This is a genomic window from Streptomyces sp. NPDC006798, assembly GCF_040635975.1.
Lineage (GTDB): Bacteria > Actinomycetota > Actinomycetes > Streptomycetales > Streptomycetaceae > Streptomyces.
In genome coordinates this window covers 1-57671 of record NZ_JBEYIS010000048.1, presented here as the reverse complement: position 1 = coordinate 57671, position 57671 = coordinate 1, and the positions used below count along the sequence as shown (strand labels likewise).

General features: G+C 73.4%; 49 protein-coding genes and 2 pseudogenes (1 of these 51 running past the window's edge). 23 read left to right on the top strand and 28 right to left on the bottom strand.

Annotation, left to right across the window (positions count from 1 at the left end):
- From ABZ714_RS27260 to ABZ714_RS27230, 7 genes are all read left to right on the top strand, one after another.
- Window positions 1-1319: the 3' portion of a CocE/NonD family hydrolase gene (locus ABZ714_RS27260; protein ID WP_358827987.1), read on the top strand. It extends 223 nt beyond the left edge of the window; only the last 1319 of its 1542 coding nucleotides appear in the window; the start codon falls outside the window, past its left edge; its stop codon occupies window positions 1317-1319.
- A 38-nt stretch (window positions 1320-1357) separates the two neighbouring features.
- Entirely contained in the window at window positions 1358-2737 is a 1380-nt protein-coding gene (locus tag ABZ714_RS27255; protein ID WP_358827994.1) for a YcaO-like family protein, read from the top strand.
- Between the two features lie 704 nt (window positions 2738-3441).
- The gene (locus ABZ714_RS27250; RefSeq protein WP_358827986.1) at window positions 3442-4581 is read left to right on the top strand and encodes a hypothetical protein; all 1140 of its coding nucleotides are present in this window, start codon (window positions 3442-3444) and stop codon (window positions 4579-4581) included.
- A gap of 124 nt (window positions 4582-4705) precedes the next feature.
- Window positions 4706-6466, top strand: a complete 1761-nt coding sequence (locus ABZ714_RS27245) for an ABC transporter ATP-binding protein (protein WP_358827985.1) — start codon at window positions 4706-4708, stop codon at window positions 6464-6466.
- Window positions 6463-8307 (top strand): ABC transporter ATP-binding protein, encoded by a 1845-nt coding sequence (locus tag ABZ714_RS27240; RefSeq protein ID WP_358827984.1) that lies wholly within the window; start codon window positions 6463-6465, stop codon window positions 8305-8307. Before ABZ714_RS27245 ends, ABZ714_RS27240 begins: the two co-directional genes overlap by 4 nt.
- A 231-nt stretch (window positions 8308-8538) precedes the next feature.
- A complete protein-coding gene (locus tag ABZ714_RS27235) occupies window positions 8539-8916 on the top strand; it encodes a hypothetical protein (RefSeq protein WP_358827983.1) in 378 nt (125 codons plus the stop codon).
- A 108-nt stretch (window positions 8917-9024) separates the two neighbouring features.
- Window positions 9025-9591 carry a DUF4291 domain-containing protein gene (locus tag ABZ714_RS27230; protein WP_358827982.1) on the top strand — a complete coding sequence of 189 codons (567 nt, stop codon included), beginning with the start codon at window positions 9025-9027 and terminating at the stop codon, window positions 9589-9591.
- Window positions 9592-9704: 113 nt separating this feature from the next.
- On the opposite strand, the gene ABZ714_RS27225 is transcribed toward ABZ714_RS27230, so the two are convergent.
- The 8 genes from ABZ714_RS27225 to ABZ714_RS27190 all read right to left on the bottom strand — a co-directional run bounded on the left by ABZ714_RS27225 (window position 9705) and on the right by ABZ714_RS27190 (window position 22792).
- The gene (locus ABZ714_RS27225; protein WP_358827981.1) at window positions 9705-13367 is read right to left on the bottom strand and encodes a S8 family serine peptidase; all 3663 of its coding nucleotides are present in this window, start codon (window positions 13365-13367) and stop codon (window positions 9705-9707) included.
- Between the two features lie 379 nt (window positions 13368-13746).
- Window positions 13747-16521: an HAD-IC family P-type ATPase gene (locus ABZ714_RS27220; RefSeq protein WP_358827980.1), complete on the bottom strand. Its 2775-nt coding sequence runs from the start codon at window positions 16519-16521 to the stop codon at window positions 13747-13749.
- Window positions 16518-17540, bottom strand: a complete 1023-nt coding sequence (locus ABZ714_RS27215) for a polyphosphate kinase 2 family protein (RefSeq protein WP_358827993.1) — start codon at window positions 17538-17540, stop codon at window positions 16518-16520. Before ABZ714_RS27215 ends, ABZ714_RS27220 begins: the two co-directional genes overlap by 4 nt.
- Window positions 17521-18198, bottom strand: coding sequence for a hypothetical protein (locus tag ABZ714_RS27210; protein WP_358827979.1), 678 nt, complete (start codon window positions 18196-18198; stop codon window positions 17521-17523). Before ABZ714_RS27210 ends, ABZ714_RS27215 begins: the two co-directional genes overlap by 20 nt.
- Window positions 18199-18217: 19 nt before the next feature.
- Window positions 18218-18835 carry a DoxX family protein gene (locus ABZ714_RS27205; protein WP_358827978.1) on the bottom strand — a complete coding sequence of 206 codons (618 nt, stop codon included), beginning with the start codon at window positions 18833-18835 and terminating at the stop codon, window positions 18218-18220.
- 296 nt (window positions 18836-19131) lie between these two features.
- On the bottom strand, window positions 19132-20304 hold the full coding sequence (locus ABZ714_RS27200) for a chitinase (RefSeq protein ID WP_358827977.1): 1173 nt from the start codon (window positions 20302-20304) through the stop codon (window positions 19132-19134).
- 263 nt (window positions 20305-20567) lie between these two features.
- Window positions 20568-21803, bottom strand: coding sequence for an alpha/beta hydrolase (locus tag ABZ714_RS27195; protein WP_358827976.1), 1236 nt, complete (start codon window positions 21801-21803; stop codon window positions 20568-20570).
- Window positions 21804-21976: 173 nt separating this feature from the next.
- The gene (locus tag ABZ714_RS27190) at window positions 21977-22792 is read right to left on the bottom strand and encodes an SAM-dependent methyltransferase (protein ID WP_358827975.1); all 816 of its coding nucleotides are present in this window, start codon (window positions 22790-22792) and stop codon (window positions 21977-21979) included.
- Between the two features lie 300 nt (window positions 22793-23092).
- Here ABZ714_RS27190 and ABZ714_RS27185 point away from each other — a divergent pair, with 300 nt between their 5' ends.
- Window positions 23093-25312, top strand: coding sequence for an NADP-dependent isocitrate dehydrogenase (locus ABZ714_RS27185; RefSeq protein WP_358827974.1), 2220 nt, complete (start codon window positions 23093-23095; stop codon window positions 25310-25312).
- Window positions 25313-25512: 200 nt separating this feature from the next.
- On the opposite strand, the gene ABZ714_RS27180 is transcribed toward ABZ714_RS27185, so the two are convergent.
- The 6 genes from ABZ714_RS27180 to ABZ714_RS27155 form a co-directional block, all read right to left on the bottom strand.
- A complete protein-coding gene (locus ABZ714_RS27180; protein WP_358827973.1) occupies window positions 25513-26883 on the bottom strand; it encodes a helix-turn-helix transcriptional regulator in 1371 nt (456 codons plus the stop codon).
- Between the two features lie 203 nt (window positions 26884-27086).
- Window positions 27087-27617 (bottom strand): DinB family protein, encoded by a 531-nt coding sequence (locus ABZ714_RS27175; RefSeq protein WP_358827972.1) that lies wholly within the window; start codon window positions 27615-27617, stop codon window positions 27087-27089.
- A 106-nt stretch (window positions 27618-27723) separates the two neighbouring features.
- Complete coding sequence (locus ABZ714_RS27170; protein ID WP_358827971.1) at window positions 27724-28716, bottom strand: hypothetical protein; 993 nt, start codon at window positions 28714-28716, stop codon at window positions 27724-27726.
- Window positions 28717-28968: 252 nt separating this feature from the next.
- Window positions 28969-29841: a F510_1955 family glycosylhydrolase gene (locus ABZ714_RS27165; RefSeq protein WP_358827970.1), complete on the bottom strand. Its 873-nt coding sequence runs from the start codon at window positions 29839-29841 to the stop codon at window positions 28969-28971.
- 99 nt (window positions 29842-29940) lie between these two features.
- Window positions 29941-30678 carry a DUF305 domain-containing protein gene (locus ABZ714_RS27160; protein ID WP_358827969.1) on the bottom strand — a complete coding sequence of 246 codons (738 nt, stop codon included), beginning with the start codon at window positions 30676-30678 and terminating at the stop codon, window positions 29941-29943.
- A gap of 87 nt (window positions 30679-30765) precedes the next feature.
- The gene (locus tag ABZ714_RS27155) at window positions 30766-31239 is read right to left on the bottom strand and encodes a hypothetical protein (protein ID WP_358827968.1); all 474 of its coding nucleotides are present in this window, start codon (window positions 31237-31239) and stop codon (window positions 30766-30768) included.
- Window positions 31240-31371: 132 nt separating this feature from the next.
- Here ABZ714_RS27155 and ABZ714_RS27150 point away from each other — a divergent pair, with 132 nt between their 5' ends.
- The 3 genes from ABZ714_RS27150 (at window position 31372) to ABZ714_RS27140 (ending at window position 33478) form a co-directional block, all read left to right on the top strand.
- Window positions 31372-31932, top strand: a complete 561-nt coding sequence (locus ABZ714_RS27150) for a hypothetical protein (protein WP_358827967.1) — start codon at window positions 31372-31374, stop codon at window positions 31930-31932.
- A 224-nt stretch (window positions 31933-32156) separates the two neighbouring features.
- Window positions 32157-32525 carry a BlaI/MecI/CopY family transcriptional regulator gene (locus ABZ714_RS27145; RefSeq protein ID WP_358827966.1) on the top strand — a complete coding sequence of 123 codons (369 nt, stop codon included), beginning with the start codon at window positions 32157-32159 and terminating at the stop codon, window positions 32523-32525.
- Window positions 32522-33478 carry a M56 family metallopeptidase gene (locus tag ABZ714_RS27140; protein WP_358827965.1) on the top strand — a complete coding sequence of 319 codons (957 nt, stop codon included), beginning with the start codon at window positions 32522-32524 and terminating at the stop codon, window positions 33476-33478. The genes ABZ714_RS27145 and ABZ714_RS27140 overlap by 4 nt, the downstream gene beginning before the upstream one ends.
- 459 nt (window positions 33479-33937) lie before the next feature.
- Here the strand turns inward: ABZ714_RS27140 and ABZ714_RS27135 are convergent, their stop codons facing one another.
- Window positions 33938-34579, bottom strand: a complete 642-nt coding sequence (locus ABZ714_RS27135) for a CatB-related O-acetyltransferase (RefSeq protein ID WP_358827964.1) — start codon at window positions 34577-34579, stop codon at window positions 33938-33940.
- Between the two features lie 405 nt (window positions 34580-34984).
- A complete protein-coding gene (locus tag ABZ714_RS27130) occupies window positions 34985-35428 on the bottom strand; it encodes an ATP-binding protein (RefSeq protein WP_358827963.1) in 444 nt (147 codons plus the stop codon).
- Window positions 35429-35773: 345 nt separating this feature from the next.
- On the opposite strand from ABZ714_RS27130, the gene ABZ714_RS27125 reads away from it, so the two are divergent.
- The 3 genes from ABZ714_RS27125 (at window position 35774) to ABZ714_RS27115 (ending at window position 37926) form a co-directional block, all read left to right on the top strand.
- The gene (locus ABZ714_RS27125; RefSeq protein WP_358827962.1) at window positions 35774-36643 is read left to right on the top strand and encodes a helix-turn-helix transcriptional regulator; all 870 of its coding nucleotides are present in this window, start codon (window positions 35774-35776) and stop codon (window positions 36641-36643) included.
- Complete coding sequence (locus ABZ714_RS27120) at window positions 36640-36870, top strand: DUF397 domain-containing protein (protein WP_358827961.1); 231 nt, start codon at window positions 36640-36642, stop codon at window positions 36868-36870. Before ABZ714_RS27125 ends, ABZ714_RS27120 begins: the two co-directional genes overlap by 4 nt.
- Window positions 36871-37122: 252 nt before the next feature.
- The gene (locus ABZ714_RS27115) at window positions 37123-37926 is read left to right on the top strand and encodes an SAM-dependent methyltransferase (protein WP_358827960.1); all 804 of its coding nucleotides are present in this window, start codon (window positions 37123-37125) and stop codon (window positions 37924-37926) included.
- Between the two features lie 90 nt (window positions 37927-38016).
- On the opposite strand, the gene ABZ714_RS27110 is transcribed toward ABZ714_RS27115, so the two are convergent.
- A complete protein-coding gene (locus ABZ714_RS27110; RefSeq protein WP_358827959.1) occupies window positions 38017-38700 on the bottom strand; it encodes an HAD family phosphatase in 684 nt (227 codons plus the stop codon).
- Between the two features lie 179 nt (window positions 38701-38879).
- On the opposite strand from ABZ714_RS27110, the gene ABZ714_RS27105 reads away from it, so the two are divergent.
- On the top strand, window positions 38880-39941 hold the full coding sequence (locus tag ABZ714_RS27105; protein ID WP_358827958.1) for a lactonase family protein: 1062 nt from the start codon (window positions 38880-38882) through the stop codon (window positions 39939-39941).
- Between the two features lie 99 nt (window positions 39942-40040).
- Here ABZ714_RS27105 and ABZ714_RS27100 read toward each other — a convergent pair whose 3' ends face one another.
- The 6 genes and pseudogenes from ABZ714_RS27100 to ABZ714_RS27075 form a co-directional block, all read right to left on the bottom strand.
- Complete coding sequence (locus ABZ714_RS27100) at window positions 40041-41060, bottom strand: hypothetical protein (RefSeq protein WP_358827957.1); 1020 nt, start codon at window positions 41058-41060, stop codon at window positions 40041-40043.
- Window positions 41061-41452: 392 nt separating this feature from the next.
- The gene (locus tag ABZ714_RS27095) at window positions 41453-42487 is read right to left on the bottom strand and encodes a BadF/BadG/BcrA/BcrD ATPase family protein (protein WP_358827956.1); all 1035 of its coding nucleotides are present in this window, start codon (window positions 42485-42487) and stop codon (window positions 41453-41455) included.
- Window positions 42484-43164, bottom strand: a complete 681-nt coding sequence (locus ABZ714_RS27090; protein ID WP_358827955.1) for a uracil-DNA glycosylase — start codon at window positions 43162-43164, stop codon at window positions 42484-42486. The genes ABZ714_RS27095 and ABZ714_RS27090 overlap by 4 nt, the downstream gene beginning before the upstream one ends.
- Before the next feature lie 124 nt (window positions 43165-43288).
- Window positions 43289-44374: an exo-alpha-sialidase gene (locus ABZ714_RS27085; protein WP_358827954.1), complete on the bottom strand. Its 1086-nt coding sequence runs from the start codon at window positions 44372-44374 to the stop codon at window positions 43289-43291.
- Between the two features lie 143 nt (window positions 44375-44517).
- Window positions 44518-44689: pseudogene (locus ABZ714_RS27080) on the bottom strand (NADP oxidoreductase); the annotation flags it as partial.
- A gap of 131 nt (window positions 44690-44820) precedes the next feature.
- Window positions 44821-45558 carry a DUF305 domain-containing protein gene (locus ABZ714_RS27075; RefSeq protein WP_358827953.1) on the bottom strand — a complete coding sequence of 246 codons (738 nt, stop codon included), beginning with the start codon at window positions 45556-45558 and terminating at the stop codon, window positions 44821-44823.
- Window positions 45559-45802: 244 nt separating this feature from the next.
- Here ABZ714_RS27075 and ABZ714_RS27070 point away from each other — a divergent pair, with 244 nt between their 5' ends.
- Window positions 45803-47263, top strand: a complete 1461-nt coding sequence (locus ABZ714_RS27070; protein WP_358827992.1) for a hypothetical protein — start codon at window positions 45803-45805, stop codon at window positions 47261-47263.
- A gap of 83 nt (window positions 47264-47346) precedes the next feature.
- On the opposite strand, the gene ABZ714_RS27065 is transcribed toward ABZ714_RS27070, so the two are convergent.
- From ABZ714_RS27065 to ABZ714_RS27055, 3 genes are all read right to left on the bottom strand, one after another.
- On the bottom strand, window positions 47347-47967 hold the full coding sequence (locus ABZ714_RS27065) for a helix-turn-helix domain-containing protein (protein ID WP_358827952.1): 621 nt from the start codon (window positions 47965-47967) through the stop codon (window positions 47347-47349).
- Window positions 47968-48117: 150 nt separating this feature from the next.
- Window positions 48118-48849: a phosphatase PAP2 family protein gene (locus tag ABZ714_RS27060; RefSeq protein ID WP_358827951.1), complete on the bottom strand. Its 732-nt coding sequence runs from the start codon at window positions 48847-48849 to the stop codon at window positions 48118-48120.
- Window positions 48850-48996: 147 nt separating this feature from the next.
- The gene (locus ABZ714_RS27055) at window positions 48997-49932 is read right to left on the bottom strand and encodes a M56 family metallopeptidase (RefSeq protein ID WP_358827950.1); all 936 of its coding nucleotides are present in this window, start codon (window positions 49930-49932) and stop codon (window positions 48997-48999) included.
- Window positions 49933-50156: 224 nt separating this feature from the next.
- Here ABZ714_RS27055 and ABZ714_RS27050 point away from each other — a divergent pair, with 224 nt between their 5' ends.
- The gene (locus tag ABZ714_RS27050) at window positions 50157-50717 is read left to right on the top strand and encodes a GNAT family N-acetyltransferase (protein ID WP_358827949.1); all 561 of its coding nucleotides are present in this window, start codon (window positions 50157-50159) and stop codon (window positions 50715-50717) included.
- 35 nt (window positions 50718-50752) lie between these two features.
- On the opposite strand, the gene ABZ714_RS27045 is transcribed toward ABZ714_RS27050, so the two are convergent.
- A complete protein-coding gene (locus ABZ714_RS27045) occupies window positions 50753-51403 on the bottom strand; it encodes a glycerophosphodiester phosphodiesterase family protein (protein ID WP_358827991.1) in 651 nt (216 codons plus the stop codon).
- 328 nt (window positions 51404-51731) lie between these two features.
- On the opposite strand from ABZ714_RS27045, the gene ABZ714_RS27040 reads away from it, so the two are divergent.
- From ABZ714_RS27040 to ABZ714_RS27020, 5 genes are all read left to right on the top strand, one after another.
- Window positions 51732-53147, top strand: a complete 1416-nt coding sequence (locus ABZ714_RS27040; protein WP_358827948.1) for a DUF6421 family protein — start codon at window positions 51732-51734, stop codon at window positions 53145-53147.
- Window positions 53148-53173: 26 nt separating this feature from the next.
- The gene (locus ABZ714_RS27035; protein WP_358827990.1) at window positions 53174-53926 is read left to right on the top strand and encodes an SDR family NAD(P)-dependent oxidoreductase; all 753 of its coding nucleotides are present in this window, start codon (window positions 53174-53176) and stop codon (window positions 53924-53926) included.
- Window positions 53905-54993, top strand: a complete 1089-nt coding sequence (locus ABZ714_RS27030; RefSeq protein WP_358827947.1) for a low specificity L-threonine aldolase — start codon at window positions 53905-53907, stop codon at window positions 54991-54993. Before ABZ714_RS27035 ends, ABZ714_RS27030 begins: the two co-directional genes overlap by 22 nt.
- An 84-nt stretch (window positions 54994-55077) precedes the next feature.
- Window positions 55078-55656, top strand: coding sequence for a transglutaminase domain-containing protein (locus ABZ714_RS27025; protein ID WP_358827946.1), 579 nt, complete (start codon window positions 55078-55080; stop codon window positions 55654-55656).
- A gap of 11 nt (window positions 55657-55667) precedes the next feature.
- Entirely contained in the window at window positions 55668-56363 is a 696-nt protein-coding gene (locus ABZ714_RS27020) for a phenylalanine--tRNA ligase beta subunit-related protein (protein ID WP_358827945.1), read from the top strand.
- 69 nt (window positions 56364-56432) lie between these two features.
- Here the strand turns inward: ABZ714_RS27020 and ABZ714_RS27015 are convergent, their stop codons facing one another.
- Window positions 56433-57155, bottom strand: coding sequence for a lysophospholipid acyltransferase family protein (locus ABZ714_RS27015; RefSeq protein WP_358827944.1), 723 nt, complete (start codon window positions 57153-57155; stop codon window positions 56433-56435).
- Window positions 57156-57581: 426 nt separating this feature from the next.
- Here ABZ714_RS27015 and ABZ714_RS27010 point away from each other — a divergent pair.
- Window positions 57582-57671, top strand: a pseudogene (locus ABZ714_RS27010) (electron transfer flavoprotein subunit beta); the annotation flags it as partial.

Below are 57671 nucleotides of genomic sequence, written 5' to 3'. Positions count from 1 at the left end.
CCTACGCGTACGAGGCCGCCGACGGCGCCGCGACCCTCCGCTGGATCCGCGAACGCCCCTGGAGCGACGGCCGGATCGTCGCCGCCGGATCCTCCTACGCCGCCTACTGCGCCCTGGTGACCGTCCTCGGCGATCCGGGTGATCCGGGTGGCTCCGCGGCGCCGCCCGACGCGGTCGCCGTCGCCGTCCCCGCCCTCGGCACCGCCGAGACCGCCCGCGACCCCTCCGGCGTCGAACGCCTCCTCGGCCGGGCCGGCTGGTGGGCCGCGCACGGCGACCGCGCCGACTCCGACCCCGAAGCCCTCGACCGGCGCCTCGGCCACGACCCTGACCTGCTGCGCCATCTCCCGGTCGCCGAACTCCCCGTCAGGCTCGGCCGCGCCCTGCCGTCCTGGCCGGGCATCTGGTGCTCCCCGCGCGCCGACCTCGTCGTCCGCCGGGCCCCCGGCGCCCGGACGCCCCTGCTCGCCATCGGCGGCACCCACGACCCCTTCGCCGCCGACACCCTCGCCCTGTGGCGCGCCTGGGGCGGCCCCGCCCGGCTCGTCCTCGGCCCCTGGGGACACCGGCTGACCCGCGACCCCGGCCCCGGCGCCCGCCCCGAACACCGGATCGACCTCGGTGCCCTGACCGTCGCCTGGGCGCGGGCCGTCTGCGCCGGACGGCCGCCCGCGGGCCGGAGCGGCGCCGTCGCCGTCGCCGGGACCCCGTACTGGTATCCCGCGACCGCCGTCACGGACACCCCGGCCCGCCGGATCCCCCTCACCGGCGGGCCCTTCGACGGCGCGCTGCTGTACGGCGGCGACTTCCGGGCCGACCCCGAACACCCCGTACGCTCCGACGATCTGCGCGCCGACCCCGGCCGCGCCGACCGCGCCCTGTTCGTCACCGGGCCGCTGCCCCACGACACCCACCTCGTGGGGCCCGCCACCGCCGAACTGCGCGTCACCGCCGACACCCCGGCCGCCGACTGGTTCGTCCGGATCGTCGCCGTCGACCCCTCCGGCCGGGCCGAACCCGTCGCCGTCGGCAGCGCCAGGACCGCCCGGCCACCCGGCACCTGGTCCACCGTCACCGTCCCCCTCGGCCCGCTCGCCCGCAGGATCCCGCGCGGCACCCGGCTGCGGACCGAGATCGCCGGACACCACTTCCCCGCCCACGCCCGCAATCCCCACACCGGACAGGACCCCGTCACCGCGACCCGGCTCCGGCCCTCCGGCCGGGCCCTGCGCGCCGACGACTGCGCCCTGCTGCTGCCCGTAGCCCGGCCCCGCCCCGACGGCGCCCGACCCGACCTCTCCGAGGAGATACCCGCATGACCACCACGGCCGCCGGGCCCACCGCCCCGCCGTCACCCCTGCCCCCGCCACTGCCCGTGGACCACCTGGTGGACCCCGTCTGCGGAATCGTCCGCGACGTCGCCCCCGTACCCCACCCCGCCGGTGCACCGCCCCGCTACACCGCCGTCACCGCGAACGTCGCCGACGCCCGCAGGCTCGGCGCCTGGCCCGCCGACCGGGTCGCCCTCGGCACCACCTTCGCCGACCCCGACGGCGCCCGGATCGCCGCCGTCGCCGAAGCCGTGGAGCGCTACTGCGGCAACCGGGTCCCGCCGCCCGGCCACCCCGACGCCCCCCGCCGCGCCACCGCCGCCGAACTCACCGCCGAAGGCCACCGGGTGTACGGGCCCGGCGCCGTACCCGCCTACGCCGACTGGCAGTACGACCGCCCCGGCTTCCCCTACCGGCGCCTCACCCCCGACACCCCCGCCCTGTGGACCCGGGCCGCCGAAGCGGGCGCCCCCGACGGCGACCCCTGGTGGGTCCCCGTCTCCCTCAGCCATCTCAACTGGCGCCAGGGCCCCCTGCGCGAACTGCCCCGCACCCACCACCTCAACTACGCGGGCATCGCCACCGGACGCGGCCTCGGCGACGCCGTCGAACGGGCCCTGCTGGAAGTCGTCGAACGCGACGCGCTGGAACTGTGGTGGCACCTCGACGGACCCACCCGCGGCATCGACCTCGACTCCGTGCCCGGCCTCGCCGACGACCTCGCGGGCTGCGACCTGGAGATCACCGCCGTCGAGCTGCCGTCCGAGTTCGCGCCCTGCGCCGCCGCCCTCGCCCACGACCCCGTACGGGGCCTCTACGCCGCCGGGTTCGCCTGCCGGTTCGACCCCGCCGAAGCCGTCCGCAAGGCAGTCCTCGAAGCCGTCCACACCTGGGTCTTCACCCAGGGCACCACCGACCCCGACGGCTGGGTCTTCCAGGCCGTCGACGCCGGACTCCTCGCCCGCGGCCTCTACCTCGACCACCGCGCCGACCGCCGCTACCTCGACGACTGCGGCCAGGACTTCGCCGCCGTCCGCGACCTCGGCGCCCATGTCCAGGTCTGGCTCGACCCCAGGACCGCGCCGCTCGCCCGCCGCTTCACCCACCCAGCGCAGGGCACCGTCCCCGTCTCCGCGCTCCGCCCCGGCGACCGGCCCCTCCTCGACGCCCGGCTCGCCGAGGGCGGCCACCGCGTCCTCGTCACCGACCTCACCACCGAGGACGTCGCCAGGACCGAACTGCGGGTCGCCCGGGTCCTCGTCCCCGGACTGATCCCCAACGCGCCCGCCGCCTTCGGCTACTTCGGCAGCCCCCGGCTCGCCGACGCCGCCCTCGCCCGGGGCTGGCGCGCCCGGCGCCCCACGAGCCCGGCGGACTTCACCCTCGTCCCGCCGCCGCACATGTGAGGCCGGACCCGATGCCCACCGAATCCACCCCGGCGCCCGAAGGTCCCGACGCGCCCGACGGCCACGACGCCGCGGCGCCCGCCTGCCGGGGCCTGGCGGGCATGTCCGCCCCGCTTCCGGCCGGGTCCGGACCGGCGGCCCGGGACGACGGCCCGGCACACACGCCGGCCCCGGTACGGACGCCTTCACCGGATCCGGGCCGTACGGCCGCGCCCGGCGACGGCCCCGGACCGGGCCCGCAGCCGGATGGCCATCCCGGCACCACGGACACGCCGCGCGCCGCTCCGACAGGTGATCAGGGCCCGCCCGGCGGCCCGGACTCGGGAGGCGCCGGTGTGCCGTACCCCCGTCCCGCCCGAAAGCCGGGCGATACCGCCGTACCGGATCCGGAACGCACGGCCGCGCCGGCTCCGGGCCGTACGCGTGCCCCGGACCCGGAGCCGGCCCCGGACCCGGAGCCGGGTGGCGACCCCGCTCGTACGCGGACGGCGCGCACCGCCCCGGCGGATGCTCCGGACCCCGGCCGGGGATCGGGTCCCGATCGCCACCCCGCCCGTACGGACGCCCCGGACCCGGCGCCCGTACGGCGTGGCAACGGGCCGACCGTCGCCGCCGCGCTCGCCGCCGCCCGGTCGGCCCGGCCGCCGGGGCCCGATCTGCCGTACCGGGCCCCCGCCCCGGCCCGTCCCGACGACGGCCTTCCCGTGCCCGACGCGCTCGACCCCGTACTCCGGCACTCCGTCGCGGGCGGGCGGCTGCGGCCCGCCGCCTCCGCCGGGGCCCTGCACCCCGTCTCCGTACGGCTGCTGGCCGGGACCGGCGCCGGACTGCCCGCCGGGCACTACGCGTACGACCCCGCCACCCACCGGCTGCACCCCGCCGGACCGCTCACCGGACCACCACCGCACGGCGCGTTCGCGATCCTCGGCGCCGTACCCGAACGGACCGTCTCCCACTACCGGCACCGGGCCTGGCCGCTGACCCTGCTCGACACCGGGCACGCCGTCGCCGCGCTCGTCGCCGCGGGCGCCCCCGGCTACAGCCTCGACCCGGCGCCCCGGGCCCTGCCCCGCCCCGCCCGCCCCGGCGCCGGACCCGACGAGATACCGCTGGCCGTTGTCCGGCTCACCCCGCACGGCGAACTCGAAGACCGTCCCCCGGGCCCGCCGCCGACGACCGGAGTCCCGCACCCCGCCCCGCATCCCGATATCGCCGACGCCCGGCGCATCCTGCGCCTCCTCGCCTCGTCCGGACGGGGGACCGGCACCTGGTACACCGCGCGCCGCCGTGCGGCCCGCCCCGTGATCGCGGCCCGCAGAAGCGCCCCGGTGGACGTGCTCGCCACCGCCGGACGCCCTCCGGACCGGCTGCTCCGCCGGGTCCTGACCGCCGCCGGGTCAGCCGCGCCCGGCGGGCCCGACTGGTGGCTGGCCGTCGGCGGCACCCGCCCCGCCCTGCTCACCGCCGCGCCCGGCGGACTGAGGACCGAGGCCACCGGACCCGTACTCGACACCCTCGCCCGCTGGGCCGCGGGACAGAGCTGGCTCGCCGGAACCGGCGCCGTCCTCCTCGCCGTCGGCTGCCCGACGGCCGCCGCGCCCGCCCGGATCCGGGCCGAGCACCTCCGGGCCGGATACGGCATCGGGCACGCCCAACTGACCGCCACCGCCCTCGGACTGCCCGCCCGACCCGTCGGCGCCTGGCAGCGCGCCGACCTCGGCGCCGCACTCGGCGGCCCCGCCGGACGGCGCTGGATCGTCCACGGACTGGCCTTCGGCACCGCACCCCGGAAGCGGCCCCCGCGCGCCCGGTCCGGCAGACCGGACCGGACGCCCACGGCCTGACCCGCCACCGGCTCCGCGCCCCGCCCCCTTCCGCCCGTGCCCACCCGCATCCGCGCCCCGCCGATGCCCCGCCCATGCCCCGGACCGCCGGGGCCGCCCCCGACGACCGAGGAGAACCCGTCGCATGATGCTCCATCCGGAGTTGCTGCGCGCCGCCCGCACCGCCCGCCGCCCCCTGGCCCGGGCCACCGCGCTGCTCGCCGCCGTCGCCCTGACCCAGCTCGCCCAGGCCGCGCTGCTCGCCGTCGCCCTCGCCGCCGCCGCCCGCGGCGACACCGGACCACTGCCCGCCCTCCTCGCGGGCGTCGTGGCCGCCGTACTCCTCCGCGCCCTGCTCACCGTCCGGCAGCGGCGGGCCGCCGTCACCGCCGGGGCGGCCGTACGGGTCCGGCTCCGGGACGAACTGCTGACCCGGCTCGGCACCACCGGGCCCGCCCGGGACAGCGCCGAACGCGCCGGGGCGCTCCGGGCCGTCGTCGTGGACGGTGTCGAGGGCGTCGACGCGTACGTCTCCCGCTATCTGCCCCAACTCGCCGTCACCTGCCTCCTGCCGCCGCTCGTCCTGGCCGCCGTCGCCGCCGTCCACCCCCCGGCCGTCGCCGTCATCGCCCCCGCGCTCGTCGTCGCCCTGCTCGCCCCCCGCTGGTGGGACCGGCTGCTGGAACGGCGCGGCCAACAGCACTGGGGCGCCTACGAAGCCCTCGCCGCCGACTATCTGGAGGCCCTTCAGGGCATGGCGGCCCTGCGGTCCACCGGCGCCACCGGACGCACCCGGGCCCGGCTCGCCGAACACTCCGACCGGCTGCACCGGGCCACCGTCGCCAAACTCCGGGTCTCCCTCGTCGACACCGGGATCACCGACCTGGCCGTCCAGGGCGGCACGGTCGCCGCCGTCCTCGTCGCCTGCTGGTCCGCGACGGCGGGTACCACCACCGGCACCGGTACCTATCTGCTGCTGTTGCTGGCCTCCGAGTGCTTCCGGCCCGTCCGCGACCTGGCCCGCGAATGGCACGCCGGATACCTCGGGACCTCCGCCGCCGACGGCATCGCCCGGCTGCGGACCGCCGACGGCGGCGTACCCGACACCGGTACCCGGACCGAACCGTGGCCGAAGGCCCCCGAGATCCGGTTCGAGGACGTCCACTACACCCACCCCGGCGCCGGGAACCCGGCCCTCGACGGAGTCACCTTCACCGCGCCCGCCGGACGCACCACCGCCGTCGTCGGGCCGTCCGGCGCGGGCAAGTCGACCCTCGTCGGGCTGCTGCTGCGGTACGCCGACCCCGCGCACGGCCGGATCACCGCCGACGGCCGCCCCCTCGGCACCTGGACCCTGGCGGCGCTGCGGCGGGGGATCGCCGTGGTCTCCCAGGAGACGTACCTCTTCCCGGTCTCCGTCGCGGACAACCTGAGGCTGGCCCGTCCCGGTGCCACCGACGCCGAACTCCGGTCCGCCGCGCGGGTCGCGGGCGTCCACGACGAGATCCTCGCCCTCCCCGACGGCTATCTGACCCGCCTCGGGGAGCGCGGCGCCACCCTCTCCGGCGGCCAGCGCCAGCGCGTCGCCCTGGCCAGGGCCCTGCTGGCCGACGCGCCCGTCCTCGTCCTCGACGAGGCGACCAGCGCCGTCGACGAGCGAGCCGAGGCCGCCATCGTCCGCGCCCTGACCCGGGCCGCCGACGGCCGGACCCGGCTGGTCGTCGCCCACCGGCTGGCGTCCGTACGCGACGCGGACCGCATCGTCGTCCTCGACGGCGGCCGGGTCGACGCGATCGGCGACCACGACACCCTGCTGGCCCGAGGCGGTCTGTACGCCCGCCTGGCGACGGCGGCCACGGTCGCGCCCGGGACCACCGGAGCGCGGATAGGAGAACTGACACCATGACATCCGCACACCCGACCCCCCGCCGAACCGACCCGGCCACCGGCGGAGCCGACTACGACGGCCCCGGGCTCGGGCCCCGTCCCGGCGGTCCCGGTCCCGGCGGTCCCGGTCCCGGCGGGCCCGGTTGCGAGGCCGAGTCGCCGCCGCCCGGTGCCCTGCGGGCGCTGCTGCCCGTCCTGCTCGTCCATCGCGGCGCCACCGTACGGACCTTCGTCGCCGCCCTGCTGTCCCAGGCCGCGCTCGTGACCCTCGTCGTCCTCGCCGCGCACACCGTCGGCACGGCCGTCGTGGCGGGGACCGCGCCCGGCCCCGGCGTCATCGGCGCGCTGGGCGCCCTGGTGGCCGTACGGGCGGTTGTCACCTGGTGGGAGATGGACCTCTCCCACGATCTCGCCTACCGGGTCCTGGCCGAGCTGCGGATCCGGGTCTTCGACGGGCTCGCCCGGAGCGCGCCCGCCCGGGTCGAAGGCCGGGAGAGCGGCGATCTGGCGTCCGCCGCCCTGGCCGACGTCGAGGCGCTGGAGTTCTTCTACGCGCACGCCGTGGCCCAGTTCGCCGCCTCCGGGACCGTGTTCGGCGCGGGCGCGGTGGCGCTCGGGCTGGTCGAGCCGGGGCTGCTGCCGCCGGTGTTCGCCGCCGCCGCCCTGCTGGTCCTGCTGCCGATGCTGGACGGCCGCACCAGGGCCCGCCGGGCCGCCGTCACCCGGCGGGCCGCCGCCCGGCTCTCGGCGCGGACCGTCGAGACCGTCGACGGGCTGCGCGAACTGCTCGCCTTCGGCGCTCTGGAGCGCGGCCGGGAGCGACTGGCGGAGGACGGCCGTGCCCTGGGCCGGGCCCAGCTCGCCGAACACAGCCGGGAAGCCCGCTCGGCGGCGGCCCGCGACCTGTTGGTGACCTGCGCCGTCGCGGGGGTCGCCGCCGTCGCCGGATACGGCGTCGCCGGTGCCTGGGCCCCGGCCGCCCTCGCGCTCGCCCTCGGCACCCTCGCCCCCGTCGCCGACGCCACCGCCGCCGCCGGACAGGCCAGCGGACTGCGGGCCGCCGCCGCCCGGGTCGGCGACGCGGTACGGGCCCCGGCACTCGCCCCGCCGCCCGCCGAGCCCCGGCCCGTCCCCGCAGGACCGCTGTCCGTACGGTTCCACCGGGTCCATGCCGACTACGGCGACCGGCCCGTACTCACCGGCGTCGATCTGAGGGTGCCCGCCGGGACGCGGCTGGCGCTCACCGGGGCGTCCGGCGCGGGCAAGTCGACCTGTGCCCATCTGCTGGCCCGCTACTGGGATCCGGCCGCCGGGCGGGTCGAACTCGTCGGCGCCGACGGCACCGCCGTCGATCTGCGTGCCGTCGCCGACGCCGAACTGCGGCGGACCGTCGCCGTCGTCGGCCAGGACACCCCCCTGTTCCACGGCACCCTGATGGAGAATCTGCGGCTCGCCGCCCCCGACACCGACGACCGGGCGGTCCGCGAGGTCGCCCGGGCCACCGGCGTCGACCGGGTGGCGGCCGGGCTTCCCGACGGCTACGACACCCTGGTCGGCGAGCGGGGCGCCACCCTCTCCGGCGGCCAGCGGGCCCGGGTCGCCCTGGCCCGCGCCCTGCTCACCCGGCCCCGGGTCCTGGTCCTGGACGAGACCACCGCCCAACTCGACGGCGTCGGCGACACGGAGGTCCTGACGGCCCTGCCGCGCTGTACGACCCTGCTGATCGCGCACCGCCCGGCGACCATCCGGCACGCCGACCGGATCGCCGTACTCGACGGCGGCCGGATCGTCCAGCAGGGCACCTGGCAGGAGGTCACCTCCGCGCCCGGCCCGTTCACCCGCGTCGTGGCCCGCGGCTGACGGCCCGTCCGGAGGCCGCACGGCCTCCGGATCCCGCCACCCGCCGCGCACCGGGCGGCGCCACAGCCGGACAGCGCCCGCCCGTAGACCGCCCGCCCACCGAGTCAGCACCGTACGACCCCCGTCCGCCCGCCCGGATCACCCCACGCGACCGACGGTACGGGCCGCCACTGACAACGGCGCCCGGGAGCGGGATACGACCCCTCCCGGGGCCGTGAGAGGGTCGGACCCATGACCGAGACTTGGACGGTGGGCCCCGATCCGGCCCCCGTGGCGCCGGGGGACGTGTCGGCGCTGCTCAGCGCCCGGGCCGGCCGGGGCGAGCTGGAGACCTGGCTGACCAGCTCCACCGGGCGGTCCCTGGCGGTGCTCTCCAACAACCGGCGCGCGATGGTGATGCTGCTCGAACGGCCCGGCGACCCCGGGGAGCACGCCGTCGACCCCGACGCCGGCGACGAGTGGAGCGACGGCTTCGTCCTCGCCAACGGACAGGACGACGAGTACCCCGACCAGGACACGGTGCCGCTGCCGGAGGCGCTGCGGATCGTGGCGCACGTCCTCGCCACCGGTGCCCCGCCCCCGGACGCGGCCTGGCGGATCGACCGCTGAACCCCGCCCCGGAACGATCCGTTCCGGGTTCGGAGGAGGCTCGCCGTGCCCTTCACGCCCGGGAAAACCGGTCGCCCGGCCCGGCCGTTCGATGCGAGCGTGACGCGTATGACCTCGCAGTACAGCGTCCGGGCCGACTACGACGCGCGGACGATCGTCGTCTATCAGGCGTACGCCCCCGCCGTCGCCGACGCCGCCCTGCGCGCCGGACGGTTCACGGCGCCGTTCTCGTTCCGCCGGATGACCTGGATCAAACCGTCGTTCAACTGGCTGATGCACCGCAGCAACTGGGCCCGCAAGCCGGGGCAGACCCGGATCCTCGCGGTCCGGATCACCCATGAGGGCTGGACCGAGGCGCTCGGCGCCGCCGCGCTCACCACCGGCGATCCCGCGGTACTCGCCGACGCGCCGGTCCATGTCCAGTGGGATCCCGAGCGGTCCCCGCGGGGCGCGGCCCTGAACCACTACAGCATCCAGATCGGGATCGGCCGGACCCTGATCCGTACCTATGCCGAGGAGTGGGTCACGGAGATCACCGACATCACACCCAGGGCCCGCCGGATCGGTGAACTGGTCCGCGCGGGCCGGACCGCGCAGGCCGAGCGGCTGCTGCCGCCGGAACGGATCCTGCCCGTCCCGGCCGCCGTCGGCGCCCGCCTGGGCATCGGGACCTGAGGCTCCGGAGCCGTAGGGCCGGAGAATCCGTACGGGCGGGGCACCGGAAGACTTCCGGTGCCCCGCCCGCCTCTTCAAGAGGATCGGTGGCTCGGCGGATCAGCCCGCGGCCGTCACCGGGCCGCCCGCGCCGGAGGTGCCAGGTCCGGCCGGTCGGTCACCCGCAGGGAGTTGACCAGCGGCTTGCCGTAACCGGCCCGGGCGACGAACCGGACGTTGAGCGTCCCGTCGGTGACCGTCACCGTATAAGCGCGCTGAACGGCCGTGTACGCCCCCGCCTCCAGGGCGATGTCGAGGGCGGGCAGTACCTGCGTCCCCTCCGCGAGTACGTCGAAGACCCGCTTGTTGGGCCGGGTCGACGACACCTCGGCGAAGCCGAGTTCCACGGTGTAGACCCCGTTCGGCACACCGTCGAAGCGGTACTCGTACATGCCCTCACGGGCCGTGCGGAAGAGCGCCGGATCATCCGTACCGGCGATCGTACGGCTGGTGGAGCGGGTCCCGGACGCGCCCTGGTAGCCGTACGAACCGCTCGCATAGGCCCGGTCCGGGGTCCAGCTGTCGCCCAGCGCGTCGACCGACGCCGCCCTGGCGCCGGTGTCGAGCGCCGTCCGGTAGCGCGGCACGACGACCGTGACCGGGATCGACAGCACCGGCGAACGGCCGCTGCGGGACTCGACCCGGACCGCGCCGCGGAGCACCGTGCCCGGGGCCTGCCCCGCGGTGTCCACGGTCACGGTCAGCGCCGTCTTCGCGCCGGTGGCCAGTTCGCCGGAGGCCGGGCCGACCGTCAGCCAGGACGCCTCGGACGCGGCCGTGAAGGCCGTTCCGAGACCGGGGTTGGACAGTTCGATCGTCCGGGTGCGGCGCTGGTCACCGGGGGCGACCACATCGAGCGACGCCCTGGCGGGCGTCACCCGGCCGGTCCGCAGCGACCGGCTGTCCCGGGCCACGGTCCCGGCCGCCACCTCGACGGTGGCCTCCGCGCTCTCGTACGACGGCGCCGATACGGCCACCGGCTGCGCGCCCGCCGGGGTCTGGGCGACATAGCCGCCGTCCGCGCCGGTGGTGACGGTCACCGCCGACGTCCCGGTGCCGACCGCCACCGTCGCCCCGGCGACGCCCTTGCCGTCATTGGCGTCGAGCACCCGGCCCTGCAGTACGCCGTGCCGGGTGGTGCGGAAGGAGATCGACAGGCCGTCGGTGAGGGCGGGGGAGTTGAGGGAGTAGAGGAACGCGTCGGTGCCGTTGGCGTTCTCCACCCCGACGGTCGCACTGGCGCCGCCCGGCAGACCGCTGCCCGTGGTGCCCTTGTAGTGGTAGGTCACCACACCGTTCTCGCCGATCACCGCGGCGAAGGAGAACCGGCTGTTCTGGTCCGACCAGTGGACGGCGTCGCGCCATTCGACGACGTACGCCCGGTTGGGCGCGGTTCCGGTCACCCCCGTGTAGACCGCGGACTCGCCCTCACCGGTCAGCACCAGATCGTCCCAGAAGGGGTAGAGGCCGGCGTTCGGGGTGGAGAGGCTGGGGATGCTTCCGTTGGAGTCGCCGGTGTGCGGGCCGCCGAAGCTGAGGTTGCCGTTGGTCCCCACATGGGCGACCCCGTAGTTCTTCCCGTAGAACGGGACGGCGAAGGGGAGTTCGACCCGCTCGGTGGCGTTGTCGCCGGTGAGCGCGAGCCGCTGGGTCCCGGCCTGATAGCCGCCGCTCCCGGTGGCGCAGGCGTAGCCGAAGGTGTCGGTGCGCTGCGGCAGCGCGATCTGCGCCGTGGTCTCACCGCCGACGGTGATCCGGGTCGAGCCCGCGGTGGCGCAGCGGGAGGGGTGGGTGGCCCGCAGTTCGTACGCGCCGTGCGGCAGGACCGCCTCGAACCGGCCGGCGGCGTCGGTCACCGCGGTCACCGGGGTGTCGGTGACGGACACCGTGGCACCGGCGGCGGGCCCGTCGGCCGAGGTCACCACGCCGGTGACCTTGCCGGACGCGGCGGGGACGAGGGCGAGATCGAGGGTGGCGGTGGCGTTCTCGGCGACCGTGACGGTACCGGTCGCGCTCTGGTGGCCGAACTTGCCGCCGGTGACGGTGTACGTCCCGGCCGAGAGCGCCGGGAAGCTGTAGCGGCCGTCGGCGGTGGTGACGGCGGTCCGGCTGATCGGGCCCTCGGCGACGACCCGGGCCCCGGCGAGCGGGGCGCCGGTGGCGGTCACGGTACCGGTGAGCGCGCCGACCGGTCCCCTCGGCGCGGCCTGGACGGCGGCGAAGGCGTCCAGCCTGCCCTCGCCGAAGACATTGTTGTCGGCGGGGGTGCCGCCGCAGGCGGTGGCGTCGACGTCGATCGCGGACTGGTCGAGCAGTGCGGCGGTCTGGGCCACGTCGCCGCGGAGCGCCGGGGCTGCCGACCAGATCAGGGCGACCGTGGCGGCGGTGTGCGGGGAGGCCATCGAGGTGCCGGAGAACGAGCCGTATCCTCCGTTGCGGATCGCGGAGCGCACATTGGACCCGGGCGCGGCGACATTGGGCTTGACGCCGCCCTCGTCACCGGCGCCCCGGGAGGAGAAGCTGGCGATGGCGTTGTTGACGTCGAAGGCGCCGGAGCTGTACGACGCCACGTAGTCGCCCGGGGAGCCGCTGGTGGCGCAGGCCGGACCGTTGTTGCCGTTGGAGAACGCGGGGAAGATCCCGGCCGCCCGCCAGGCGTTGACGATCTCCTTGTACCAGGGGTTGTGGACGCCGCTGCCCCAGGAGTTGTTCACGATGTCGGGGGCGAGATCGGGGCGCGGATTGACCCCGTTGCCATCGGTGGGGGCGAGGATCCACTGCCCGGACGCCAGCAGGGACGCCTGGGAGCAGGAGTTGGACTCGCAGCCCTTCGCGGCGATCCAGCGGGCCCCGGGCGCCACTCCGATCTTGTTGGCGCCGCCGTCGTCGCCGACCATCGTGCCCATGGTGTGGGTGCCGTGGTCGTTGTTGTCGCAGGGGGCCCTGGTGGGGCAGATCCCGGCCGGGTCGAACCAGTTGTAGTCATGGGTGTACGTGCCGTCGGCCGCCCGGCCCCGGTACTGGGTGTTGACCGCGGGGTGCTGGAGGTCCACCCCGGTATCGATATTGGCGACCACGACGCTCTCGCCGCGGAACCCGAGCTGTTCCCAGACCCGGGGGGCGCCGATCCGGTCGATGTTCCACTCGACCGCGTCGACGGTGGTCTCCCGCTCGCCCCTGACCGGCTTCGGGAGGGTGACGGTGTCGTCGGCGTCCAGCCCGGCGACCTCGGGCCGCTGGGCCAGCGAATCGGCGACCTTGGCGTCGGCGACGACCCGGACGGTGTTCACGGCCCAGTAGGCGGTGTACTCGGCCCGGACGTTCTTCAGGGCCTCGACCACACCCGCCTGGGAGCGTTCGGCGTGGGCGCGCTTGGCGTCGTACACGGCCCGTGCCTTGGCGGCCTTGCCCCGGGCCCGCTCGGCGGTGCCGAGGTCGGCGGCGGTGTCGAACCGTACCCAGAACTCGGTCTTGCCCCGGTCGAGCTGGCGCCGCAGTTCGGGTTCGATCTTGTTCTCGGCGATCGCCCGCCGCTCGGCGGACGAGGGACCGGCCGCCGGAGCCGCGCCCGCGGAGCCCGCGCCGAGCGGTAATAACAGCAGGACGCCGGAGCAGGCGGCGAGGGCGGAGAGCGCGGTCCGCGAGGGACGGCGGCGCGGTCCGCGGTCGGGGGTGGAGGAGGGCCGGGCGCGTCTGACGCGCAGTACCCGGCCGATACGAGTGATCCGTCGTGCCACGTTGTCTCCCCTTGCGCTGGCGGCCGTTCGGGCCGCTGAGGAAGGTGCCGGAAACGTGCGTGGAGCAGAAACACCCGCCCGGGACACGGCCCCGGGCGGAGCCGTTGTCATGGACGGGTTAACGTTGCCGTTCATCGTGGAGCAGTGGGCACCCCCGCAACAAGAGGGCATCGGCGTCGCGGCCCGCGCGTCGGCCACGATGTCCCCAAGAGCAGGCAAATGTCCCGCGGGTTTTCATCCGCGGGACACATGGAGTATCCGGGTCCGCTCAGCCGACCGGAGAATCGCGCGGTCCGCCTGCGCGCGGACCGGGGCGCTGGTCAGTGCGTGGCTACGGCTGTCCCGGGGCCGCCGGTCGGGTAACGGACCGCGGCGGCGGTCAGGACGCGGACGACGGCACCGGTTCGGGTACGGCGGCGGGGGCCCCGCGGGCGCGGCGGGCCAGGAACTTGGCCGCTTCCCAGCAGACCAGCAGGACCACCGCCGCCAGCAGGGCCCAGCCGAACTGCCGCAGGTCCAGCCGGACCGTGTCGAGGATCCGGCGGAAGCCGTCCAGCTGGGTCACCATCACCGCCAGGACGAACTCGGCCAGCGCCGCCCAGTTCATCTGCTTGCTGTCGAAGGTGGACGCCCGCAGTACCGACTCCGTCTCGCTCCGGCACTCGAACGCCGCCACGATCAGACAGAGCGCGAACGCGGTGAACGCCGTCGACCGGCCGATCTCCGCACTGCCGAAGTGCTTCTCGCCCAGCACGATCAGCGCCAGCAGCAGCACGGTCAGCAGCAGCCCGCTCAGCCCGGCCGTGAGCAGCAGCGGACGGGTCAGTACGGACTCGCCGCGCGGCCGGGGCCGCCGCCGCATCAGGCCCGGGCTCTCCCGGTCGAAACCGAGTGCGAAGCCGAACGGCGCGTTGACCACGAAGTGGATCCAGAGCACCTGGGCCGGGGTGAACGGCTCACCCGCCGCGATATTGAAGAGCGTCGCGCCGAGGAACGTCAGGACGAAGGTGACCAGCAGCAACAGCACGAACCGGATGTACTTCTTCAGATTGTCGTAGAGCTTGCGGCCCTCCTCGACGGCGTAGACGATCGTGGCGAAGTTGTCGTCCGAGAGGATCATCCGGCCGGCGTTCTTCGCCACATCGGTTCCGCTGCCCATGGCGATCCCGATATCGGCGGCCTTGATGGCGGGCGCGTCGTTGACCCCGTCGCCGGTCATCGCGACGACCTCGCCCTTCCGTTTCAGCACATCGGCCAGCAGCACCTTGTGCTCGGGCGCCACCCGGCCCACCACCCCGACCGAGTCGATCCTGGCGAGACGTTCCGCCTCCGGGAGCGCCGCGAAGTCGGCCCCGAGCACCGCGTCACCGGGGATGCCGAGCTGCCGGGCGATCGCCGCGCCCGTGGTCACATCGTCCCCGGTGACCATACGGACCCGGATATGGGCCTTCTGCGCGGCGGCCACGGCCGCCCGGGACTCCTCGCGCGGCGGATCCACCATCCCCACCAGTGCCGTCATCCGCACCCCGGTGACCAGGCCCAGCAGATCGCCCCCGGGATCGAACTCCGCCGGATCCAGATCCCGGGTCGCGGCGGCCATCACCCGATGGCCCTCACCGCCCATCCGGGCCACGGCCTCGGCGGCGCGGCCGCTCAGCTCCGCGTCCCACGGCACGTCACGGCCGTCGGCCAGCGCGCTCGTGGCCCGCTCGGTCACCGCGGGCGCCGCGCCCTTGACGAAGACCCGCACCACCGGCCGCCCGGCCGCGTCCTCGGCGGAGTTGAAGGTCGCCATCAGCTTGTAGACCGGGTCGAACGGCAGGGTCGCCAGCCGCGGCAGCCGGTCATGGCTGGCCTCGATGTCCAGCCCCGCCTTGTGTCCGAGGACCAGCAGGGCGCCCTCGGTCGGATCCCCGACCACCGCGCCGTCCACCAGCCGGGCGTCATTGGCCATCAGGAACGGCAGGATCGCGTCCTCGACGCTCGTCGTGGAGCCCGCCGCCCGGTGGATCCGGCCGCCGAGCCCGTACCCCGTACCGGAGACGGTGTAGCGGTCCGTCGGTGTGACCACTTCCACCACCGTCATCTGGTTCATCGTCAGCGTGCCGGTCTTGTCGGAGTTGATCGCCGAGGTGAAGCCCAGCGTCTCCACCGACGGCAGCTCCTTCACGATCGCGTTGCGCCGGGCGAGATTGAGACTGCCGACGGAGAGGATCACCTGTGTCACCGTCGGCAGGGCCTCGGGGATCGCGGCCACCGCGAGGGAGACGGCGCTGACGAAGAGGGTGTCCCACGCCTGGCCCCGGGTCCGGCCCAGGGCGAACATCACCACCATGGTCAGCCCGGCCGCCCCGGCGATCCACAGCGTCAGCCGGTCGAGCTGCCGGGTCAGCGGGGACTGCTCGGACCGGGTCGCCGACAGCATGCCGGAGATCTTCCCCAGCTCGGTGTCCGCCCCCGTCGCCGTGATCACCAGCACCCCGCCGCCATGGGTGACCGGGGTGTTCATAAAGGCCGTATTCGACTGCTCGCCGGGGGAGAGCCCGCCGGACGGGGCGCCGCCCGCCGCCGCCAGGGCCGCCGTGTCCTTCCCGGCGGGCACGCTCTCCCCGGTGAGCGCCGACTCGTCGATCTGGAGCGCGTCGGCCGACACGATCCGCCCGTCCGCCGGGACCTGGTCCCCGGCGGCGATCAGCACCACGTCCCCCGGCACCAGCCCCTCGGCCGGGATCTCGGACTCCGTCCCGTCCCGCCGGACCCGCGCGGTCGCCCGCATCATCGACTTCAGCGCGTTCATCGCGCTCTCCGCCTTGCCCTCCTGCCGCAACCCCACCACCGCGTTCAACACGGTCAGCAGGGCGAGCAGGACCGCCGTACTCCACTGGCCGATCGCCAGCGACACCGCCGCCGCGGCCACCAGAATGATCTGCATATAGCTGCGGTACTGCGCCAGGAACCGCCGCCAGGCGGGCGGCGGCTTCTCCTCCGGCAGCGCGTTCGGGCCGTGCGCGGCCAGCAGCTCGGCTGCCCGCCCGGACGGCAGGCCGGACTCCGGATCGACCCCGAACGCCGCCGCGACCTCCGCCGCCTCCCGCGCGTACCAGGGCGTGTCACCGGGACCGGCCGCGGGCTCCGGCCCGGCGCCGCCGCTCACCGTCGCGCCGCCTTGCCCTTACGGCTCCGCTTGCGGGGCAGCGGCGAAGCGGTACCGGGGTGAGAGGCCGCGTACGGATCCTCCGCGGCGCCCTCGGGCGCCTCGGCCTCCAGCTCCCGCCGGACGTTCAGCAGCTCCTCGCGGGCTTTCTTCCCCACGGTCGGATACCGGGGGTCGAGCTCCATCAGAGTGTGCACCAGCACCGCAGAGGCGCAGATCCTGGCGAACCACTTGCGGTCGGCCGGTACGACGTACCAGGGCGCCCATTCCGTACTCGTCGCCGACAGCATCTCCGAGAAGGCCCGCTGGTAGTCGTCCCAGAACCGGCGCTCCCGGACATCGGCGGCGGAGAACTTCCAGTTCTTCTCCGGCAGATCGATCCGCTTGAGGAACCGGGTCCGCTGCTCCTCCCTGGAGAGATTGAGGAAGATCTTCACGACCTTGAAGCCGTTGTCGGTGAGATACCGCTCCCAGTCGTTGATCTCCCGGTAGCGGCGCTCCCAGATCCCGCGCCGGCGCGCCGACGGCGGCAGCTTCTGCCGGTCCAGCACCTCCGGATGGACCCGGACCACGAGGACCTCCTCGTAGTGGGAGCGGTTGAAGACCGCGATATCGCCCCGGGCGGGCAGCCGGCGCGCGTACCGCCACAGATAGTCGTGGTCCAGCTCCTCGTCGGACGGCACCTTGAAGCTGCTGACGTGGACGCCCTGCGGGTTCATCCCCGTCATCACATGCCGGATGGTGCCGTCCTTGCCCCCGGCGTCCAGCGCCTGGAGGCAGACCAGCACACCGTAGGTGTCCTGGGCGGCGAGCCGGGCCTGGTACTCGGCGAGCAGTTCGACGCCCGTCCGCAGCAGCTCCACGCCCTGTGCCTTCTGCAGGTGCGCCCGGTAGCGGGGGTCGTAGTCCGCCGCGAGATCGACTTCCGATCCCGGGGGGACCCGCAGCGGTGCGATGAAGTCCGCGATCCGCCGGGCCCGCTTGTCGGTGTGGTCCGTCCTATCGGCCTTCTCCGCCATGCCGTCGACCAGCCCTTCTCCCCGCACAGCCGTCCCCGCCACCCTCCGCCGGGTCCTTCGCGGAGGCAATACCGGTGCGCCGATCGGGTGAGGGCCGGAGCCGTCCGGCGGCGAACCGGACGACGGCTCCGGAGAGGGTGAGGGCCCCGGCGCCCGCGTTGACGATTCCGGGCACCGCGCCCGCGTCGTAGGAGCCGCCGCCGGTCAGGTCGCAGTCGAACCGCAGCGGCAGGAAGTCCAGCGAGTAGCCGGCGACCCGTTCGAGGTCCTCCCGGTGCCCCGGGACATCCCAGCAGGGGGGCGGGGGCGAGGAGTTCGTGCCGCCGTCCTCCGCCGACAGTACGGACAGGGCCAGGAGTACGGCGCCGTACGTATAGACCACGGCCGCCGCGCCCCAGCAGAGCCCCGCCAGGGCCCGCAGCCGGGCGGCCGTCCGGTGGCGGGCGCGGAAGGAGTCCACCAGGGTCCCGATGCCGTATCCGGTGAGGGTGACGGCGACGCCTCCACCCACCGGGATGACCAGCAGCAGGAAGAGGGCCGTCACGTCGCCCGTCCGGCGGCCGGGGTGACGGGAATCGGGGGCGCGGTGGTCCGTGCGGGTCGGCGCATCGGCCGAGTCCAGCAGCGGACCACCGGATCCACCTGTGGTGGAGCCCACAATCCCGGTAACGGTGGTGCTACAACCGGGCGCTGGGTTCCCGGCTCGGCCTGGTGGCCGGCTCCCGGGCGGCGAATCGGTGTCCCGGGTCGGACCGCCGCGGGACGGTCGGCCCCGGGTCGGGTACGACGAGCGGCGGCTCGGCTTCCCGGACGGCCCGAGGTTCGGGATCGCGGGCATGACGGCGGCGTGGGGTGACCACCGTGGTGTGGCGGCTCTCCTCGGCCGCGACCGCGAGGCAGGCGGCTATCAGGACGACATTCTTGATGATGTACTGCCCCTCCAGGGTGGGCAGTTGGTCGTTCCACATCTCGTCCGGAAGGATCAGCAGGGCCGAGAAGACCCCGCCCATGTGCAGGAAGAAGGCCGCGAGCACCACCCGCAGAAGGAATCCGGTGATCAGCCCGACGCCGATCGCGGTCTCGAACAGCGCCAGCAGGGGGCGGGTCGCCCCCGGCGGTACGAGCCCGAAGGCGAGGACGTCCATGGTCCGGGTCGCGACGTCCTCGGCCGGGCTGGCGCCCGGGAGGAACTTCATGACGCCGAATCCGACGAAGACCAGCCCGACGGAGACTCTGAGGATGGTGGTGCTGTGCCGTTGGTAGCGGCACAGTGCGGCATCGAGGATGGCCGTCAACGTGTCACTCCTTGTGGGGGGATGATGAAACTGTGGGGGATGTTTCACCGGTGTGCACGCTATAAGGCGACCTGGGCGTCCGTAAAGGTCTGGACCATTATTGCGGAGTGTTTCGTCACGGCGGGCAGGTGGCGAGGTCGGGCCGGGGCAGACCGATAGAACCGTGACGTAACAGGGCCGTGACACAACGGAGTTGAGGTCGATGGCCGGGCCGGTCGGCCGGCTTCCGTGGGGTGCGGGCCGCCGCCCGCGCGGGTGGGCGCGGGCGGCGGCGTGGTGCCTCGGGTGACGTGCCGTCAGCGGCCCTGGAGCGACTTCACGTTCTGGCCGAAGGTCCAGTTGCGGGAGCCGTCCCAGTTCAGGGACCAGGTCATCAGACCCTTCAGCGCGCCGTTGTAGCCGTTCCACGCCTGCGCGACCAGCGGCGGGGGCATATAGCCGCCGCCCGCGCCCTGCTGGGCCGGGAGGCCGGGAGCCTGTTTGTCGTACGGCACCCGGATCGTGGTGCCCTGGATGACGAGGCCCCGGTTGAGGCAGTCGGTCTGCGCCCGGAACCCGGCGACCGTACCGGCCTCGTAGGAGTCGCCGGAGCAGCCGTACATCGCGCCGTTGTAGTACTGCATGTTGAGCCACCACAGCCGGCCGTTGTCGGCGTACTTCTTGATGATCGGCAGATACGAGCCCCAGATGGAGCCGTAGACGACACTGCCGCCGGTGACATAGGCGGTCTCGGGGGCCATGGTCAGACCGAAGTTCGACGGCATCCGGGCGAGTACGCCGTCGATGATCCGGATCAGATTGGTCTGGGAGGCGGAGAGCTGGTTGATGTTGCCGCTGCCGGTCAGGCCGGTCTCGATGTCGATGTCGATCCCGTCGAAGTTGTACCGCTGGAGGATCGGTACGACGGTGTTGACGAAGCGGTCGGCGACCGCGGCGGAGCTGAGGTCGATCCCGGCGGCGGCCCCGCCGATGGAGAGCAGGATGGTCAGGCCGTTGGCCTTGGCCGCGCACATCTCGGCCGGGGTGGCGACCTTCACCGTACGGTCCATCCCGTCCTCCCACAGCACCGTGCCGTCGGGGAGGATCACCGGGAAGGCGGCGTTGAGGACGTTGTAGCCGTTGGCGGTGATCCGGGAGTCGTTGATCGGGATCCAGCCCATCGGCGGATGGACGCCGTTGGCGGCGCCGTCCCAGTTCTCCCAGTAGCCGTGCAGGATCTTGCCCGCGGGCTTGGACTTGATGGCGCAGGTATCGGCGGCGGCGCGTGCGGCGGAGTCGGCGCCCCGGTCACGTTCGGCCGTGACGGGGCGTTCGGCGGCCCGTTCGGCGAGTTTCGAGGTCAGTTCGAGCGGTACGGCCCGGGGCGGGCCGTCGGCGGCCTGTCCGGGCGGGGCCGCGGCGAGGAACAGCGGGACGGCCAGGGCCGCCGCGATGCCCGCCCCGAAGAATCGGGATCGGCGAGCCTTCATGCGTGCTCCCTTCCTGTCTCCACGGGCTTCCGGCAGCCGGTGGCCGTCGGCTCACGGCCGGACGGGAGGGGGCGGGATGCGGCGGACGGGGGGTGGGGGGACATCGCCGGGACACGCTCACCTCCTGGGACTGTGGGGGGCCTGGAGACGTACGTGGGGGTGGTGCGCCACAACGTAAGTTGGTCCAGACCTTTCGTCAAGAGGTCTGGACCAACAGTGACCAGGCGTGTTCCCCGGTGAGCGGGGTGTCCCGGGGGCCGCCGTCAGGGCAGATGGTGGAAGTCGACCTCCGGGGTGGCCGCCGACGGGCCCGTCAGCAACGGCTGCTGACGCTCCTTCAGATGCTGGTCGAAGAAGGCGGCGACGTAGGAGCGGACCAGGGCGGCGGTCCGCTCGGCGGGCAGCGGCGGCGCGGGCAGTCCGAAGTGCCCCTGGATCAGCGGGAAGTCGGAGAACGAGCCGTGGTCCGACCCCTCCACCGTCAGCCAGCGCTTCCAGCCGTCCAGCGTCGGCCACATCCGGTCCCAGGTGGTGTCGATACCGCCGGGCCGGTGGACCTCGTCATCGGTGCCCAGCATCATGAAGGCCCGGCCGTTCAGCCCGCCGGGCGGCAGGTCCTCCCAGAACGCCCCGTCCATGTTGATCCCGGCCAGCACCCGCCGGTCACCCGCCATGGTGGTGGCGGCCGACGCCCCGCCGATGGAGTGGCCCGCCATCCCGATCCGCTCGCGGTCGATCATCCCCGCGTACTTCCATACCGGGTGACGGCCGGTGAGCCGGTCGACGAGGTACGAGACGTCCTTCGCCCGGGTCGAGGTGACGACGCTCGGGGGCACCCCGTCCACGTCCAATGCCTTGCACGCCGTACAGGGCAGCGTCCGGCCGCCCGGGACCGAGATGCCGAACGACTCGTAGGCGTGGTCGACGGAGGCGACGACATAGCCCCGGCTCGCCAGGTCCTCGGCGAGGCTCGTCTGGGTGTACCGCGAGACGCTGAACCCGGGGGAGAGGACCACCAGCGGGTACCGGCCCCGCGCGGGCTTCGCCCCGGGGCGGCTGTGGGTGCCGGTCGCGGCCAGCCGCTCCGGCGGAACGGCTCCTTCTATGCCCAGGCCCCGGATCAGGGCCGTGGTCTCGGCGCTGGTGGCGTACGGGGTCCGGGCCGTGCCGCCGCCGTAGCGCTTCGCCGGGTAGTGGAGGGTGACCATCAGTTCGCGGCCGTCCGCCGCCGGCTCCCACGGATCCTTCCGGGAGCGGTCGACCAGATGGTGGACCGAACTGCCGACCGCGTACTTGCCGGTCGGGCGCGGGAGCCGGAGTTCGGCGGTGCTCGGCGCCCGGTCGGTCCCGGCGGAGCCCGCCGGGGCGACCGCGACGGCGACCCGGTCGGGCGCCGCGCGCTCGGCGGTCCCGGCGGACGCCGGGCCCGCGACGGCCAGCGGCAGCGCGAGCGTGCAGGCGAGGACGACGGCGGTGGCCGTACGGGTGAGAGGGAACATGGGGACGACGGTAGAGCCGGATCCGCCGCTTCGCGTCAGACTTCCGGAAGACCGGCACTCCGCCCCCGGGCGGGGAAACCGGTGCCCGGCCTACACCTCAGGTCGTACCGGCGGCGGAATCCGGCCAACCCCCGTAGGGAACAGGCCGGTTCCGGACCGGGTGAGGAGACGGCCTACGGCTTGCGGGCCACCGCGCCGTACGCGTCGACCCGCTCGGGCGTGCCCTCGCCCTCGGGGCGCCACCGGGTCACCGGCACCACACCCGGCTCCACCAGCTCGAACCCGTCGAAGAATCCGCCGAACTCCTCGACGGTACGGACGTGGTAGGGCACCGCGCCGCTCTTGTTGTACGCCTCCGACGCGGCGACCATCCCCGGGCTGGTGGCCGTCGAGTCGCTGATCACCAGACAGCTGCCGGACGGCAGCTCCGCCATCACGGCGTCGATCAGCCCCTTGGCCCGCTCGGGGTCGGCCACATGCCCCAGCACGTTGAGCATCATCAGCGCCACCGGCCGGGAGAGGTCCAGGGTCTCCCCGGCCCGGGCGACGATCCGCGCGGGGTCGTACAGATCGGCGTCGATATAGGCGGTTCGGCCCTCGGGCGTACTGGTGAGCAGCGCCCGGGCGTGGGCCAGGACCAGCGGGTCGTTGTCCACGTAGACGATCCGGGCGTCCGGCGCGACGCGCTGGGCCACCTCATGGGTGTTGTCGGCGGTCGGCAGACCCGTACCGATGTCGAGGAAGTCCCGGATCCCCCGCTCGGCCGCCAGATGGCGGACGGCCCGGCCGAGGAAGAGCCGACTGGTTCTGGCCACATCCACCAGACCGGGGAAGATCTCCTTGATCTGGTCCCCGATCTCCCGGTCGACCTCGTAGTTGTCCTTGCCGCCGACGAAGTAGTTCCAGAAGCGCGCCGAATGCGGTTTGCCGGTGTCGATCCTGGAGCGGAGGTCGTCGGCGGACGCGGGCCGGGGATCGGATTCGGTCATCAGAGCGCCTCCAGGAGTGGCCAAAACCTTTGCTTGATCAGTGAACCATGAACGTGATCTTCGCGGGAGTCCGCAGGCGGGAGCGGTCGGGACCCGCTTCGGGCCGCGCCCGGGGGGTTGATTCCGGCAATTCACACCCTTCGGGCGATCCGGATGGGTGTCATCGGCATACGGGTGGCCCGGAGGCGGGTTCCGGCCCCGGGTGACCCATGTCTCAGGGTCCCTGTCGAGCCCGGCACCGCCACGAGATATCTTGATGTCGAGCAATGTTGCAGACGTGGAGTAGGAGCGGAGCACCCGGTGACTGACTCGACCATCATCTACACGCACACCGACGAGGCCCCGGCCTTGGCGACGTACTCGTTCCTGCCCGTGATCGAGGCGTACGCCTCCACCGCCGGGGTCGCGGTCGAGAGCCGTGACATCTCGTTGGCCGGGCGGATCATCGCCTCCTTCCCCGAGCGTCTGGCGGAGGAGCAGCGGATCGAAGACGCCCTCGCCGAGCTGGGCGAGCTGGCCAAGACCCCCGGCGCCAACATCATCAAGCTGCCCAACATCTCGGCCTCGATCCCGCAGCTCAAGGCCGCGATCGCCGAGCTGCAGGGCCAGGGCTACGCGCTCCCGGACTACCCGGACGACCCCAAGACCGACGACGAGCGCGACATCCGCGCCCGCTACGACAAGGTCAAGGGCAGCGCCGTCAACCCGGTCCTGCGCGAGGGCAACTCGGACCGCCGCGCCCCCGCCTCGGTGAAGAACTACGCCAAGGCCCACCCGCACCGGATGGGCGCCTGGACGGCCGACTCGAAGACCAATGTCGCCACCATGGGCGAGAACGACTTCCGCTCCACCGAGAAGTCCGCCGTGATCGCCGAGGACGGCAGCCTGCGGATCGAGCACGTGGCCGCCGACGGCACCACCACCGTGCTCCGCGAGTCCGTGCCGGTCCTGGCGGGCGAGGTCGTCGACGCCTCCGTGATGCGCGCCGCCGCCCTGCGTACCTTCCTCTCCGAGCAGATCGCCCGCGCCAAGGCCGAGGACGTGCTGTTCTCGGTCCACCTCAAGGCCACGATGATGAAGGTCTCCGACCCGATCGTCTTCGGCCATGTCGTCCGGGCCTTCTTCCCGAAGACCTTCGCCGAGCACGGCCCGGCCCTGGCCGCCGCCGGACTCAGCCCCAACGACGGCCTCGGCACCGTCCTCAAGGGTCTGGAGACCCTGCCCGGCGGCGACGCGATCAAGGCGTCCTTCGACGCCGAGCTCGCCGAGGGCCCGGCCCTGGCGATGGTCGACTCCGACAAGGGCATCACCAACCTGCACGTACCGTCCGACGTCATCGTCGACGCCTCGATGCCGGCCATGATCCGCACCTCCGGCCACATGTGGGGCCCGGACGGCAAGGAGGCCGACACCCTGGCCGTCCTCCCGGACAGTAGCTACTCCGGTGTCTACCAGGCCGTCATCGAGGACTGCCGGGCCAACGGCGCCTTCGACCCGGCCACCATGGGCTCCGTGCCCAACGTCGGTCTGATGGCCCAGAAGGCCGAGGAGTACGGCTCCCACGACAAGACCTTCGAGATCGCCGCCGAGGGCACGGTCCGCCTGGTCGACACCGCGGGCACCGTGGTCCTGGAGCAGCCGGTCGCCGAGGGCGACATCTTCCGCGCCTGCCAGACCAAGGACCTGCCGATCCAGGACTGGGTCAAGCTGGCCGTCACCCGCGCCCGGGCCAGCAGCACCCCGGCCGTCTTCTGGCTGGACGAGACCCGCGCCCACGACGCGCGGCTGATCGCCAAGGTCGGGGAGTACCTGGCGCAGCACGACACCGAGGGTCTGGAGATCAAGATCCTCTCCCCGGTGGAGGCCACCAAGTTCTCCCTGGAGCGGATCCGCCGCGGCGAGGACACCATCTCCGTCACCGGCAACGTCCTCCGCGACTACCTGACCGACCTCTTCCCCATCCTGGAGCTGGGCACCAGCGCCAAGATGCTCTCGGTCGTCCCGCTGATGGCGGGCGGCGGCCTCTTCGAGACCGGCGCCGGCGGCTCCGCCCCCAAGCACGTCCAGCAGCTGGTCAAGGAGAACTACCTGCGCTGGGACAGCCTGGGCGAGTTCCTCGCGCTGGCCGTCAGCTTCGAGCACCTCGCGGTCACCACGGACAACGCCCGCGCCAAGGTCCTGGGCGAGACCCTCGACCGGGCCACCGGCACCTTCCTCAACGAGGACAAGTCGCCGACCCGCCGTCTCGGCGGGATCGACAACCGCGGCAGCCACTTCTACCTGGCCCTGTACTGGGCCCGGGAGCTGGCCGCCCAGACGGAGGACGCCCGGCTCGCCGAGGCGTTCGCCCCGCTCGCGAAGACGCTCTCCGAGCAGGAGGAGACCATCGTCGCCGAGCTGATCGCGGTCCAGGGCTCCCCGGCCGACATCGGCGGCTACTTCCAGCCCGACCCGGCGAAGGCCGCGGCCGTGATGCGTCCGTCCGCCACGTTCAACGAGGCCATCGCCTCCCTCGGCTGACGCCGCCCGCCGGTCCCGAAGACCGGTCGAACGTCAGCTCCGCCCCGTCCGGCCACCGCGCCGGGCGGGGCGGAGCCCGTTCCGGCCCCGGTCCGCCGCGGTGACGCCGGACGCCACGGGACCGGCCCCGGCGGTGTTCGCCGGAACCGTGCCGACGGCCCGGGAGCGGCGGTACGACGCGACCGCGGGCCGGGCCCGGTTCACCTCCCGTCGCCGCCCCCGCCCCCGCCCTCGACCGCCGCCCCGCCGCCGGTCCCCTCACGCCGACCGCGACCGCGACCGCGACCTGAACCGTTCCCGGCCCCGCCGCCCGATCCGCCGCCCTTCCCGTCCCCGGAACCAGCCCCGCTCCCGGTTCCGGCGCCGTTGCCGGGCCCTTCCTCGCCGCGCATCCGGCCGTCCTTCGTCAGCGGCGGATCCTCCAGCCGCGGCAGATAGCAGCGCTGGAACAACTCCCCGCTGAAGTCCCGGCGGCTGCGCACCCCCGCCTTGTCGAAGACCTTCCGCAGATGGTCCTGGACCGTGTACTCGGCGATATGCAGCCGGGCCGACATCTCCGCCGTCGACCGCCCCAGCAGCACCTGCTGCGCCACCTCCCGCTCGCGCGGCGTCAGCCCGTACGCGTCCAGCACGATCGCCGTCAGCTCCCGGGGATGGCTCGGCGCCAGGGACACATACGTCAGCCCCTCGTCCAGGCCGGTGCCCGACGCGCCGGGAGCCGGGCCGTCCGTACCGCCGCCCGGCGCCTCCCGCCAGGCGCTGAGGGTGACCCAGTGCCCGGTGACCGTGATCGCCCGGGACCGCACCTGGGTCCCCGGCGGCACGGTGCGGGCCCGGTGGACCAGGGCCCCGACGGCGTACGGCAGTCCGCGCCCCGGCGCCGGATGCGCCTCCTGGACCAGGGCCAGCCAGCGTTCGGCGGTCGCCGTCGCCAGCCGTACGCCCATCCCGTCGTCCACCACCAGCAGCCCCGCCGCGTCCGGTACGTCGTCCCGGTCGATCCCCGTCAGCAGCAGCGACCGGCGCAGCGCCGTCGTCGCCGGGGCGCCGGCGGCCGCCGCGAGCGCCGTATCGGCGGCGGTGAACGGCCGCGCGTCCGCCGCCCGGCAGAGCACGAGCAGCCCCCAGGTGCGTGCGCCGTCCCGGAGCAGGATCCGTAACTCGTCCGCCATCCCCACCGGCCGCAGGACGTCGCGGTAGTAGACGCTGTCGGCGACCCGCCCGCCGGTCGACGTACTCAGCAGACTCGCCGCCGCCGGCCGCCGGGCCAGCGCCCTGATGTTGTCCACGCCCTCCTGGTCGGCGTGCTCGATCTCGAAGAGCCGGGGCATCACGGAGTGCGGAAAGCCGTGCTCGTGCAGCCCGCCGGTGTCCAGCAGCGTCGACGGGTCGAGGAGTACGGCACACCACACATCGGCCGGTACGGCGGGCAGCAGCGCGTCGGCCGTGGCACGGAGGACGTCGAGGGAGCCGGTGGTCCCCGGGCCGCCGAGCCGGCGGCGGAGCGCTTCGGTGAGCGCGGCCCGGGCGGCCGGATCGGGTGCGGGGGAGCGGGCGGGAAAGCGGGTCACGCGGGCAGGTTAGGGGGACTCCCAGACATCTGGGATGGGAACGGCGGAAATCCCTGCCTACCGTGGTGTTCACGGGGGCGGTGCCCGACGGCCGTCCCCGGTGGACCCGCGCGGAACGGGGCCCCGCGCGGGGCCCTGCCGCACCACCGGTCCGGGACCGCGGGGCCCCGGACCGGTGGCACGGCGGTCCCCGGCGGCCGGGGTCAGGCCCCGGTGGCGCCGTCGAGCCGTTCCCGCAGCAGATCGGCGTGGCCGTTGTGCCGGGCGTACTCCTCGATCATGTGGACCAGGATCCAGCGCAGGGACACCTCGGGGTCGCCCACGAAGGCGGCGGCCCGGTCGGAGAGGCGGCCGCGGTCGTCGAGGGACGCCCCGGCGGCCAGCTCCCGGCCCCGGTCGATCTCGGTCCGCCAGACGGCCAGGGTCTCGGTCAGGCCCCGGTCGTGGTCGAGGCCGAAGCCGTCGGCGCCGCCGTCGGCGAAGACCGGGGGCGCGTCCCGGTCGCCCGCGAAGACCTTGCGGAACCAGTTCCGCTCCACCTCGGCCAGATGCTGTACGAGGCCCAGCAGTGTCATCGCCGACGGGTCGGCCGAGGCCGTCCGAGCCTGTCCGTCGGTGATCCCGGCGGTCTTGAGCGCGAGGGTCTCGCGATGGAAGTCGAGCCAGCTCTCCAGCATGGCGCGTTCGCCGGCGTGGGGCTGGGGGACGGTTCGTGGATCGGATGTCGTGGTCACGGCCGACACCCTGGCACACGGTCCGGTCCGGATCACCCGGGTATCCGGGAGCCGGGTACGGGCGGCGTACGGAAACGGGTCTCCGGGCGGCCTTCCGCCCGGTCGGTCATGGCTCGTCGGCGGCGGCCCGGCCTCCCCGGACCCGGCGCCGGGCCCGCCACCACAGTCCCGTACCGACCGACGACAGGGCCAGGACCATGGTCACCACCGGCCAGCGGGCGTGCTCGATCCGCCAGCCCACCACCAGGACGACGGCCGTCAGTACCGCCGGGACCAGCAGCGAGACCGCGGCCCTGGCGGACGCCCCGGCGAGTCCGGGGACCGTACGGTCGGGCCGGGGGGCCGGTTCCCGGAAGTAGTAGAGCGCCGCCCGGTCCGTGAGCCGGCCCGTCGCCCGGTGGTAGGAGAGCGCCATGTACGGCAGCCACACCAGCGGCGCCACGGTGCCCACCGCGATCACGGCCGCCAGCAGCAGCAGGTTGGCCGTGGTGGCGGCCGCCCCGCGGGCCCGGCCGGGGCCGTCCCGGCGGGTACCGGGCGGGGTCAGCAGCCCCAGCAGCCGGGCCATTCGCAGGGTGACGCCCCAGACGGCCCCGGCGGCCGGTCGGCGGAGGCGCCGGAGGCGCCGGAGACGGTGCGGCCGGTGCGGGCTTTCGGCGGACTCGGTGTCCCGTCCGGTGTCGGAGGATCCGAGGGCGTCGAGGGCGGCCCCGGCCCGGACCGTGTCCGGATAGACGCCCATCAGGACGAGGAGCTCGGCGGCCCGTTCGGGTGAGGTCGGGTCGCGCCCGTCGAGCCCGGCGAGTTCGAGCACCGTACGGGCCTGGTTGAGCAGCGCCGCGCAGAACGCCACCGGGATCAGCAGCAGAAAGGGGCCGCCGACGAAGGCGCCCTCGGCGACCGTGCTCCGCCTGCCCCGGGCCACCACCAGAGCGCGCAGTTCGGCCGGGGCGGCGTCCGGATTCCGCTCCCGGACCCGGGCCACCGACCGGTCGGCCGCGGGACCCATGTGCCGGAGGGCGAACCGGGCCAGATGCTCCGGCAGATGCTCCGGATCGGCGAGCACCGCACGGAGCAGCGACGGGGGGAGCGCGTCCATACGGCCTCCCGTCGGTGCGGCGCGCGGGTGGGGTGGCTCCAGTCAACGACGGGCCGGTACGGGACGCATCCCGGGTCATGGGAAGCGCCCCGGCCGCCCCGGTGCCGTACCGGGGCGGCCGGGACACGGGCGGGCCGGGGCCCGGCGGCGGCGCGTCGGCCGCCGCCGTTCGGGGAGCCGCGCCGTTCACCGCGCGGCGGGGGCGCGGGGGTCCGGATCCGGTCCGGACCCCGGCACCGAGTCGGCCGCGGCTCAGTGACCGCCGCCCGGGCCGGTGTCCATCAGCTTGGTGAAAGTCCGCCCGCCGTCCTTCGACTCGTAGACGCCGTCCCCGGTCGCGGCGATCAGCCGCCGCGCGTCGACCGCGGTCAGCGCCTGCGGCGATCCGCCGGGCGCGGTGCCGGTCGCCCGCCAGCTCCTTCCGCCGTCGGCGCTGACGCTGATCCCGCCCTCCGGCCCGATGCCGTACAGGGCGTCGGCGGCGGTCCAGGAGAGGAAGGCCAGCACCGGCCCGGTTCCGGCGGCGAAGGTCTTTCCGCCGTCCGTGCTGACGGAGACCCCCTTCTCGGTGGTGGCGAGCACGGTGTCGGGGTCGGTGGGGCCGACCGCGATGTCGAGGGCCTTCAGCGGGCTCCGCGTCTCCCAGTCGGTGCCGTTCTTGCTGACCCGGAGCAGACCGTTGGTGCTGTCGTAGCCGTAGACGGTGTCGTGGGCGTAGTCGAGGGAGTGGAAGTCGACCTCGCCGACCAGGGAGCGGTCCTTCCAGGTGCGGCCGGTGTCGGTGCTCTCGATGAGGCCGAGGTTCGCGGGCGCGTCCCGGCCGGGCGCGGGGTGGCCGCTGGCGAGGAAGGCGCCGTCCGGGCCGAGGGTGAAGCCCATGAAGTCGTCCTCGCGGTCGCCCACCAGCCGCGGGCGGCCCTCGGCGTCGGGGGTGTGGATGCCGTTGTGGGTGGCGACGTACAGCTTGCCGTCCTTCGGATGGATCTCGACGCCGTGGATATGGCTGATACCGGCGCCGCCGGACGCGGCCTCGGAGCCGTCGCCGTCACCGTCGCCGCCGCAGGCGGTGAGGGTCAGTACGAGGGCGGCCGTCGCGGCGGACAGGGTGGCGATGCGCTTGTTCATGGGGTCCTGATCAGAAGGTGGGGGAGAGGGGGTCCGGCGAGGGGGCGGGGGTGGTGTGCCGTACCGGGGCGGTACGGCACACCACCCCCGCCCGGCGGCTCAGAGCCGCTTCAGGATCGCCGTGAAGGTGTCCACCTCGGCCTGCTGGGTCCTGACGACCTCGGCGGCGAGCTTCTTCGCCGTCGCGTTGCGGCCCTTGGTCCGCTCCTCCTCGGCCATGGTGATGGCGCCCTTGTGGTGCTCGATCATCAGCCGGGCGAACTCACGGTCGAAGTCCGTGCCCTTCGCCGCCTTCAGGGCGGCCATCTGCTCCTCGGTCATCATGCCGTCCATCGCGGCCCCGCCGCCGGAGCCGTGCGAACCGTGGTCCGTGGCCGACTCGGGCTTGCCCCAGGCCTTCAGCCAGGCCCGCATCGTGGTGATCTCGGGGTCCTGGGCGGCGGCGATCTCCTTCGCCAGCCGGATGACGTCGGCGTCCTTCGCCCGTCCTTCGGCCAGCGCCGACATCTCCAGCGCCTGCTGGTGGTGCGGGATCATCATCTGCGCGAACATCACATCGGTGTCGTTGAACGCGCCCGGGGCCGGGTTGTCGCCCCCGCCGGGTGCCGCGGACGCCGAAGCGGAGTCCTTCTTGCCGTGGTCCATCCCGGCCATGTCGTCGCCGTCGTCACCGCCGCAGGCGGCGAGCAGCAGCCCCGCCGCGACGACGGCCGAGACGACGGCGGTACGGCGCGGGGCGCGGCGGCGCGGCCCGCGCGGGGCTCCGCTGCCGGTGGCCGTGGCGTCGGTGGTGATGGCGTCCGCCGTGGCGGCGCCGGAGTGTGCGAAGTCCTTCATGTCACAACCTCGTGCTGTCTGTGCGATCCGTGGAATCGTTCGTCCGGGGCGCGCGGGCACGCCGGAGCGGCCCGCGGCGGACGGGATCTAGATCCGCAGGATCGACAGGGACGCGAGGTCCGGTGCGCGGGGCGGCGGGCCCCGGCGGGTGACGAGGAGGGCACCGGTACGGAGCCGTACCAGCCAGTCGGGGCGGCGGCCGAGCGCGGCCCGCAGCAGGGCGGCGAGCAGGGCCGTCCCCAGGACGGCGACACAGAGGGCGAGCATGTCCATCGCCATACCGGCGCCGGAATCCCCCGGGTCCCCGTGCCCGCCGTGGCCGCCGGACGAGCGGTCCGGGTCCGGATCGGCGAGCGCCGCCGCTGGTCCGCCGCCGTGTCCGGCCGGGGTGTCCCCGGGGGCGGGGGCCGCCACTCCGTAGGCGGGTCCCGCGGTGGCGACGGGTGCGTCGGCCTCGGGATGGCCCACGGTGTGCATCGCGAAGACGCCTAGCGCGAGCACGAGCAGCAGCAGTGGCGCCCAGGCGCCCGCCGTTCTGCTCGTCCCGCTCGTCCGCACCACTGTGACCTCCGCACTCGACGATACCCAAGGCCGGTCCCCTCTGCTGTCGTACCCCACCCTCTACTAAGCTGCTTCACCGATATCGGTGAGTGATATCGATGAGCGGCGTCGGCGAGCGGTGGAGGAGTAGCGATGAGCCTGAGGTCCTGGAGCCCGCGGCAGTGGCTGGTGGCGGCCGGAGCCGCGGTGCTCGCGGCGGTCCTGATCGGGGTGCCGACCGGGGTCGTCCCCTCCGCCTTCTACAGCCGGATGACGCCCGTGCTCTGGTGGAACTATCCGGTCTGGGCCGTCAGCTCCGTCCTGATGGGTCTGCTCGCCGGGACGTACGCGGGCGGCGCCGGCCCGGCCACCGGCCGGGACCGGCCGCGCGGCGCCCGCGCGCTGGCCGCCGGGGTGCTCTCGGTACTCGCCGTCGGCTGCCCGGTCTGCAACAAGCTGGTCGTCCTGGCGCTCGGGATGAGCGGCGCGATGTCCTACTGGGCCCCCGCGCAGCCCCTGCTCGCCGTGGCGTCCGTCGCCCTGCTGGCCCATGCCCTGGTGAAGCGCCTGCGGACCGCCTCCGCCTGCCCGGTCCCCGCTCCCGCGACCGGCGAACCGGACGCCCTGGAGCTCCCCGGGAAGCACGAGGCACCACGCGAACAGCCCACGGCGGACAGCTCCACGGCCCCTCCGGCGCCGCGTGGCCCGCGATGAGCGGGAGGGTTTCAGGGGCGCCGGGAGAACTGCGCGAGCGGCCACGGGTGGCGGGCGGTCGGCCCGCGGCGGACTGCCCTACGGCGCCTCCCCGTGCTCGTGGATCACGGTGAGGCGGGAGGCGCGGACGGCGGGGCCGGGCCGCCGGACCCCGCCGGACCGGCGACTACGATGAGCAGCCACTGAGGGCGGGGGCGTCGAGGCCGCCGACGAGAGGAGCGGGCGTGCGACAGCTGGGTGATCTGGAGGCGGAGATCATGGACCGCCTCTGGAACTGGGGGCGTCCGGCCACCGCCCGGGAGGTCCGCGACGATCTCAACCGGAAGCGCCCGATCGCGTACAGCACCGTGAAGACCGTCGCCGACATCCTCTACAACAAGGGCATGCTGGCGCGCGAGAAGGAAGGCCGGGCCTGGGTCTACCGCGCCACCTGCACCCGCCAGCAGTACACGGCGGCCCGGATGCAGGACGCGCTGGACGGCAACCCCGACCCGGCCGGAGTGCTGCTGAGCTTCGTGGAACAGATCTCCGCCGACGAGGTGCAGGCGCTGCGGTCGGCGCTGCGGGCCGCCAAGCGGCGGAGCGGCTCGTGATCACGGGCGCCGGTCTCGCGGCCTACGCCGTCCTGGTCGGCGCCGCCGTCCCCTACGTACTCGCCGGGGCCCGCTGGACCCATCGCGCACCCACCGCCGGGGTCCTGGCCTGGCAGGGCCTGACGGTCACCTTCGTGGTGGCCACCGCCCTCGCCGTCTACCATCTGCTCCTCGCCGAACAGCATGTCCACCAGGGCATCGTGGGTCTGCTCAGCGTCTGCGGCGTCGCCGCCGACGCGCCGCCCGGCGATTCCCCGGCGGGACCCGCGGACGCCGCCCTGCTGGTGGCGCCCGCCACCATCGTGCTGCTGCCCCTGGGATGGCTGGCCGTCACCGCCTGGCAGACGGGCCGGGAGCGGCGGCGGCACGCCGGTCTGCTCGCCGTCATCGGAACCGAGGCCGCCGACTACGAGGCGACCGTCGTCGATCACGACGTACCCGCCGTCTACTGCCTGCCGGGCCGGGAGCGCCGGATCGTCGTCACCCGGGGCGCCCTGGAACGCCTCACGGACGAGCAACTGCGCGCCGTACTCGCCCATGAGCGGGCCCATATCGAGGGGCGGCACCATCTGGTGCGGCTCGCGGCGCAGGCGTTCGCCCGAGCCTTCCCGGGGCTGCCGCTCGCCCGGCACGCCCGGGAGCAGACCGCCCTGCTGCTGGAGATGATCGCGGACGACCGGGCGCTGCGCGGCCACTCCCGGGACGCGCTGGCCACCGCGATGTGCGAGGTCGCGGCCGGGCGGGCGCCCCGCTCCGCGCTCGGCGCCGGTGGCCCGGGCGGTGCCGGTGGCTCCGGCGGTTCGGGTGGCTCCGGTGGTTCGGGTGGGTCGGGCGCGCTGATCCGGCTGCGCCGCATCCTCACTCCCGAGGCCCGCCCGCGCCGGGCGACCCGGCTCGGTGTCCTGCTCGCCTGTGTGACGGCGCCTTTTCTGCCGCTGCTGGTGGCCTGCTGAGACCGGGCCCGTCGGCGGGCGGCCGGTAGCCGGACCCGAGCCGGGCGTTCTCCGTACCGGTTTCCCGTACGCCCGGCTCATGTCCGGCGCCCGAAGGACCGGCACCGCAGGGCGCCGTGTGCCGGTGAGCGGCCCACCCTGCGGCACCGGCGCGGGCCCCGCCGGCCGCCCGGGCCGGGGTGCGTCCGGAGGGAGAGCGGCGGGCGGCCCCGGCGGAGTGCGCGGGGCGCGCGTTCCGCCGGGGCCGACGCACAGCCGCGGGAGCCCTCCCGCTTCCTGTTGGCCGGACACGGGGCAGTGCGGCCCGGGAGGGCTCCGGGGGCGAGTGCCACCCGGATCATACCGCTAATCAACTTAGCGCTATAGCGGCCGGGGTGTCCGGTCCCTGCCGTATCAACCCCTGCCGCGTCGTCGCCCCGGAAACGGCCCGCCCGAGCGGTACGTCTCCGGGGGCGGGCGTCATCCGCGCGGTGCCACGGCCTCCAGTTCGGCCACGGAGCCCGACATGATGGTCCGGATGTGCTCGGTGATGTGCTCCACCGGCCAGTCCCACCAGGCCACCGCCAGCAGCCGGGCTGCCTCGGCCTCGGGGTAGCGGGTCCGGATCAGCCGGGCCGGGTTGCCGCCGACGATGCCGTACGCCGGTACGTCGCCCGTCACGACCGCACCGGCGGCGACGATCGCGCCGTGGCCGATCCGCACCCCGGGCATCACGGTCGCGCCGTGGCCGAACCAGACGTCGTTGCCGACGACCGTGTCGCCCCGGCCGGGCAGCCCGGTGAGCAGATCCATGTGCTCGGACCATGAGCCGCCCAGGGCGGGGAAGGGGAAGGTCGAGGGGCCGTCCATCCGGTGGTTGGCCCCGTTCATCAGGAACCGTGTGCCCGTGGCGAGCGCGCAGAACTTCCCGATGACCAGCTTCTCCGGGCCGTAGTGATAGAGCACGTTCCGGGTCTCGAAAGCGGTCGGGTCGTCCGGGTCGTCGTAGTAGGAGTACGTGCCGACCTCGATCAGCGGCGACTTCACCAGGGGCTTGAGCAGTACCACCCGGGGCCGGCCCGGCATCGGGTGGAGGATCGTCGGGTCCGCAGGCAGATTCATGGGTTCCTCGCCGGTCGTCGGTCGTGGGTGTCGTCGGTCGGATGTCCGACCATGATCGCCCGGCGGTAGTCGCGCGGTACATCTGGTTTCGCGGTGCGCGGCCGACGGCCCGCGGTATCCGGCTGATGGCTCACGGCGGCTCGCGAGGGGCCCGGAGAAGATGCCGTACCCCCGAACCGGCGACGGTTCGAACACGACATCTCCCCACGGCATCCCGATATCACCGGGCGTCCGGCGGGCCGGACTTGGCGCGGCGACACGCTTCACCTCCGGGACTCCGGGACTCCGGGGCGCCGTGTCCCCGAGTCCCCCGAGGCCGCCTCCGGTCCGGACACACCACGGGCCGCGGCGGACGACACCGCCACGGCCCTCTGCCGATCCGGCACGGCCCCCGGCCGCGCCCCCTCAGTGCGCGGCGACCACCGCCCAGACGACCGACCCCGGCCCGTGGGCCCGGCGCCGCATGCCCCAGTCCTTCGACAGGCACTCCACCAGCTGTAGCCCCCGCCCCGACTCGTCGTCGGCCGCCGCCCGGCGGGGCCTGACCACCGAGTGCGTACCGCCCCGGTCCTCCACCTCTATCCGCACCGCGCCCTGCTCCAGCCGGACCAGGCACCGGAACTGGATTCCGTTGGTGTGCCGGATCGCATTGGTCGCCAACTCGCTGATCAGCAAGGTGACCGAGTGCCGGACGTCCTCGTCGCAGTGCGTCCGGCTGTCCAGATACGTCTCCGTCAGACGCCGGGCGATGGGGACGGAGCGCTGTTCCGCCGGGAGGTCGAACAAACACGTGCTGACGGTGCTGTCGTCCGGCTGACGCCGGGGAGGGATGTCGGCGGCGATCGTCACGGGCAGTCCTATCGGTGGGGGCACGCCCGGCCCGTGCGGCGACCAGCTGGAACGGGCGGGCGCCGGGTGCCGTCGTCGCGGTGTCTTCGCGCGCACTCGCGAAGGGAGCAGGGGACCGCTCGGAGCCCGACCCCGGCCGTGGTCGAGGGCAGGGGCGTCGCCGCGCCTCGTGCCCGGCGGCCGGTCTGCCGCGTGAGCCGAGTCACTGCGCCAACTATGGACCCGGTCACGAAAGTTGGCAAGAACACTCTGCACAGTGCACTGTCGTGTGGGTGTCCTGTGCAGGCTCTTGAGGGCATGGCACACTGCATCGAAAGATCCCGGCTTTCGGAAGGGGCCAGTGCCGTGAGTGAGCCGAGATCAGCGCCCACGGTGCTCCAGATGGTGCTCGGCAGACGGCTGCTGCAACTGCGCCAGGCGGCGGGCCTCTCGGCCCAGGACGTAGGCGGACGACTGCGCCAGTCCCACACCACGATCACCCGCATGGAGCGGGCCGAGGTCACCCTGAAATGGCTGACGGTCAAGGCTCTCCTGGAGTTGTACGGGGTCAGGGACGCGGAGGCGGCCGAGTTCCTGGAGCTGACCGAGAAGGCCAATGTCTCCGGCTGGTGGCAGGGCTACCGTGACGTTCTGCCCAGCTGGTTCGGCGTCCATGTCAGCCTGGAGAGCGGCGCCGCCCGGATCCGTTCCTACGAGCCCCATGTCGTCCCCGGGCTCTTCCAGACCCCGGAGTACGCGCGCTGCGTCCTCAGCCTCGGACTGCCGCGCCCGGCCCCGGAGGTGGTCGAGCGCCAGATCGCGCTCCGCCGGGAGCGGCAGGCCCTGCTGACCCGGACCGATCCGGAGCCCCCGCACTTCTGGGCGGTGGTCGATGAAACGGTTCTGCGCCGTCCTGTCGGGCCCTCCGCGATCATGCGGGACCAGGTCGAGCATCTGCTCGCGGTGGCCGATCTGCCCTCCGTCACGCTCCAGATCGCGCCGTTCTCCGCCGGACTGCATCCCGGAGGATTCGGACCGTTCTGCGTCTTCAGGTTCGAGATCCCCGAACTCCCGGACGTCGTCGGCATCGACAGCCTCAGCCGCGCGACGTACAGCGAAGACCCTGTCGAGGTCGCCCTGTACCGGGAAGCGCTCGACCAGATGAGCACATACGCACTGTCGAGAAAGGACACCCTGCGCCTCCTCGACGTCATTCGCAAGGAGCTGGACCCATGAGCCACGTCAGCCACGCCGACCTCACGCTGGGAGCCGCGGCCTGGACCAAGCCCTGGAGCGGCAGCAACGGCGGCAACTGCGTGGAGGTGAAGCAACTGGGCAACGGGCATGTCGCGGTCCGGCACTCGCAGCACCCCGACGGACCGGCCCTGATCTTCACCGCGCACGACATCGCCGAAGTGGTCCGGGGCGCCAAGACCGGTGAGGCGGACTTCCTGCTCTCCTGACCGGACGGCATCCCCGCCCCGGCGCGACCGACGGGAGCGGCGGGTACGGACGCGGCGCCGCCGCGCTCCCGGACCGGCCGCCGGTGACACCGGGGCCGACCACACGGCATACAGCCGACCACACGGCATACATCCGGGTGACCCGTGCCGCGTCACCCGGATGGCACGACCACGCGCCCGGGCGCGCCGACATCAGCGCACGGGCGTGAGCACGAGTACGCGTACGGGAATGACCAACGGAGGACCCTCACCATGACCGACCCCGGGGACGGCGCCGTCGTCATCGACACCGCCAAGGCCCACTCGGCCCGCATCTACGACTACATCCTCGGCGGCAAGGACCACTACCCGGTCGACGCCGAAGCCGCCCAGCAGGTACTGAAGCTGCTCCCCGGCGGCCGGCAGGCCGCCCACGGCAACCGGGGCTTCATGCGCCGCGCCGCCCGGCTGCTGGCCCGCCGGGGCATCCGGCAGTTCCTCGACATCGGTACCGGCATCCCCACCCGGCCCAATCTCCACCAGGTGGTCCAGGAGATCGTCCCGGACGCCCGGATCGCGTACGTGGACTACGACCCCGTCGTCCTGCGCCACGCCGAGGCGCTGCTGCGGGGTACGCCCGCCGGACGGACCGAGTACATCCAGGCCGACGTCCGCGAACCGGCGAAGGTGCTGGCCGGGGCGCGCGAGGTGCTGGACTTCCGCGAGCCGGTCGCCCTCTCCCTGATCGCCCTGCTCCACTTCGTCGGCGACGACTCCGACCCCCGGGGCATCCTGCGGACCCTGCTGGAGCCGCTGGCCCCGGGCAGTGCCCTGATGCTCTCGCACGGGACGGCGGACTTCGACCCGGCGACCATCGCGGGCGTCGAACGCATCTACCGGGCCAACGGGATGGTCCTCCGGATGCGGACCCGGGACGAGATCGTCGCCCTGGTCGACGGCCTCGAACTGCTGGACCCCGGACTGGTGGCGCTGGAGGACTGGGACCTGGAACCCGAGGCCGACGCGGCCGACACCCGGGGGACCCCGGTCTACGTCTGCGCGGCGGTCAAGCGCTGACCCGACCGCCGCGGGCGCGCGGGGCGGCGCTGCCGGGCACCGCGGCGCGGGTACGGCCCGGCCCGGCCCCGCGAGCGCGCGGGGCGGGCCTCAGCTTCCGAACAGCCAGTCGTACGCGGCCCGGGCGCTGAACTCCCCCTGTCCGCCCGGGTACAGCAGATCCGCCGCCGCGAACGCCGGATCGTCCGCCGTCGCCGCCACGTACGGGATCGCGATACAGCGCATCCCGGCCGCCCGGGCGGCGGTGGCGCCGGGCGGCGCGTCCTCCAGGACGACACAGTCGCCGGGTGCCGCGCCCAGTCGCCGGGCCGCCTCCAGGAAGACGTCCGGCGCGGGCTTGCCGAGCGGGACCTCCTCGGCCGAGACGACCGTGGGGAAGTACCGGTCCAGGCCGGTGCCCTCCAGCACCGCAGCGATCATGGCCGGTGAGGAGCCCGAGGCCACCGCCATCGGCACCCCGCGCGCGTACAGCAGCTCCACGAACTTCCCCATCTGCGGGAAGACCGCCGTCGACGTCCGGGCCAGCTCCAGATAGTGCCGGTTCTTGCCCGCCAGCAGCTCGTCCACGGGAGCCGCGAGCCGGTACTCCGTACGCAGCTCCGTCAGGGTCTCGCGGGTGCCGATCCCGATGAAGTCGGTATGCCGTTCCCAGCCGAAGTCCGCGACGCCGTACTCCGCCAGCAGTCTGCGCCCGGCCTCGTAGTAATTGGGCTCGCTGTCCACCAGCGTGCCGTCGAGATCGAAGAGGACCGCCGGGGTACGGGGATGGCTCATGGGCCCCAGCATGCCAGGGCCCGTCGGCCCGGCCTCGATCACCCCCTCCGTATCACCGGCCCCACATGTCACAGGAGACGGCACATACAGACACTTGGTCTAGACCGCTGCTACCGTCTGCCCCGGAATTCGACGTTCATTCGCCGGTCGGCGGATCACACAGTGCGGGAGGAATCGCCGTGAGCGACAGCAGGGCCGGACGGGCGTTCATCGGATCCTTCACCTCGGCGGGCGGCGGGGGCGTCACCGCCGTCTCCGTCGACGCGGCGACCGGTGCGCTCACCCGGACCGGGGCCGGTGACGCCGTCGCCGACCCGTCCTGGCTCGCCCTCGGCGAACAGGACGGAACCCCGGTGCTGTACGCCGTCTCCGAGACCGCCGAGGGTGCCGTCGCCGCCTTCGACATCCGGGGCGCCGAGCCCCGGCCGCTCGGCGCCCGGGTACCCGTCTGCGGCGCCGGACCCACACATCTGGCCGTCGTCGACGGACATCTGCTGACCGCGAACTACGGCTCCGGCAGCGTCAGCGTGCTCCCGCTCGGCGACGACGGGGTCCCCGGCGCGGTGACCGGCGTACTCCAGTACGAGGGCTCCGGTCCCGACCCCGACCGGCAGCGGGGCCCCCACGCCCATCAGGTCGTCCAGGACCCCTCCGGCCGCTGGATCCTCGGCGTCGACCTCGGTACGGACACCGTCCGGATCGCCGTACTCGACCCCGGGGCGGGCGAACTCGTACCGCACCACGAAGCCGCCCTGCGGCCCGGTACCGGCCCCCGCCACCTGGCGTTCCACCCGGCGGGCAGCCATGCCTACGTCCTCAACGAACTGGTCTCCACCCTCACCGTCTGCCGCTGGGACGCGGAGACCGGGATCCTCCAACCCGTCGGCGAGACCGCCGTCCTGCCCGAGGACGCCGAAGGGCCCTCGTACCCCTCCGAAGTGGTCGTCGCCCCCGCCGGGGACCGGCTCTGGGTCGCCAACCGGGGGCACGACAGCATCTCCGTCCTCGCCCTCGGACCCGACCGCGAGCGGGTCGAACTGGTCACCACCGTGCCGTGCGGCGGCCACTGGCCGCGCGATCTGGTCCTCGACCCCGGCGGACGACGGCTCTACGCCGCCAACGAGCGCTCCGGCGACGTCACCTGGTTCGATCTGGACCCGGAGACGGGAGTGCCGCGGCGGGCGGGCTCCCTGCCCGCCCCCGCGGCCTCGTGTGTCGTCTTCGCCCCCGCCGGAACCTGACCCGGTCCCGGCTCCTCGCGTGAGCGGCCGGGCCCGCCCGGGCCGCTCACGAGACCGGCGCCGGGCGTCCGGCCACCGGCGTCCGCGTCCCGCCCCGGCTCAGCGGACGGGCGCGCCCTGCGGCTGGGGCGTGATGCCGAGCGTCCCCGTGTACTGCGACAGCACCAGCTTGCCGATCGCCGGATAGGCGCCCAGCACCTCGGCGGCGGGCGCGCCGGACTCCTTCACGGCCGCGTCCAGCAGGCCCTCGGGCAGCTCGGGGCCGATCAGATACGGCGCCAGCGCCAGCTGGGTCGAACCGGAGCCCCGCAGCTGATCGGCGACCGCGGCGACCGAACCCTCCTGGTCGAGCGCGGCGGCCATCACGGGCACGGCGAGCCGGGCGGCCAGCAGCATGCCGGTGATCCCGGCGGCCCTGACGGCCTCATCGCCGCCCACGGTCGCCAGCACGATGCCGTCGGCGGCCGTCGCGACGGTGAACAGCCGGGCCCGGTCGGCCCGGGCGAGCCCCGCCTCCGAGAGCCGTACGTGCACGGCCTCGGCCAGCAGCGGGTGCGGGCCGAGCACATCGGACACCTCGACCTGGGCGGTGCTGTCCGCGACCGCCCGGTGGATCCGCTCCATCAGGACGGCGTCCGGCCCGGCGAGCAGCGGCACCACGACGGCCGCCGGACCCTCGGGCTCCGCCACCTCGCGGCCCGCCGCGCGGGCGAACTCGTACCGCTCGGTACGGAGCGCGGTGATCCGCGCGAGCACACTCTCCAGATTCGGCCCGCCGGTACCCCCGGCCGGGTCGGCCGGAGCGCCGACCGCGCCGTCGCCCGCACCGGCGGCGTACTCGGCCTGGACCTCGTCCGCCGGCGCGCGAGGCGCCTCGGGGGCGTCGCCGTCGAGGTAGCCGATACCGACGTCGAGGCCCGGGAGTTCCGAACGGGCGATGCTTATGATCTCTTCGGCCAGGCCCCTGATCAGGGGTGTGGGCGCGCCGGGAACGGCGAGAACCAGCGCGGGCGCGCCCTCGGGAGCCGCCACGGGCTCCGGGCGGCGGTGCCGACCGGACTGGCGGGGACGCGGCATTCGTACAGGCAGGCCGGGGGCGGGCCCGGTGGGGGAGCTCATGGCGCCGAATGCTACTGGTTTTACCCCCGGGGCTGTTCGGGGAGGGGGCATCACACGTCATCTGTCCGTATTTATCCGATGAGTTTGACGGGTGATGTCCGTGGTGCCTGCTCTGTCACCGCGCAGGCACCACGGAAGCGGATCCCCGCCGACGCCGGGAGCGCGGCGCGCGGGGTGGCGAGCCGGATCCCGGGCCGGGGAACATCCCCGCGAACGCGGGGAATTCCCCCTCTGCGCCATCGGCGACAAGGCAAAACGTGAACATCCCCGAACATCCCCGCGCCGGCGGGGAACCCGCGATCGCGAAACCCGAGGGGATGGGCGACGACGGAACATCCCCGCCTCCGCGGGGAACCCCTGCCCTGCCCGGGGCGTCACCGGCTTCCTGCCGCCTACCGACCGGTCGCGGGTTCGCGGCCGTCGCCGGTCAGGAACAGCATCGTCGGGTCCGCCGGCAGCCGTAGCGAATCCGTGGCCAGGGCCGATGCGATGAGCAGGGCTCCGGACAAGGGGTCTCCCGCGGGCGGGACCACCCGGGCGTGCGGGAGGCGGGCCGTCAGTTCCGTACGGAGCGGTACGAGCAGGAGGTCGCCGATCCCGAACAGGCCGCCGGTCAGGGCGATGTCCGTGCCCCCGGCCGACTCCCCGGGGCAGACCGCCTCCGCCGCGTCGGCGATATGACGGGCCGCCTCCCCGAGGATGCCCTCCGCCACGGTGTCGCCCTCCGCCGCGCGGCGGGCGACCTCCGGGGCGAAGGACGCCAGGACCGCCGGCCGGTCGGAGCGGGGGTAGAGCCGCCCCGGCAGGCCCGCGACGGGGCCGAACACCCGCTCCGCCGCCGCCAGCAGGGCCGGTGAACCGCCGCGCCGTCCGTCGTGGGCCCGCAGGGCCGCCTCCAAGCCCTTGCGGCCGAGCCACGCCCCGCCGCCGCAGTCGCCCAGCAGATGGCCCCAGCCGTCGGCCCGGCGCCAGGCCGTCAGATCCGTACCGGTCGCGATCATTCCGGTCCCCGCGGCGACCACCGTGCCGGGGCGCTGGCCCAGGGCCCCCGCGTAGGCGGTCACCGCGTCGGCCGCCAGCGCCAGCCGGCGTACCCCCAGGGCGTCGGCGAGCGCGGCGGGCAGCTCGGCCCGCAACCGCCCGCCCAGGGTGCCCATTCCGGCCGCGCCGACCGCCAGCGCCGCCACCGGCCCCGCACCACCCGGACCGTCCGGGCCCGTACGGTCCCGGGCCGCGCGGACCATCGGCAGCAACTGCTCCAGCAGATGCCCGGCGTCGATACCCGCGTCCCCGGTACGCACCGGGGTGCGGGAGACCACCGTTTCGGCCGGCCCGAGCCCGTCCGCCGAGGCCCTGGCGAGGGCGACCCGGAGCCCCGAGCCGCCGGAGTCCACCCCGACGACCAGATCCCCGGGCCCCGGGGTCACGGCAGCCGCCACTCGACGGGCCGCGCCCCCTGCTCCACCAGCAGCTCATTGGCCCGGCTGAACGGGCGGGAGCCGAAGAATCCCCGGTCCGCCGACATCGGCGACGGATGCGCCGACTCGATCGCGGGCAGCGAGCCGAGCAGCGGGCGCAGATCGCGCGCGTCCCGGCCCCACAGGATGGAGACCAGCGGTTTGCCCCGCTCCACCAGTGCCCGGATCGCCTGCCCGGTGACCTCCTCCCAGCCCTTGCCCCGATGCGCGGCGGGCTTGCGCGGGGCGGTGGTCAGCGACCGGTTGAGCAGCAGCACACCCTGATCGGCCCAGGGCGTCAGATCGCCGTTGGACGGCCGGGGATGCCCGAGGTCCTTGTGCATCTCCCAGAAGATGTTGTCCAGACTCTTCGGTACGGGCCGGACATCGGGTGCCACCGAGAAGCTGAGCCCCACCGCGTGCCCCGGGGTGGGATAGGGGTCCTGACCCACGATCAGGACGCGTACGTCGTCGAAGGGCTGCTGGAAGGCGCGGAGCACATGCGCCCCCGCCGGGAGGTACGTCCGCCCCTGGGCGACCTCCGTCCGGAGGAAGTCCCCCATCTCGGCGATACGTCCCGCTACCGGCTCCAGGGCCTTGGCCCACCCCGGTTCGACAATTTCGTTCAAAGGCCGTCGTGCAGTCACGGTTCGTCACTCTACTGGTCGAATCACGGCTGTCCCCATGTCTTGTGCCGATACGGCCTCGGCCCGCGACAGCCGTCCCGGCGGGCCCGTGGCCACTCGTCTCCGGGGTGCGCCCGGATCGTCCTCAGCCCACGACCGCCGCCCTCACACAGAGCACGTCCGGCAGATGGGCGGCGATCTGCCGCCAGCTGTCGCCGTCGTCGGCGCTCGCGTACAGCTCGCCGTTCCGGTTGCCGAAGTACACCCCGGCCGGGTCGGCGTCGTCGGTGCGCAGGGCGTCCCGGAGCACGGTCCCGAAGTGGTCCCCGTCGGGCAGCCCGGCCGACAGGCCCTCCCAGCTCGCGCCCGCGTCCGAGGTGCGGAAGACCCGGCAGCGGCGGTCCGCCGGGACCCGGTCGCCGTCCGCGGTGATGGGAAAGACATAGGCGGTGTCGGGCCGGTGCGGATGGGCGGCGACGGCGAAACCGAAGTCGGACGGCAGCCCGGCCCCGATGTCCGTCCAGTGCCCGCCCGCGTCGTCGCTGCGGTACACGCCCCAGTGGTTCTGGAGATAGAGCCGGTCGAGATCGCCCGCGTCCTGGGCGATCTTGTGCACGCACTGGCCGAACTCGGGGTGCGGATCTGGCAGGAAGACCGCGGACACCCCGTCGTTCGACGGATCCCAGCTCGCCCCGCCGTCCCGGGATCTGAAGACCCCGGCCGTCGAGACGGCGACCGTCACGGCCGACGGGTCGCGGCGGTCCGTGACGACGGTGTGCACCGCCTCCCCGCCGCCGCCGGGCTCCCAGCGCGACCGGGTCGGATGCTCCCACAGGGGGCGTACCAGCTCGAAGCTCTCCCCCCGGTCCGCCGAGCGGAACAGCGCCGCGGGCTCGGTCCCCGCGTACACCACCGAGGGGTCGCCGCCGGTGGCCGGATGGAGCTGCCACACCCGCTCCAGCGACGCCCCGGTGTCCTGGGGGAACGCCACCGCCGGCCGGTCCGGCTCCACCCAGCTCGCGCCCAGGTCGTCGGAGTGGAAGACCGACGGACCCCAGTGCGGGCTGTCGCAGCCCGCCAGCAGTCTCGGGACGGGACCACGGGTGTCGATCGCCGCCGCGTACACCGCCTGGGCCGGGAAGTGCGGCCCGGACAGCTCCCACCGGCCGCCCCGGCGGCTCCCCGTGAACAGCCCTTTCCGCGTTCCCACGACCAGCAGCACCTCGGACATGCCCGCTCCTCCCGACACCTTCGTCATGGATACGGGCCAGTGTGCACCCCGCCACCGACAGCGGCCTCCGCAGCGGCGTAATCGCAGGTCAGCCGGGGTGCGGCCGAGAACGTGCCGGGGGCCCGCCGAGCCCCGTCGGCTCCATCCCGGCCGGGGATGCCGAGCCGCCTGTCCCGGGCGGCGCCCACGCAGTACACGACCGCGTGGTACAGCTCCGGCAGCCGCTCCGGGCCTAGGGCGTGTCCGCAGGTTGTGCCGGAGCGACTTGATCTTCTCGTGGTCGGGGGCGACCCCGTAGCGCACCGGTCCGTAGGGGCTTCCAGCACACCGGGGGCCGGGCCCGGGGAGGCTCCCGCACCCGGAGGATGCCTCCGGGGCGCGCCCCGCCTCTCGTCCGCCGGGCCGGGCGGCCGTCGTCCCCTCCGGGCCGGGCCGCCCGCGCCGGATCACATCTTCCGCATCCGCCCGATCTCCGCCGACTGCTGGGAGATGACGTCATTGGCCATCTCCTGGATCAGGGTGTTCCGCCCGTCCGAGAGCGCGTCGGCGGCCATGGTCACCGCACCGTCGTGGTGAGTGATCATCAGCTTGAGGAACAGCTCGTCGAAGGCCGTCCCCTTCGCCGCCTTCAACTGCGCCAACTGGGCGTCGGTGGCCATCCCCGGCATACCGTCGGCCGTTTCGTGTCCGCCGTGCCCGTCACCGTGTCCGCCGTCCTTCGGCTTCTGGGCGGCGAACCGCTTCAACCAGCCCTCCATCGCCGCGATCTCCGGTTTCTGCGCGGCGGATATCCGCTCGGACAACCGCTTGACCTGCGTGGACGAGGCGCGGTCCGGTACCAGGGCGGTCATGGTGAGCGCCTGGGCGTGATGCTCGATCATCATCTCCGCATAGCTGAAGTCGGCGGAGTTGGGGCTGTCGTCCGGCAGAGCCTTCGCGGCCTGCTCGGGTGTCAGGGTCTTCGCGGGTTCGCCCGGTTTGCCCGGAGCGACCACGGAGCCGGTCGCGGTGACCGAGGGGGAGGCGGTCTTCGCGGAGTCCGCCTTCTTACTGTGGTGTTCGGATCCGCCGTGGCCGTCCGAACCGCCGGACTCGCAGGCGCTGAGGGTGAGCGCACCGACCAGGGCGGCCAGGGTCAGGGCGGCGGATCTGCGGAAACGCGCTGCCGGGCGGTGGTTCAACACGGGGACCTCCTGGGGGCACTTGGGGACGAGGGGGGTCGTTTCGAACAGTTCCCCGAGTCAATGATCAAAAACTTTCGTGACGGGTGTGTTGCCATCTATTGAAATGCGCATGCTAGGCACAATACTTCCGTGGTGTGTGAACCGTTCGATCCGAACGGAGACGAGGGAGGACGCAGTGACCCTGTTCCGCACCGCGCGCGTACGGCGCAGACGTCTGGGCGTGGCGGCAGCCGCGGCCGGGCTGATGGCCGCGCTGCTGACGGCGGCACCCGCCGCAGCCACACCGGACCCCGGGGACGCCCCGGTCAAGAAGGAGGCCACCAACAGCCAGGAGGCCGAGGCCCGTGCCGCCATCGCCGGCGGCGAGATACCCGGCGTGGACGAGATCGTCCACAGCGCCAACGTCCAGCATCTGGCGAACATCCCGAAGGACACCCTCCGGGGTACCAACTCGGACCTCGCCTTCCAGGGCAAGTACGTCTTCGCGGGCAACTACGACGGCTTCACCGTCTACGACATCTCCAACCCGCGGTCCCCGAAGACCGTCTCGCAGGTGTTGTGTCCCGGCAGCCAGAACGACATCTCCGTCGAGGGCGACCTGCTCTTCCTGTCCACCGACTCGTCCCGCAGCGACAACTCGTGCAGCAGCAAGTCGCAGTCGGCCACGGTCAAGGACTCGTGGGAGGGCGTGAAGATCTTCGACATCAGCGACAAGCGCAACCCGAAGTACGTCGCCGCCGTCGAGACCGCCTGCGGCTCCCACACCCACACCCTGGTACCGGAGCGCCGCAACATCTACGTGTACGTCTCCTCGTACTCGCCGAACGCGGCCTTCCCCGACTGCCAGCCGCCGCACGACGGCATCTCCATCATCAAGGTGCCCCGCAAGGCGCCCGAGGCGGCGAAGGTCATCGGCTTCCCGGTGCTCTTCCCCGGCAGCGGCCCCGACGGCGGCGGCAACCCCGGTGGTCCGACCAACCCGGGCGTCTCCAAGACGACCGGCTGCCACGACATCACGGTTCTCCCGTCGAAGGACCTGGCGGCCGGCGCCTGCATGGGTGACGGCATCCTCTTCTCCATCAAGGATCCGGAGAAGCCCAAGGTCATCGATCAGGTCCAGGACAATGTGAACTTCGCGTTCTGGCACTCGGCGACCTTCAACCAGGACACCGACAAGGTCGTCTTCACCGACGAGCTGGGCGGCGGCGGCGCCGCCACCTGCAACGCGGAGATCGGTCCCGACCGGGGTGCCAACGGCATCTACGACCTCGTCGGCAAGGGCGACAAGCGCAAGCTGGTCTTCCGCAGCTACTACAAGATCCCGCGGCACCAGGCCGCCACCGAGAACTGCGTGGCCCACAACGGGTCCGTCATCCCGGTGAAGGGCCGCGACATCATGGTCCAGTCCTGGTACCAGGGCGGTGTCTCCTTCTGGGACTTCACCGACTCGTCGAAGCCGAAGGAGATCGGCTACTTCGAGCGCGGCCCGCTCTCCGTCGACACCCTGGTCGGCGGCGGCACCTGGTCGGCGTACTACTACAACGGATACGTCTACTCGAACGACATGGCGAAGGGCCTGGACGTCCTGAAGATCAACGACAGGCGGACCGACCCGGCGAAGAAGGTGCGGCTGCACGAGCTGAACGTCCAGACGCAGCCGGACTACTTCGACCGCCACGACGATGACGATGACGACGACGACTAACCCCTGACGGACGATCTCCGCGGACGACCGTAGTCACCGGCCGAAGGCCATGACACGGTACGGCCCCGGCGGTCGCTCAAAGGTCAGGGGGTGTCCCGCCGGGGCGGCAGCGCACCCGGCGGGACACCGAGTTCCCACTCCAGCCCGTACCGCTGGAACAGCTCGGACCGCAACAACTCGGGCGCCATCGGCGCGCCCGGCAGCACGATCGCGAAGACCGCGCCCATCAGCTGGGCCCGCAGCAGCGGATAGTCGGCGGCCGCCGCCGTCGACCCGTACCGCTCCACCGTGCCGCGCAACAGCGCCGCCAGCCGCTGCTGCTCGGGACACTGGACGAACCCCTCCGCCTGCAGCACCCCGGACATATGCGCCCGCATCAGTACCGGCCGGTGCACCGCCAGGCCGATGACGGCGTCGATGGCCCGGGCCAGCAGCTCGCGCCCGTCGTCCGTCCGGGGCTCCCGGTGCAGCGCCTCGTCCAGCGTGCGGTGCATCAACCGGTGTACGGCCGACTGGAGGAGCTGGCGCTTGCCCGGAAAGTAGTACGAGACCAGACCGCGGGCCGCGCCCGCCCGGTCCGCGATGTCGGCCAGGGTCGTGGTCTCGTATCCCCGCTCGCCGACCAGGTCGACCGCCGCCTGGAGGAGCCGCTCGCGCGAACGCCTGCGCAGTTCTTCATTGACCGATGCGCTCCGGGGGCTCATCCTGGACTCCTGCGTTGACTGGCTCCCGGCCAATATACTCAGCGCGGCCCCTCGTCCGGCCGTCAGGCCGGCTACGGCGGGAGCGGGGGCCGGACCGGGCGACGCGGGGGATCGCCCGGTCCGGCCGCCGTGCTCGCCGCGATACCGGGATCACTTCCGTTCGGGGTCCTCCGGAGACCCGAACCGCCGCTCGAACCAGGGACAGGCCGCGGTCGCGAGCAGCGCCCAGCCCGCCCCCGTCAGCCAGCCGCCGAGTACGTCACTGGGCCAGTGCACCCCGAGATAGAGCCGGGTCAGACCCACCCCGACGACGGAGACCGCGACCACGGCCACGGCTGCCGCCCACGCCCGGCCCCGGGTCCCGTACCGGCGCAGCAGCCACGCCATCACCACCAGGACCACGGCCGCCGTCATCGCGTGACCGGAGGGATAGGACGCGTAGTGCGCCGAGTCGACGGGGTCGGGCCAGACCGGCCGATCCCGGTCCACCGCCGCCTTGACCGACTGCTGGAGCACGGTGCCGAGAGCGACCGTGGCCGCCAGCCAGAGCGCGACCGGCCACGCCCGCCGCCAACAGAGCCAGACCACCACCACGGCGGTCAGCAGCCGCATGGTCCAGGGGTCCCAGACCCAGTCGGTGAGGATGCGATTGGCGTGGACGAGGCCGGGTTCGGTGACGGCCCGCCGGTGCAGCGACTCGGCCACCGACCGGTCGAAGTCGATCAACGGCGACCAGGCGGCGGCGACCGGCCACAGCACCAGCGCCGAGAGCGCGAGCAGCGCGAGCCCGGCGCGGGCGGTGCCGCCGAACCGTGGTGGCTCGGGCGGACGGGGGAGGACCGAAGGGCCGGGGCCGGGGGGAACGGTTCCGGGGGAAGGCATGGGGATGATCTTCCCGGTAGGAGACGGCTACGGCCATCCCGTCGTACGGAATTCGTCACACCCGCCCGCGACTCGGCCGGTACGCCACCCGGACGGCGCGTCCGCGCCCCCGCCGCCGGCCGGTCCGCCGATGGCGCGAAGGGGCCGTCAGCTCAGGGCGCGCAGGGCGGGGACGAAGGCGACCAGGACCGGGACGACCGGCACCAGCGCGGCGGCGGCCGTCAGCCGGAGCCGCCGGACCGGGGCCAGCCGGGGCGTCGCGGCCAGCAGCCGGTTCACCCGCTGGGGGAGATGGTCGTGCTGCGGCGGGCAGGGCCCGAACACCCCGCGTTCCTCGTTCAGTTCCACCAGGGCCAGGGCGATCGTCAGCCGTCCGAACCGCTTGGAGGCCATATCGTCGGCCGACAGCTCCACCAGCCGGTGCATCTCGTCCCGGAACGCCGCGAAGACCGGGATCTGCGGGAACCCGGTCGCCAGCGCCCCCGAGACATGCAGCAGCCAGTCGTGCCGGGCCCGGGCGTGGCCCTGCTCGTGTGCCAGTACGGCATCGAGCTGACGGCCCTTCAGCCTGCGCAGCGCGGCCGTGGTGATGACCAGTTGGGGCGCGGCCCCGGGCAGCCACCAGGCGCCGGGCCGGTCGCCCTCCAGCACCACCAGCCGTTCGCCCTCGGTCTCCTCGCCGGGCAGCAGCGGGGAGCGCACCCGCAACTCGCGGCGGCGCCGTCGCCGCTGGGCGCGGGCGCCCCGGATCTCCCGGGTCAGCATCGCGGCCGACCAGAGCCCGCCGCAGGCCAGCAGTACCGCGAGTACGGCGGCCCACGGGCCGCCCGTACCCAGGGCGTACGCCTCCACCACGGCCTGCGGAGCCGGGGCGAAGACCCGCCCCCGGACCAGCTGCCAGGCCGCCGCCGCGCTGAAGGTCATCGAGAGCGTGAACGACAGCAGTACCGCCGCCACCACGCACTGCCACACCCAGAGCGCCACGATGGGTTCCCGCTCCGGCCAGTCGGCCCGCGCCACCAGACGGGGCGCCACGACGGCGGCCAGCGCGCCGAGCGACAGCAGCACGAGGGAGACCATCATGGGTTCAGCCTATGAGGGCCCGGTGTCCCGGTGGCTCGTCCCGGACGGCAAAGTGACGCACGCCACGGACTTTCCCGGACCTCCCGGCGGTCTTCCGGCCCGCTCCGGGGGCCGTCCCGCGGCGGCACCGCCCCGTATGCCGCCGGGGGTCGCGCCGCGTACGCTGTCCGGCACCCGCGCGACCGGTCCCGGCCGCGGCCGTCGAGACGGGAGAGACCGTTCCCATGAGCACCGCACCGCCGCGCACCCCCGGTGATCTGACCTTCCGGGACGCCCGGCCGGACGACGTCCCCGAACTGGCCGCGCTGATCCAGGCCGCGTACCGGGGCGGCGACGGGGTGGAGCGGGGCTGGACCACCGAGGCGGACATCCTCGGCGGACAGCGGATCGACGCGGACGGCATCCGGGACGTGATGGCGCGCGACGACAGCCGGCTGGTGACCGTGACCGGCGCGGCGGACGACGGGATCGTCTCCTGCTTCCAGCTCGAACGGCGCGGTGACACCGCCTACTTCGGACTCTTCGCGGTCCGCCCCGGCCTCCAGGGCGGCGGGGTCGGCCGGGTGGTCATCGCCGAGGCGGAGCGGCTGGCGCACCGGGAGTGGGGCGTGGTCGCGATGGAGATGACGGTGATCTCCCTGCGGAACGACCTGATCTCCTGGTACGAGCGGCGGGGCTATCGCCGTACGGGAGAGCTGTCGCCCTTCCCGTACGGCAATGAGCGCTTCGGCCTCCCGCGCCGCCCCGACCTCGTCTTCGAACGGCTGGTCAAGCCCCTCGGCTGAACCCTCGCGATCCCGGGCCGCCCCCTGGCGGACTTCTAGGCCGTGAACCGGCCGGTGCGGCGGATCTCGGGGAAGTCGGTGGTGACCCCGTCGAGTTCGAGCGCGCGGGCCAGCCGGAGCTGGGCCTGGGTGTTGACCACCCAGCCCAGTACCCGCAGGCCCTCGGCGTGGGCCCGTTCCGTGGTCTCCAGGGTCAGCCGGCGGATGTCGAGGGCCAGCCAGTGCGCGCCCACCGCCTTCGCCCGGTCCACGATGTCGCCGCCCCAGCGGCCGGCGATCAGCACGGTCCGCACCCCCGGGACCAGCGCCGCGATCTCGGCCACCGCGTCGTCGTGGAAGGAGGAGACGGTGACCCGCCCGGCCAGATCGCGGCGGAGCAGTACGTCGGCGAGAATCCGGGCCGCCGCCACGTCCTTGATCTCGGCCTGGAGCGGGGTCCGTACCGCTTCGACGACCTCGTCGAAGACCGGTACCCGTTCCCCGTCGCCCGCGTTCAGCTCCCTCAGCTCGGCGAGGGTCTTCTCCGCGACGGGCCCGCTCCCGTCGGTCGTACGGTCCACGTCCGCGTCGTGCATGACCACGAGCGCGCCGTCCTTGCTCAGATGCAGATCCAGTTCGATGGCGTCCATACCGGACTGTTCCGCCCGGATGAAGGAGCGCAGGGTGTTCTCCGGCGCCACGCCCATGACCCCGCGATGACCGATGGTGAGGAACGTCAAGATTCTCTCGCTTCCGTCGACGGCGGATGCCGCGCGGCTGCCCGAGGACGCCGCCCGGCAGGGCGCAGCCTAATGTTCCGTACCCAGGAGGGAACCGTCCGTGCACGGACGAGTGCGGGGGACCGCTCCTGTGGGTGATCACGCCGAGGGAAGTCGCCGTGCCCGGGGTCGCGGACCGTAAACCTTTCGGTTTTCATGAAGGTGCGCAGGATAATTTCCATAGGGCTCACTTGTCTCGAAGAAGGACCCCTGGATACGGTGTCTTGACGCGAGGTTCTCCCGTGGAGGAAGTGACATGACGGAAATTCTTGTGCAGGACGCCGCCGGGGCGGCCATATCCACTGCCGGCCGGGTGGTGGACCACCCGGCCTGGACGCGGCTCAAGAGCGCCGTCGAGGAGATCCGGCCCTGGCAGTCCAAGGACGGCTCGATCGACTTCGACGCCGAGGGCGCCCCCGCCCGCGCCGAGGCCGAGGCGGTCGTGGAGCGGGTCGCCGGGGCCGTCGGGGAGCTCTCCCCGCTGCTGCCGCACGACGCCGACTACCACCGGGCCCTGGTCGCCGATCTCCGCAAGTGGGCCGACGACGCCTTCGCGGTGCCGGACTTCCTCGACTCCCTGCTGGCCTTCCACCCGGCCGCCGGCCGGGCCGACGGCCTCCAGCACCTCGTGGTCTTCCCCATGTACACCCAGAACGGCAACCCGGACCGCAATCTGGAGGCCGTCGTCCTGCGCATGGTGTGGCCCGAGTGGCTGGCCGAGCTGGAGCGCACCCGCTACGACAACCCCCTCTTCTGCGGGATCACCTTCGAGGACTTCACCGCCGGGTACGACACCAACTCCGCGGTCCTCTTCCCCGAGACCATCGCCGTCCGCGAGGCCCCTGAGCGCTTCACCTGGGGCGGCATCTTCTGCGACCGCGAGGCCGCCCGCTTCCGCGCCGTGACCACCGAGGCCGTCGCCGTGCTCGGCCTGGAGCTGCCCGAGGACATCCGGGACATGGTCGGTGACCAGCAGCGCTGCCAGGAGGCGTTCGTCCTCTGGGACATGGTCCACGACCGCACCCACAGCCACGGCGACCTGCCGTTCGACCCGTTCATGATCAAGCAGCGCCAGCCGTTCTGGATGTACGGCCTGGAGGAGCTGCGGTGCGACCTGACCGCCTTCAAGGAGGCCGTACGCCTGGAGGCCGACGGCTTCCCGCAGGGCCGTGACGTGCAGTACGCCGTACTCTTCGACCGGATGTTCCGCTTCCCGGTCACCGGCGAGCGGGTCCGCAACTACGACGGGCTCGGCGGCCAGCTCCTCTTCGCCTACCTCCACCAGCACGACGTGGTCCGCTGGACCGACAACACCCTCAAGATCGACTGGGAGCGGGCGCCGCAGGTCACCAACCAGCTCTGCGCCGACATCGAGCAGCTCTACCGCGACGGCATCGACCGGCCCAAGCTGGTCCACTGGTTCGCCGCGTACGAGCTGGTCTCCCGCTACCTCGCCCCGCACCCCGGCTCCCGCTGGGCCAAGGGCCCCGAGGCGCTGGACCTCTCCCAGCCGCCCCGCAAGCTGGTGGACGACGTGCTTCCGGACGAGTTTCCGCTCAGCATGTTCTATGAGGCGCTGTCCAAGAAGCTCAAGAAGGTGATCGCCACCACCCGGGGCATCACCGCGAACGGCCCGGTGGCCGACGGCACCGCTTCCGGAGCAGCCGCGTGACCCATCGCATCGAGGAGGCGACCGGGATGAAGAACTCCAACGGCCCGCTGGAAGGTGCCGTCGTCGCGGTCGCCGGAGCGGCCGGCCCCGCCGGGCGCGCCGCCCTGCTGCGGCTGGCCGAGGCCGGAGCGACCGTCGTCGGGGCCGACGCCGACCCCGAGCGGCTCGCCTCCGCCGTCGACGCCGCCCGCTACGCCCACGGCGGCGCCACCGTCACCGGTGACACCGTCGACCTGCTCGACCTCGACGCCACCCGGGAATGGGCCGAGAAGACCGAGCGCGAATTCGGCCGGATCGACGGCCTGGTCCACCTCGTCGGCGGCTGGCGCGGCAGCCCCTCCTTCGCCGAGACCAGCCTCGCCGACTGGGACCAGCTGGAACGGCTGCTGATCCGTACCGTCCAGCACACCTCCCTCGCCTTCCACGACGGACTGCTCCGGAGCGACCGCGGCCGGTATCTGCTGATCAGCGCCGCCGGGGCGAGCGCCCCCACCGCGGGCAACGCCGCCTACGCCGCCTCCAAGGCCGCCGCCGAGGCATGGACCCTGGCCCTCGCCGACGCCTTCCGCAAGGCCGGGGGCGAGGACGGCCCCCGGGCCGCGGCTGCGATCCTGGTGGTCAAGGCTCTGGTGCACGACGCCATGCGCGCCGAGCGCCCGAACGCGAAGTTCGCGGGCTTCACGGACGTCACGGAACTGGCCGATGCCATCACCGGGGTCTGGGACCGGTCCGCCAGTGATGTGAATGGACAGCGCCTGTGGCTGACGCCCCGCCCGTGAAGACCTCCCCGACGGCCGCCAGGCGCCACCACGACCCCGGCGTACGCGGCTTCGCCAGCGACAACTACGCCGGGATCCACCCCGAGGTACTCGCCGCCATCGCCCTCGCCAACGGCGGCCACCAGGTCGCCTACGGCGAGGACGAGTACACCGAACACCTCCAGCGGATCATGCACAGCCACTTCGGCCCCGCGGCCGAGGCGTTCCCGGTCTTCAACGGCACCGGCGCCAACGTCACGGCGCTCCAGGCCATGACCGACCGCTGGGGCGCCGTGATCTGCGCCGACACCGCCCATATCCAGGTCGACGAGGGCGGCGCGCCCGAGCGGATGGGCGGACTGAAGCTGCTCACGGTCCAGACCCCGGACGGCAAGCTCACCCCCGAGCTGATCGACCGGCAGGCCTGGGGCTGGGAGGACGAGCACCGGGCGATGCCCCAGGTCGTGTCGATCACCCAGAACACCGAACTGGGCACGGTCTACACCCCGGAGGAGATCCGGGCGATCGTGGAGCACGCCCACGAGCGGGGGATGAAGGTCCATCTCGACGGCGCCCGGATAGCCAACGCGGCGGCGTCCCTGGACGTCCCCATGCGGACCTTCACCAACGCCGTCGGTGTCGATGTGCTCTCCTTCGGCGGCACCAAGAACGGGATGATGCTCGGCGAGGCCGTCGTCGTCCTCGACCCGGACGCCGTCAGCCATATGAAGCATCTGCGGAAGCTGTCCATGCAGCTCGCCTCCAAGATGCGGTTCGTCTCCGTACAGTTCGAGGCGCTGCTCGCCCGCGATCTGTGGCTGCGCAACGCCCGGCACGCCAACACGATGGCCCGGCGGCTCGCCGACGGCGTCCGCCAGGCCGACGGGGTCGAGATCCTCTACCCGGTCCAGGCCAACGCGGTCTTCGCCCGGCTTCCGCGCGAGGTCAGCCTGCGGCTCCAGCGCCGCTTCCGGTTCTACTTCTGGGACGAGGCGGCGGGCGACGTCCGCTGGATGTGCTCCTGGGACACCACCGAGGACGACGTCGACTCCTTCGTCCAGGCGCTCAAGGAGGAGCTGGCGCGCTGAGGCGCCCCCTCCCCATCGTATAATTATGCGGCTGACCGGAAAGTCATTGGACTCCGGTCGGCCGCCCGCTTTATCGTCCCCCGTATGGAACTCGTCCAGCGGACGGCCGGCATCTCCGCCTATCTGGCCGCCGATGAAGCCGTCGACCACGACCATCCCGCGGTCCGTGCCGCCGCCGGGCGGCTGCGCGGTGAGAACCCCGGCGCATACGCATACGCCCGAGCCGCCTTCGAGTTCGTCCGGGACGCCGTCACGCACTCCATCGACGCCGACGACCCCCGGGTGACCTGGCGCGCCTCCGATGTGCTCGAAGCCCGTACCGGCATCTGCTACGCCAAGGCGCACGCCCTCGCCGCCCTGTTGCGGGCCGAGGGGATACCGGCCGCCCTCTGCTATCAGAACCTCGGTGTGGTGCACGGACTCGTCGCCCTGCGCCTGCCCGGACGCGACCGGTGGTCCCGGATCGATCCGCGCGGCAACAAGCCCGGCGTCGACGCCCGGTTCTCCCTCGACGAGGAGCGGCTGGCCTTTCCGGTCGACCCCGAGTCCAATGAGATGGACTATCCAGTCCTGTATGCTGCACCGCATCCGGTGGTGCTCGCCGCCCTCAAAGCCGCGCCCGACCGGGAAACCCTCTGTAGGACGCTCCCCACCGCACTGTGACGAGGAACCGCATGGCGCTCACGCTCACCGTCTCCGACGAGGTCTCCGCCCTCGCGCCCGGCTTCACCCATCTCGCGATCGAGGCGCACGGACTGGTCAACGGGCCGAGTGACGACCACAGCTCCGCCCTGCTCGACGAAGCCGCCCGCCGCCTCATCGAACGCCTCGGCGGCCAAGCGCCCCACGAAGACCCCCATATGGCCGCCTGGCGCGAGGTGTACACCGCCTTCGGCGCCAAGCCCTCCCGGACCCGTAACTCCGCCGAGGCGCTGGCCAAGCGCGCCCTCGCGGACGGCGGACTCCCCAGGATCAACCGCCTGGTCGACGTCTACAACGCGATCAGCGTCGCGCATCTGATCCCGGTCGGCGGCGAGGACCTCGACCGGATCAGCGGCTCGATGCGGCTGGTCCGCGCCGTCGGCGACGAACCGTTCACCACCGTCGCCGCGGGCGCCGAGACCGTCGAACACCCCGAACCCGGCGAGGTCGTCTGGTGCGACGACCAGGGCGTCACCTGCCGCCGCTGGAACTGGCGCCAGGGTCCCCGGACCCGGCTCACCGAGGACACCGTCGACGCCGTCTTCCTGCTGGAATCGCTGGACCCGATGACCACCGCCGAACTGGCGGCGGCGGGCGCCGAACTCGCCGAATCCCTGGCGAAGGTCAGCCCCGGCGCCCGGATCACCGTCCGCGAACCCGGCCGCTGAACGCGGCGCGCCCGGCCCGGCGAACCCGTCGCCGGACCGGGCGCACCCGGATGTCTCTGCCGCGCGGCGTCAGCGCGCCTCGCGAAGCTCCGCCGGGGACGGGGCCGTACCACCCAGATGGGCCGGTACCCACCAGGTGTCCGACGCGTCCTTGGGCCGTACGGGATAGGCCCGCTGCGCCGCCTCCAGCAGCTCCTGGACCCGCTCCCGCAGCCGCCGGGTGATGGCTCCCGCGTACTGGTCGGCCGGGGCCTCCATCGGCTCGCCCACCCGGATGGTGATCGGGATGTGGCTGCGCCGCAGATTGCGCGGACGGCCCTTCGTCCAGAGCCGCTGCGTACCCCACAGAGCCATCGGGATCAGCGGGACACCCGCCTCCTGCGCCAGCCGGGCCGCACCGGACTTGAACGACTTCAGGGTGAACGACTGGGAGATGGTGGCCTCCGGGAAGACCCCGATGATCTCGCCCGAGCGGAGGGCGTCCAGCGCGTGCTGATACGCCGCCTCGCCCTTCTGCCGGTCCACCGGAATGTGCTTCATGCCCCGCATCAGGGGGCCGCCGACCCGGTGCCGGAAGACCGACTCCTTCGCCATGAAACGCACCAGACGCTTCTGGGGCAGTGCGGCCAGACCGGAGAAGATGAAGTCCAGATAGCCGATGTGATTGCTGACCAGGACGGCCCCGCCGGTCTGCGGGATGTGGTGCGCTCCCTGGGTGTCGATCTTCAGATCGAGCGCCTTGAACATGGTGCGGGCGGCGCCGACGATCGGCCGGTAGACGAGCTCAGCCATCGGGAGATGACCCTTCTGTCGTACCCGGGGAGGGTTCTCCCGGTGGAAGTTACGCATCCGTAGGTTTTTCGGTGCTGGGCAGATCGTGCCCCATACGCGCCGGTCTGACCAGTCCCGGCGTGTCCGGAGCGCGAGATTCTCGTCACGCCCCGCTTCCCGCCCATTGACTCATACGGCCTCGGCGCCTCACGCGGCGGGGCGGCGCGGGCGGTTCGGTCCACTCCGTACGGCGTCGGCAAGGTCACAGTTCCAAGCGCTTGCTCAGGGGTAGGGTGAGATACGTACTGGTGAGTAATATCTGCCTCGGGGCGTCGGTCGCCGAAGACCGGCTACCCCGGCCGCGGGCACATATGCTGCCTCGCGGGACGAACCCCCCGGCTGACCGGGGACACCACGGAATTGGCCACTGCACGTAGGAGAGCCGTCGTGAGCTTGAGGATCGTTGTCTGTGTGAAGTATGTGCCCGATGCGAGTGGTGATCGGGGGTTCGCGGATGATCTGACGGTGGATCGTGAG

Excerpts from the sequence above, each read along its gene's own strand:
- ABZ714_RS27245 (WP_358827985.1), top strand. The coding sequence starts at position 4,706 with ATGATGCTCCATCCGGAGTTGCTGCGCGCCGCCCGCACCGCCCGCCGC.
- ABZ714_RS27240 (WP_358827984.1), top strand. The coding sequence starts at position 6,463 with ATGACATCCGCACACCCGACCCCCCGCCGAACCGACCCGGCCACCGGC.
- ABZ714_RS27235 (WP_358827983.1), top strand. The coding sequence starts at position 8,539 with ATGACCGAGACTTGGACGGTGGGCCCCGATCCGGCCCCCGTGGCGCCG.
- ABZ714_RS27230 (WP_358827982.1), top strand. The coding sequence starts at position 9,025 with ATGACCTCGCAGTACAGCGTCCGGGCCGACTACGACGCGCGGACGATC.
- ABZ714_RS27215 (WP_358827993.1), bottom strand. The coding sequence starts at position 17,540 with ATGGCGGAGAAGGCCGATAGGACGGACCACACCGACAAGCGGGCCCGG.
- ABZ714_RS27200 (WP_358827977.1), bottom strand. The coding sequence starts at position 20,304 with ATGAAGGCTCGCCGATCCCGATTCTTCGGGGCGGGCATCGCGGCGGCC.
- ABZ714_RS27195 (WP_358827976.1), bottom strand. The coding sequence starts at position 21,803 with ATGTTCCCTCTCACCCGTACGGCCACCGCCGTCGTCCTCGCCTGCACG.
- ABZ714_RS27190 (WP_358827975.1), bottom strand. The coding sequence starts at position 22,792 with ATGACCGAATCCGATCCCCGGCCCGCGTCCGCCGACGACCTCCGCTCC.
- ABZ714_RS27170 (WP_358827971.1), bottom strand. The coding sequence starts at position 28,716 with ATGGACGCGCTCCCCCCGTCGCTGCTCCGTGCGGTGCTCGCCGATCCG.
- ABZ714_RS27165 (WP_358827970.1), bottom strand. The coding sequence starts at position 29,841 with ATGAACAAGCGCATCGCCACCCTGTCCGCCGCGACGGCCGCCCTCGTA.
- ABZ714_RS27160 (WP_358827969.1), bottom strand. The coding sequence starts at position 30,678 with ATGAAGGACTTCGCACACTCCGGCGCCGCCACGGCGGACGCCATCACC.
- ABZ714_RS27150 (WP_358827967.1), top strand. The coding sequence starts at position 31,372 with ATGAGCCTGAGGTCCTGGAGCCCGCGGCAGTGGCTGGTGGCGGCCGGA.
- ABZ714_RS27135 (WP_358827964.1), bottom strand. The coding sequence starts at position 34,579 with ATGAATCTGCCTGCGGACCCGACGATCCTCCACCCGATGCCGGGCCGG.
- ABZ714_RS27120 (WP_358827961.1), top strand. The coding sequence starts at position 36,640 with ATGAGCCACGTCAGCCACGCCGACCTCACGCTGGGAGCCGCGGCCTGG.
- ABZ714_RS27115 (WP_358827960.1), top strand. The coding sequence starts at position 37,123 with ATGACCGACCCCGGGGACGGCGCCGTCGTCATCGACACCGCCAAGGCC.
- ABZ714_RS27110 (WP_358827959.1), bottom strand. The coding sequence starts at position 38,700 with ATGAGCCATCCCCGTACCCCGGCGGTCCTCTTCGATCTCGACGGCACG.
- ABZ714_RS27100 (WP_358827957.1), bottom strand. The coding sequence starts at position 41,060 with ATGAGCTCCCCCACCGGGCCCGCCCCCGGCCTGCCTGTACGAATGCCG.
- ABZ714_RS27085 (WP_358827954.1), bottom strand. The coding sequence starts at position 44,374 with ATGTCCGAGGTGCTGCTGGTCGTGGGAACGCGGAAAGGGCTGTTCACG.
- ABZ714_RS27070 (WP_358827992.1), top strand. The coding sequence starts at position 45,803 with ATGGCCGCGCTGCTGACGGCGGCACCCGCCGCAGCCACACCGGACCCC.
- ABZ714_RS27065 (WP_358827952.1), bottom strand. The coding sequence starts at position 47,967 with ATGAGCCCCCGGAGCGCATCGGTCAATGAAGAACTGCGCAGGCGTTCG.
- ABZ714_RS27060 (WP_358827951.1), bottom strand. The coding sequence starts at position 48,849 with ATGCCTTCCCCCGGAACCGTTCCCCCCGGCCCCGGCCCTTCGGTCCTC.
- ABZ714_RS27055 (WP_358827950.1), bottom strand. The coding sequence starts at position 49,932 with ATGATGGTCTCCCTCGTGCTGCTGTCGCTCGGCGCGCTGGCCGCCGTC.
- ABZ714_RS27050 (WP_358827949.1), top strand. The coding sequence starts at position 50,157 with ATGAGCACCGCACCGCCGCGCACCCCCGGTGATCTGACCTTCCGGGAC.
- ABZ714_RS27045 (WP_358827991.1), bottom strand. The coding sequence starts at position 51,403 with ATGGGCGTGGCGCCGGAGAACACCCTGCGCTCCTTCATCCGGGCGGAA.
- ABZ714_RS27040 (WP_358827948.1), top strand. The coding sequence starts at position 51,732 with ATGACGGAAATTCTTGTGCAGGACGCCGCCGGGGCGGCCATATCCACT.
- ABZ714_RS27035 (WP_358827990.1), top strand. The coding sequence starts at position 53,174 with ATGAAGAACTCCAACGGCCCGCTGGAAGGTGCCGTCGTCGCGGTCGCC.
- ABZ714_RS27025 (WP_358827946.1), top strand. The coding sequence starts at position 55,078 with ATGGAACTCGTCCAGCGGACGGCCGGCATCTCCGCCTATCTGGCCGCC.
- ABZ714_RS27020 (WP_358827945.1), top strand. The coding sequence starts at position 55,668 with ATGGCGCTCACGCTCACCGTCTCCGACGAGGTCTCCGCCCTCGCGCCC.
- ABZ714_RS27015 (WP_358827944.1), bottom strand. The coding sequence starts at position 57,155 with ATGGCTGAGCTCGTCTACCGGCCGATCGTCGGCGCCGCCCGCACCATG.